The 54,217-nt window shown below is 66.7% G+C and carries 57 protein-coding genes, 4 tRNA genes and 1 pseudogene; 40 read left to right on the top strand and 22 right to left on the bottom strand.

The window, feature by feature from the left end; genetic code table 11:
- Positions 1-125: 125 nt before the first annotated feature.
- A complete protein-coding gene (locus tag ABQJ56_RS10940; protein WP_367845050.1) occupies positions 126-338 on the top strand; it encodes an AbrB/MazE/SpoVT family DNA-binding domain-containing protein in 213 nt (70 codons plus the stop codon).
- Positions 338-715: a type II toxin-antitoxin system VapC family toxin gene (locus tag ABQJ56_RS10935; RefSeq protein WP_367845049.1), complete on the top strand. Its 378-nt coding sequence runs from the start codon at positions 338-340 to the stop codon at positions 713-715. The genes ABQJ56_RS10940 and ABQJ56_RS10935 overlap by 1 nt, the downstream gene beginning before the upstream one ends.
- 66 nt (positions 716-781) lie before the next feature.
- Here the strand turns inward: ABQJ56_RS10935 and purB are convergent, their stop codons facing one another.
- Positions 782-2,149, bottom strand: coding sequence for an adenylosuccinate lyase (gene purB / locus ABQJ56_RS10930; protein ID WP_367845048.1), 1,368 nt, complete (start codon positions 2,147-2,149; stop codon positions 782-784).
- A gap of 225 nt (positions 2,150-2,374) precedes the next feature.
- Between purB and ABQJ56_RS10925 the strand changes: the two genes are divergently transcribed.
- Positions 2,375-3,757, top strand: a complete 1,383-nt coding sequence (locus ABQJ56_RS10925) for a class II fumarate hydratase (RefSeq protein ID WP_367845047.1) — start codon at positions 2,375-2,377, stop codon at positions 3,755-3,757.
- Between the two features lie 156 nt (positions 3,758-3,913).
- Here ABQJ56_RS10925 and ABQJ56_RS10920 read toward each other — a convergent pair whose 3' ends face one another.
- The 7 genes and pseudogenes from ABQJ56_RS10920 to ABQJ56_RS10890 form a co-directional block, all read right to left on the bottom strand.
- The gene (locus tag ABQJ56_RS10920) at positions 3,914-4,438 is read right to left on the bottom strand and encodes a hypothetical protein (RefSeq protein WP_367845046.1); all 525 of its coding nucleotides are present in this window, start codon (positions 4,436-4,438) and stop codon (positions 3,914-3,916) included.
- Positions 4,439-4,485: 47 nt separating this feature from the next.
- Entirely contained in the window at positions 4,486-5,187 is a 702-nt protein-coding gene (locus tag ABQJ56_RS10915) for a YggN family protein (protein WP_367845045.1), read from the bottom strand.
- A 32-nt stretch (positions 5,188-5,219) separates the two neighbouring features.
- Positions 5,220-6,194, bottom strand: a complete 975-nt coding sequence (locus ABQJ56_RS10910) for a hypothetical protein (RefSeq protein ID WP_367845044.1) — start codon at positions 6,192-6,194, stop codon at positions 5,220-5,222.
- The gene (locus ABQJ56_RS10905; RefSeq protein ID WP_367845043.1) at positions 6,191-7,048 is read right to left on the bottom strand and encodes an ABC transporter ATP-binding protein; all 858 of its coding nucleotides are present in this window, start codon (positions 7,046-7,048) and stop codon (positions 6,191-6,193) included. The genes ABQJ56_RS10910 and ABQJ56_RS10905 overlap by 4 nt, the downstream gene beginning before the upstream one ends.
- The gene (locus ABQJ56_RS10900; protein WP_367845042.1) at positions 7,045-7,419 is read right to left on the bottom strand and encodes a GntR family transcriptional regulator; all 375 of its coding nucleotides are present in this window, start codon (positions 7,417-7,419) and stop codon (positions 7,045-7,047) included. Before ABQJ56_RS10900 ends, ABQJ56_RS10905 begins: the two co-directional genes overlap by 4 nt.
- A gap of 3 nt (positions 7,420-7,422) precedes the next feature.
- Positions 7,423-7,806 carry a hypothetical protein gene (locus ABQJ56_RS10895; RefSeq protein WP_367845041.1) on the bottom strand — a complete coding sequence of 128 codons (384 nt, stop codon included), beginning with the start codon at positions 7,804-7,806 and terminating at the stop codon, positions 7,423-7,425.
- A gap of 191 nt (positions 7,807-7,997) precedes the next feature.
- Positions 7,998-8,491: pseudogene (locus ABQJ56_RS10890) on the bottom strand (FMN-dependent NADH-azoreductase).
- A gap of 118 nt (positions 8,492-8,609) precedes the next feature.
- Between ABQJ56_RS10890 and ABQJ56_RS10885 the strand changes: the two are divergent.
- The 3 genes from ABQJ56_RS10885 to ABQJ56_RS10875 are packed head-to-tail and all read left to right on the top strand — an operon-like array spanning position 8,610 to position 11,568.
- A complete protein-coding gene (locus ABQJ56_RS10885; RefSeq protein WP_367845040.1) occupies positions 8,610-9,575 on the top strand; it encodes a LysR substrate-binding domain-containing protein in 966 nt (321 codons plus the stop codon).
- A gap of 41 nt (positions 9,576-9,616) precedes the next feature.
- Positions 9,617-10,762, top strand: coding sequence for a pyridoxal phosphate-dependent aminotransferase (locus ABQJ56_RS10880; RefSeq protein ID WP_367845039.1), 1,146 nt, complete (start codon positions 9,617-9,619; stop codon positions 10,760-10,762).
- Positions 10,763-10,764: 2 nt separating this feature from the next.
- Positions 10,765-11,568, top strand: a complete 804-nt coding sequence (locus ABQJ56_RS10875) for an amidohydrolase (protein ID WP_367845194.1) — start codon at positions 10,765-10,767, stop codon at positions 11,566-11,568.
- 9 nt (positions 11,569-11,577) lie between these two features.
- Here ABQJ56_RS10875 and arsC read toward each other — a convergent pair whose 3' ends face one another.
- From arsC to ABQJ56_RS10855, 4 genes are read right to left on the bottom strand one after another with little or no spacing between them, the layout of a single operon-like run.
- The gene (arsC, locus tag ABQJ56_RS10870; protein ID WP_367845038.1) at positions 11,578-11,916 is read right to left on the bottom strand and encodes an arsenate reductase (glutaredoxin); all 339 of its coding nucleotides are present in this window, start codon (positions 11,914-11,916) and stop codon (positions 11,578-11,580) included.
- On the bottom strand, positions 11,913-13,316 hold the full coding sequence (locus ABQJ56_RS10865) for a pseudouridine synthase (RefSeq protein WP_367845037.1): 1,404 nt from the start codon (positions 13,314-13,316) through the stop codon (positions 11,913-11,915). Before ABQJ56_RS10865 ends, arsC begins: the two co-directional genes overlap by 4 nt.
- 12 nt (positions 13,317-13,328) lie before the next feature.
- Entirely contained in the window at positions 13,329-14,153 is an 825-nt protein-coding gene (gene scpB, locus ABQJ56_RS10860) for an SMC-Scp complex subunit ScpB (protein WP_437343420.1), read from the bottom strand.
- Between the two features lie 16 nt (positions 14,154-14,169).
- Positions 14,170-15,129 (bottom strand): segregation and condensation protein A, encoded by a 960-nt coding sequence (locus ABQJ56_RS10855; RefSeq protein WP_367845036.1) that lies wholly within the window; start codon positions 15,127-15,129, stop codon positions 14,170-14,172.
- Positions 15,130-15,884: 755 nt separating this feature from the next.
- On the opposite strand from ABQJ56_RS10855, the gene ABQJ56_RS10850 reads away from it, so the two are divergent.
- A complete protein-coding gene (locus ABQJ56_RS10850) occupies positions 15,885-16,247 on the top strand; it encodes a PilZ domain-containing protein (RefSeq protein WP_367845035.1) in 363 nt (120 codons plus the stop codon).
- Positions 16,248-16,308: 61 nt separating this feature from the next.
- Here ABQJ56_RS10850 and ABQJ56_RS10845 read toward each other — a convergent pair whose 3' ends face one another.
- Together ABQJ56_RS10845 and acnA are read right to left on the bottom strand one after the other, a co-directional pair.
- Positions 16,309-18,000 carry an AMP-binding protein gene (locus ABQJ56_RS10845; RefSeq protein WP_367845034.1) on the bottom strand — a complete coding sequence of 564 codons (1,692 nt, stop codon included), beginning with the start codon at positions 17,998-18,000 and terminating at the stop codon, positions 16,309-16,311.
- A gap of 217 nt (positions 18,001-18,217) precedes the next feature.
- Positions 18,218-20,965, bottom strand: coding sequence for an aconitate hydratase AcnA (acnA, locus tag ABQJ56_RS10840; protein WP_367845033.1), 2,748 nt, complete (start codon positions 20,963-20,965; stop codon positions 18,218-18,220).
- A gap of 321 nt (positions 20,966-21,286) precedes the next feature.
- Between acnA and ABQJ56_RS10835 the strand changes: the two genes are divergently transcribed.
- Positions 21,287-23,878 (top strand): bifunctional aconitate hydratase 2/2-methylisocitrate dehydratase, encoded by a 2,592-nt coding sequence (locus tag ABQJ56_RS10835; RefSeq protein ID WP_367845032.1) that lies wholly within the window; start codon positions 21,287-21,289, stop codon positions 23,876-23,878.
- Positions 23,879-24,109: 231 nt separating this feature from the next.
- Entirely contained in the window at positions 24,110-25,003 is an 894-nt protein-coding gene (locus ABQJ56_RS10830; RefSeq protein ID WP_367845193.1) for a LysR family transcriptional regulator, read from the top strand.
- Here ABQJ56_RS10830 and hflD read toward each other — a convergent pair.
- From hflD to ABQJ56_RS10815, 3 genes are read right to left on the bottom strand one after another with little or no spacing between them, the layout of a single operon-like run.
- Positions 25,000-25,626, bottom strand: a complete 627-nt coding sequence (hflD, locus tag ABQJ56_RS10825) for a high frequency lysogenization protein HflD (protein ID WP_367845031.1) — start codon at positions 25,624-25,626, stop codon at positions 25,000-25,002. The genes ABQJ56_RS10830 and hflD overlap by 4 nt on opposite strands.
- 10 nt (positions 25,627-25,636) lie before the next feature.
- Positions 25,637-26,758 carry a tRNA 2-thiouridine(34) synthase MnmA gene (gene mnmA / locus ABQJ56_RS10820; RefSeq protein ID WP_367845030.1) on the bottom strand — a complete coding sequence of 374 codons (1,122 nt, stop codon included), beginning with the start codon at positions 26,756-26,758 and terminating at the stop codon, positions 25,637-25,639.
- A complete protein-coding gene (locus ABQJ56_RS10815; RefSeq protein ID WP_367845029.1) occupies positions 26,755-27,240 on the bottom strand; it encodes an NUDIX hydrolase in 486 nt (161 codons plus the stop codon). The genes mnmA and ABQJ56_RS10815 overlap by 4 nt, the downstream gene beginning before the upstream one ends.
- A gap of 114 nt (positions 27,241-27,354) precedes the next feature.
- Between ABQJ56_RS10815 and clpS the strand changes: the two genes are divergently transcribed.
- Together clpS and clpA are read left to right on the top strand one after the other, a co-directional pair.
- A complete protein-coding gene (clpS, locus tag ABQJ56_RS10810; RefSeq protein WP_367845028.1) occupies positions 27,355-27,681 on the top strand; it encodes an ATP-dependent Clp protease adapter ClpS in 327 nt (108 codons plus the stop codon).
- Positions 27,682-27,745: 64 nt separating this feature from the next.
- Entirely contained in the window at positions 27,746-30,019 is a 2,274-nt protein-coding gene (clpA, locus tag ABQJ56_RS10805; RefSeq protein ID WP_367845027.1) for an ATP-dependent Clp protease ATP-binding subunit ClpA, read from the top strand.
- 140 nt (positions 30,020-30,159) lie between these two features.
- On the opposite strand, the gene infA is transcribed toward clpA, so the two are convergent.
- Together infA and ABQJ56_RS10795 are read right to left on the bottom strand one after the other, a co-directional pair.
- The gene (infA, locus tag ABQJ56_RS10800) at positions 30,160-30,378 is read right to left on the bottom strand and encodes a translation initiation factor IF-1 (protein WP_077485337.1); all 219 of its coding nucleotides are present in this window, start codon (positions 30,376-30,378) and stop codon (positions 30,160-30,162) included.
- A gap of 102 nt (positions 30,379-30,480) precedes the next feature.
- Positions 30,481-30,756 carry a polyhydroxyalkanoic acid system family protein gene (locus ABQJ56_RS10795; protein WP_367845026.1) on the bottom strand — a complete coding sequence of 92 codons (276 nt, stop codon included), beginning with the start codon at positions 30,754-30,756 and terminating at the stop codon, positions 30,481-30,483.
- Between the two features lie 134 nt (positions 30,757-30,890).
- Here ABQJ56_RS10795 and ABQJ56_RS10790 point away from each other — a divergent pair, with 134 nt between their 5' ends.
- From ABQJ56_RS10790 to ABQJ56_RS10765, 6 genes are all read left to right on the top strand, one after another.
- Positions 30,891-31,658 carry an FHA domain-containing protein gene (locus ABQJ56_RS10790; RefSeq protein WP_367845025.1) on the top strand — a complete coding sequence of 256 codons (768 nt, stop codon included), beginning with the start codon at positions 30,891-30,893 and terminating at the stop codon, positions 31,656-31,658.
- A gap of 135 nt (positions 31,659-31,793) precedes the next feature.
- A complete protein-coding gene (gene serC / locus ABQJ56_RS10785; protein WP_367845192.1) occupies positions 31,794-32,879 on the top strand; it encodes a 3-phosphoserine/phosphohydroxythreonine transaminase in 1,086 nt (361 codons plus the stop codon).
- Positions 32,880-32,940: 61 nt separating this feature from the next.
- A complete protein-coding gene (pheA, locus tag ABQJ56_RS10780) occupies positions 32,941-34,029 on the top strand; it encodes a prephenate dehydratase (protein WP_367845024.1) in 1,089 nt (362 codons plus the stop codon).
- On the top strand, positions 34,026-35,336 hold the full coding sequence (gene aroA, locus ABQJ56_RS10775) for a 3-phosphoshikimate 1-carboxyvinyltransferase (RefSeq protein ID WP_367845023.1): 1,311 nt from the start codon (positions 34,026-34,028) through the stop codon (positions 35,334-35,336). The genes pheA and aroA overlap by 4 nt, the downstream gene beginning before the upstream one ends.
- A 44-nt stretch (positions 35,337-35,380) precedes the next feature.
- Positions 35,381-36,154 (top strand): 3-deoxy-manno-octulosonate cytidylyltransferase, encoded by a 774-nt coding sequence (gene kdsB / locus ABQJ56_RS10770; protein WP_367845022.1) that lies wholly within the window; start codon positions 35,381-35,383, stop codon positions 36,152-36,154.
- Positions 36,151-36,627, top strand: coding sequence for a low molecular weight protein-tyrosine-phosphatase (locus tag ABQJ56_RS10765; protein ID WP_367845021.1), 477 nt, complete (start codon positions 36,151-36,153; stop codon positions 36,625-36,627). Before kdsB ends, ABQJ56_RS10765 begins: the two co-directional genes overlap by 4 nt.
- A 71-nt stretch (positions 36,628-36,698) precedes the next feature.
- On the opposite strand, the gene ABQJ56_RS10760 is transcribed toward ABQJ56_RS10765, so the two are convergent.
- Entirely contained in the window at positions 36,699-36,857 is a 159-nt protein-coding gene (locus tag ABQJ56_RS10760; protein WP_367845020.1) for a hypothetical protein, read from the bottom strand.
- Between the two features lie 76 nt (positions 36,858-36,933).
- On the opposite strand from ABQJ56_RS10760, the gene uvrC reads away from it, so the two are divergent.
- The 5 genes from uvrC (at position 36,934) to ABQJ56_RS10735 (ending at position 39,944) form a co-directional block, all read left to right on the top strand.
- Positions 36,934-38,760: an excinuclease ABC subunit UvrC gene (gene uvrC, locus ABQJ56_RS10755; RefSeq protein ID WP_367845019.1), complete on the top strand. Its 1,827-nt coding sequence runs from the start codon at positions 36,934-36,936 to the stop codon at positions 38,758-38,760.
- A gap of 71 nt (positions 38,761-38,831) precedes the next feature.
- Entirely contained in the window at positions 38,832-39,440 is a 609-nt protein-coding gene (pgsA, locus tag ABQJ56_RS10750) for a CDP-diacylglycerol--glycerol-3-phosphate 3-phosphatidyltransferase (RefSeq protein ID WP_367845018.1), read from the top strand.
- A 60-nt stretch (positions 39,441-39,500) separates the two neighbouring features.
- A tRNA-Gly gene (locus tag ABQJ56_RS10745) sits at positions 39,501-39,576 on the top strand.
- Between the two features lie 137 nt (positions 39,577-39,713).
- Positions 39,714-39,789, top strand: a tRNA-Gly gene (locus ABQJ56_RS10740).
- Positions 39,790-39,870: 81 nt separating this feature from the next.
- Positions 39,871-39,944 (top strand) — tRNA-Cys (locus ABQJ56_RS10735).
- Positions 39,945-40,491: 547 nt separating this feature from the next.
- On the opposite strand, the gene ABQJ56_RS10730 is transcribed toward ABQJ56_RS10735, so the two are convergent.
- Positions 40,492-41,373 (bottom strand): LysR family transcriptional regulator, encoded by an 882-nt coding sequence (locus ABQJ56_RS10730; protein WP_367845017.1) that lies wholly within the window; start codon positions 41,371-41,373, stop codon positions 40,492-40,494.
- Positions 41,374-41,613: 240 nt separating this feature from the next.
- Between ABQJ56_RS10730 and ABQJ56_RS10725 the strand changes: the two genes are divergently transcribed.
- The 6 genes from ABQJ56_RS10725 to ABQJ56_RS10700 all read left to right on the top strand — a co-directional run bounded on the left by ABQJ56_RS10725 (position 41,614) and on the right by ABQJ56_RS10700 (position 46,184).
- A complete protein-coding gene (locus ABQJ56_RS10725; protein ID WP_367845016.1) occupies positions 41,614-42,213 on the top strand; it encodes an NADPH-dependent F420 reductase in 600 nt (199 codons plus the stop codon).
- Between the two features lie 59 nt (positions 42,214-42,272).
- On the top strand, positions 42,273-42,770 hold the full coding sequence (locus tag ABQJ56_RS10720; RefSeq protein WP_367845015.1) for an SRPBCC domain-containing protein: 498 nt from the start codon (positions 42,273-42,275) through the stop codon (positions 42,768-42,770).
- A 19-nt stretch (positions 42,771-42,789) separates the two neighbouring features.
- Positions 42,790-43,293, top strand: coding sequence for an SRPBCC domain-containing protein (locus tag ABQJ56_RS10715; RefSeq protein WP_367845014.1), 504 nt, complete (start codon positions 42,790-42,792; stop codon positions 43,291-43,293).
- A gap of 25 nt (positions 43,294-43,318) precedes the next feature.
- Complete coding sequence (locus tag ABQJ56_RS10710) at positions 43,319-44,131, top strand: SDR family NAD(P)-dependent oxidoreductase (protein ID WP_367845013.1); 813 nt, start codon at positions 43,319-43,321, stop codon at positions 44,129-44,131.
- Positions 44,132-44,703: 572 nt separating this feature from the next.
- A tRNA-Leu gene (locus ABQJ56_RS10705) sits at positions 44,704-44,790 on the top strand.
- Positions 44,791-44,963: 173 nt separating this feature from the next.
- Positions 44,964-46,184 (top strand): tyrosine-type recombinase/integrase, encoded by a 1,221-nt coding sequence (locus ABQJ56_RS10700; RefSeq protein WP_367845012.1) that lies wholly within the window; start codon positions 44,964-44,966, stop codon positions 46,182-46,184.
- 6 nt (positions 46,185-46,190) lie between these two features.
- On the opposite strand, the gene ABQJ56_RS10695 is transcribed toward ABQJ56_RS10700, so the two are convergent.
- On the bottom strand, positions 46,191-46,397 hold the full coding sequence (locus tag ABQJ56_RS10695) for a DUF4224 domain-containing protein (RefSeq protein ID WP_367845011.1): 207 nt from the start codon (positions 46,395-46,397) through the stop codon (positions 46,191-46,193).
- A 300-nt stretch (positions 46,398-46,697) separates the two neighbouring features.
- On the opposite strand from ABQJ56_RS10695, the gene ABQJ56_RS10690 reads away from it, so the two are divergent.
- The 12 genes from ABQJ56_RS10690 to ABQJ56_RS10635 all read left to right on the top strand — a co-directional run bounded on the left by ABQJ56_RS10690 (position 46,698) and on the right by ABQJ56_RS10635 (position 54,086).
- Entirely contained in the window at positions 46,698-47,066 is a 369-nt protein-coding gene (locus ABQJ56_RS10690) for a hypothetical protein (RefSeq protein WP_367845010.1), read from the top strand.
- A gap of 226 nt (positions 47,067-47,292) precedes the next feature.
- Positions 47,293-47,685, top strand: a complete 393-nt coding sequence (locus tag ABQJ56_RS10685) for a hypothetical protein (protein ID WP_367845009.1) — start codon at positions 47,293-47,295, stop codon at positions 47,683-47,685.
- Positions 47,682-47,876, top strand: coding sequence for a hypothetical protein (locus ABQJ56_RS10680; protein WP_367845008.1), 195 nt, complete (start codon positions 47,682-47,684; stop codon positions 47,874-47,876). Before ABQJ56_RS10685 ends, ABQJ56_RS10680 begins: the two co-directional genes overlap by 4 nt.
- 66 nt (positions 47,877-47,942) lie before the next feature.
- Positions 47,943-48,638 carry a hypothetical protein gene (locus ABQJ56_RS10675; protein ID WP_367845007.1) on the top strand — a complete coding sequence of 232 codons (696 nt, stop codon included), beginning with the start codon at positions 47,943-47,945 and terminating at the stop codon, positions 48,636-48,638.
- A 183-nt stretch (positions 48,639-48,821) separates the two neighbouring features.
- Positions 48,822-49,085, top strand: a complete 264-nt coding sequence (locus ABQJ56_RS10670) for a helix-turn-helix transcriptional regulator (RefSeq protein WP_367845006.1) — start codon at positions 48,822-48,824, stop codon at positions 49,083-49,085.
- Positions 49,082-49,396, top strand: coding sequence for a helix-turn-helix domain-containing protein (locus tag ABQJ56_RS10665; protein ID WP_367845005.1), 315 nt, complete (start codon positions 49,082-49,084; stop codon positions 49,394-49,396). The genes ABQJ56_RS10670 and ABQJ56_RS10665 overlap by 4 nt, the downstream gene beginning before the upstream one ends.
- A complete protein-coding gene (locus ABQJ56_RS10660) occupies positions 49,393-49,701 on the top strand; it encodes a CHC2 zinc finger domain-containing protein (RefSeq protein WP_367845004.1) in 309 nt (102 codons plus the stop codon). Before ABQJ56_RS10665 ends, ABQJ56_RS10660 begins: the two co-directional genes overlap by 4 nt.
- Positions 49,698-50,132: an Ntn hydrolase family protein gene (locus ABQJ56_RS10655; protein ID WP_367845003.1), complete on the top strand. Its 435-nt coding sequence runs from the start codon at positions 49,698-49,700 to the stop codon at positions 50,130-50,132. The genes ABQJ56_RS10660 and ABQJ56_RS10655 overlap by 4 nt, the downstream gene beginning before the upstream one ends.
- Positions 50,129-52,069: a DUF927 domain-containing protein gene (locus ABQJ56_RS10650; protein WP_367845002.1), complete on the top strand. Its 1,941-nt coding sequence runs from the start codon at positions 50,129-50,131 to the stop codon at positions 52,067-52,069. The genes ABQJ56_RS10655 and ABQJ56_RS10650 overlap by 4 nt, the downstream gene beginning before the upstream one ends.
- Positions 52,066-52,746, top strand: coding sequence for a hypothetical protein (locus tag ABQJ56_RS10645; protein WP_367845001.1), 681 nt, complete (start codon positions 52,066-52,068; stop codon positions 52,744-52,746). The genes ABQJ56_RS10650 and ABQJ56_RS10645 overlap by 4 nt, the downstream gene beginning before the upstream one ends.
- 66 nt (positions 52,747-52,812) lie before the next feature.
- Positions 52,813-53,757, top strand: a complete 945-nt coding sequence (locus tag ABQJ56_RS10640; RefSeq protein WP_367845000.1) for a baseplate hub protein — start codon at positions 52,813-52,815, stop codon at positions 53,755-53,757.
- 44 nt (positions 53,758-53,801) lie between these two features.
- Positions 53,802-54,086, top strand: a complete 285-nt coding sequence (locus ABQJ56_RS10635) for a hypothetical protein (RefSeq protein ID WP_367844999.1) — start codon at positions 53,802-53,804, stop codon at positions 54,084-54,086.
- Positions 54,087-54,217: the final 131 nt, after the last annotated feature.

Genomic DNA, 54,217 nt, shown 5'->3' with positions numbered 1-54,217 from the left:
GCCCGACTGGATGACCAGACGTTTATCAGCTGAAAACCCGGCTTTCGCCGGAATTGGCAACTTGCAGGTGCCGGCCCGGAGTCGTATTCTTACTAAAGCTTCATCGATAGGTTGCAGGTACGATCATGGCTGCCACTGCCACACTTTCCAGCAAATTCCAGATCTCCATTCCCAAGGCCGTCCGTGAGGAACAGCAATGGGAGGCGGGACAGGAGTTCGTGTTCATCCCCAAGGGCAGCGGGGTGCTGGTGATGCCGGTGCCTGAGCTGAAGCAGCTCGCGGGTATCGCCAAGGGAGCCAGTAAGGATGGCTATCGTGATCGCAAGGACCGTTATTGATGCGCGTGGTGGATACGTCGGCCTGGATCGAGTGGCTGATTGGCGGCGCGCTCGGCAGGAAGCTGGGCAACGCATTTCCGGACATGGAACAATGCGTCGTGCCGACGATGGTGCAACTGGAACTTTCCAAGTGGCTGGTGCGTGAGTTGGGTGACGACCGTGCCGACCAAGTCATCGCCTATACGCAGAAATGCGTTGTCGTGTCGCTGGACACGCGCATCGCGTTGCTGGCGGCGGAACTTCATCGCCAGTACAAACTGGCCACAGCCGATGCCATTGTCTATGCGACGGCGCAGGAACAAGGCGCCGATCTGCTGACTTGCGATGCGCACTTCGAGAAGCTGCCGGGCGTGGTGTACTTCCCGAAGCCGGGTTGATGCCTGCGGTGAACAGCCCGATCTCCCGTGGGAGTCGCTCCCACAGGAACCGGCAGTGAGAGCAGGTCAGATGTCCTTCGCCAGCGTTTCGGCGAGACCGACGTAGCCGCCCGGCGCGAGGTCGAGGAGCCGCTGCCTCGCCTCGGCGGGAAGCTCCAGCTGGCCGATGAATCCGCGCATGGATTCCTTCGTGATGCCCTGGCCGCGGGTCAGCGCCTTGAGCTGTTCGTAGGGTTGCGGCAGGCCGTAGCGGCGCATCACGGTCTGCACGGCCTCGGCCAGCACTTCCCAGCTGGCGTCGAGGTCGGCGGCGAGGCGGTCGGCGTTGACGGTGAGCTTGCCCAGGCCTTTCTGCAGCGACTCCAGCGCCACCAGGGTGTGGCCGAAGGCGGTGCCCAGCGCGCGCAGCACGGTGGAATCGGTGAGGTCGCGCTGCCAGCGGCTGATCGGCAGTTTTTCGGCGAAATGCCCGAGCAGCGCATTGGCGAGGCCGAAGTTGCCCTCGGCGTTCTCGAAGTCGATCGGGTTGACCTTGTGCGGCATGGTGGAGGAGCCGACCTCGCCCTCCTTGAGCTTCTGCTTGAAATAGCCCAGCGAGATGTAACCCCACACGTCGCGCGCCAGGTCGATCAGGATGGTGTTGGCGCGGCGCACGGCGTCGCAGTATTCGGCCACGCCGTCGTGCGGCTCGATCTGCGTGGTGTACGGGTTGTAGTCCAGCCCCAGGCTTTCCACGAAGCGCTGCGAGAACGCGCGCCAGTCGATTTCCGGGTAGGTGACGGCATGCGCGTTGTAGTTGCCCACCGCGCCGTTGATCTTGCCGGGGACTTCCAGTGCGGCCAGCTGCCTGCGCTGGCGTTCGAGGCGCGCCACCACGTTCGCCAGTTCCTTGCCCAGGGTGCTGGGGGAGGCGGTCTGGCCATGGGTGCGCGAGAGCATCGGCAGGCCGGCGTTGGCATGCGCCAGTTCGCGCAGCCTGGCGATGATGCCGTCGAAGGCCGGCAGCAGCACCTGCTCGCGTGCGTCGCGCAGCATCAGCGCGTAGGAGAGGTTGTTGATGTCCTCGCTGGTGCAGGCGAAGTGCACGAACTCCCTGGCCTGCGCCAAGGCGGGGTCCGTGCCGATGCGTTCCTTGATGAAGTACTCCACCGCCTTCACGTCGTGGTTGGTGGTGGCTTCGATCGCCTTGATGCGCGCACCATCCTCGACGCCGAAACCGCTGGCGATGGCGCGCAACTGCGTCACCTGCGCGGCCGTGAACGGCGGCAGCTCGGCGATGCCCGGCGCGGCGGCCAGCGCCAGCAGCCACTCGATCTCCACCTGCACACGGCGGTGCATCAGGCCGAACTCGCTGAAGATCGGGCGCAGCGGCTCGACCTTGCCGGCATAACGGCCGTCCAGCGGCGACAGGGCGGTGAGGGCGTGGTTGGACATCGGGGCGTTCCGGCGCGGGGAAACCGCCATTTTACATTGACGGCGGCGCGATGCCTGCCGGCCTATAGTGGCTTTCGGTTGTCATCCCGGCGAAGGCCGGGATCCAGTCAAGTGTGCGTGCGCAGCACACGAAACAGGTTTTGAGTGCTACGCACGAGTAACCAGACTGGATCCCGGCCTTCGCCGGGATGACGAGCACACAATCCATTCCCGCGAGAACCCACCATGACCAGCTTCCGCATCGAACACGACAGCATGGGCGAGCTGCAGGTGCCCGCCGACGCGCTGTACGGCGCGCAGACCCAGCGCGCGATCGACAACTTCCCGATCTCCGGCCTGCGCCTGCCGCGCGAGTTCATCCGCGCGCTGGGCCTGATCAAGGCCGCCGCGGCCGAGGCGAACCTCGGGCTGGGCTACCTGAAGAAGGGCCAGGCCGCGGCGATCCGCAGGGCCGCGCTGGCCGTGGCGGGCGGTGAACACGACGCGCAATTCCCCATCGACGTGTTCCAGACCGGCTCGGGCACCAGCACCAACATGAACGCGAACGAGGTGATCGCCCACCTCGCCGCGCGCGCCGGCGCCAGGGTGCACCCGAACGACCACGTCAACTACGGGCAGAGCTCGAACGACGTGATCCCCACCGCGATCCACGTCAGCGCCAGCCTGGTGGCGCACGAGCAGCTGCTGCCGGCGCTGAGGCACCTGAAGAAGGCCATCGGGCAACGCGCGCGCCAGTTGAAGAACGTGGCCAAGACCGGCCGCACCCACCTGATGGACGCGATGCCGGTGACCTTCGGCCAGGAGCTGTCCGGCTGGGCCGCCCAGGTCGGCACGGCCATCGCGCGCATCGAGGATGCACTGAAGCGCATGCGCCGCCTGCCACAGGGTGGCACCGCGGTGGGCACCGGCATCAATGCCGATCCAAAGTTCGGCGCGGCGGTGGCAAGGGAGCTGAAGAAGCTCACCGGCGTGCGCTTCGAGGCGATGGAAAACCCGTTCGAGGGCATGGCCGCGCAGGACGATGCGGTGGAGCTGTCCGGTCAGCTGAAAGCGCTGGCGGTGGCGCTGATGAAGATCGCCAACGACTTGCGCTGGATGAACTCCGGTCCGCTGGCTGGCCTGGGCGAGATCGAGCTGCCCGCGCTGCAGCCCGGCTCCTCGATCATGCCGGGCAAGGTGAACCCGGTGATCCCCGAAGCCGCCGCGATGGTGGCTGCGCAGGTGATCGGCAACGACGCAGCCATCGCCATCGCCGGCCAGTCCGGCAACTTCCAGCTCAACGTGATGCTGCCGCTGATCGCCTACAACCTGCTCGAATCCCTGGGCATCCTCGCCAATGTCTCGCGCCTGCTCGCCGACAAGGCCATCGCCGGCTTCGTGGTGAACAAGGCGCGGGTGGGGCAGGCGCTGGCGCTGAACCCGATCCTGGTCACCGCGCTCAATCCCGTGATCGGCTACGAAAAGGGCGCGGCTACCGCCAAGCAGGCGTACAAGCAGCATCGCCCGATCATGGACGTGGCGCTGGAAACCACCGGCCTGTCGAAGGCCGATCTGCAGAAGCTGCTCGATCCGCTGGCATTGACCAGGGGCGGCATCCACGGGGAGTGACTTTTCCTCCGTTTCCTCTTCCCTCCGGGGAGAGGATTGAGGTGAGGGTGGGACTCGCGACAGCGTGCAACGGAAGCGCGCTTCGTGGTCCCGGCATCGCCAGCTTGTCCCCTCACCCCTCTCCCCTCCCGGAGGGGAGAGGGGGAAAGGCATGGCTCAGCTCTTCGCGTCGTCTTCGCAATCCGTCACGCTGGCGGCGCTGACGATGGACGCATAGGGCTTGAACGCCGCAAGCTGCGTCGCGAGCTGGTCCTGCGCGGCCTTGATGGCGGCGGTGTCCTTGCAGATGCCCAGGCTCAGATCCTGCAGTTGCCCGGCACCGGCCTTCGCCGCCGCGTCGGCCCTGTCCGGCGTGGACGAAGCCTTCGCGGCGATGGCCTTGGCCGCCGTCTCGATGCCGGCCTTGCCCATGGCCATGCCGGTCTTGCGCACGTTGCGCACGCTGCGGTTGTACTGCACCAGCAGGGCGCGATCGGCGGGCGTGATCGCCACGGGCTTGTCATCGACCGTGAACCCGCCGTCGGAGGCGATGTCCGCCTCCGGTGCGCCGTCGACATGCAGCACCACCACATCCCCGTACAGCTTGATCGCACCGTTTTCCATGGTGGTGTCGGGTATCTGGCAGGCGGCGAGGGTGCATGCCAGCGCGGCGGCAAGCAGCGGTCGGACAGTGGCTTTCATGGCGGCTCCTGTACTGGTTGAAGGACGCGTCGGCGCCTGCGGCGGGGTCAGTCGGAGAACACGGCAAGACCTTTCTTGCCGTTATGATCGATGTCCTTGCCGCAGTCGTCCACGTCCTTCTGCGTCATCGTGGCGTAGGGCTTGAACACGGGCATGGCGGCGGCGAGTTTCTGCTGCGAGGCGAGCAGGTCGGGCATGCGCTTGCACAGGCGCATGGCGGCGGCCTCGATCTTGTCGGTCTGCGGCTTGATGCTGGCTTCGATCTCCTTGTCGCTCTTGCCGGTGAGCGCGCCGAAGATCGCTTCCTTCGCCGCGCTCACGCCGAGGTCGGCGCCCGTGGCGCCTATGTCCATGCCGGCGTCGGCGATGCCGATGATCTGCTGGCGGTAGTCCACCAGCAAGGCGTGCTGCCCGGGCGTGGCATCCACCGGCTTGCCGGCGATCACCAGGTTGCCTTGCGGGGTGATGACGGCTTTCGGCAGTTTGCCGCTGTCGTCGTCGTGCAGGCCATCGCCGTTGATGTGCACGCTGCCGACATCGATGTCCTGCGTGAGCAGTTCCTGCTTGGCCTGGTCGATGCCTTTCTGGACTTCCGTGGCGATGGCCGAAGAGGAACTCTGCTGCTGTGCTTCCTTCACGGCCTGCCCCACGTCGCTGCTGGAGCTGTTGCCGGTCGATTGGCTGCAGGCCGCCAGCGGCAACAGCAGGGCCAGCGCAAGGATGCTGCCGGTGGTCACGGTGCTTTTCATCATGTGTCTCCCCGTGTGAGTTCGTTGGGATATCAGGCGTCGTCGCGCCAGCGGCGGAACCAGATTGCTCCGGCGAGCAGGGCGAGGCCGGCGACCGCGCCGATCCAGAAGCTTGGTGTGGTCATCACGCCGTAGGCGTTGCCGAGGTTCAGGGCATCCAGTGCATGCTCTGTGCCACTGCTCACGTTCTGGTAGTTGCCGGCACCCAGCCAGCTGCCCGGGAACACGCTGAGCAGGATGCGGCCGCACACGTCGCCCCAGTACCAGCCGCTGCCCACTACGCGGGTGCCCAGCAGGTTGAACCAGCCCAGCATCATGCCTACCGCCAGCGGTAGTACCGCGGCCCACAGGAACGGCTTGCTGCGCGCCCAGGCGGAGCAAAGCAGCAACCAACCCGTGCTCGGCAACGCCCACAGTGCGTACAGCGGAATGGTGCCGACCAGATTGGCGACGACCCGGAACGGATGCGCGTAGACCAGCAGATGCCAGGCGCCGACGCCGTGGAAGGACAGTGCGATGACGAACAGCAGCAGCATCCCGATGCCGGTGATCACGCCACAGATCATTGCGATCACTGGTGCCAGCACGGTACCGGCCACGACCTTGGAGAGCACGGTGGCGGAATCCGACAGCGGCAGCGACTTCCAGAACAGCAGGCTGCGGTCGCGGCGGTCGTCGTACAGGGCGCCGAGGCAGTAGAAGAACACCACGAAGCCCAGCACGATGCTGATGATGAACGAGGTCGAGTACATCACCATGTCCATCAGCGCGCCGGCCCTGGCCGCATCGTCCGCGCTCAGCGTGTGGTCGAGAAGGTGGATCTGGTCGTTGAACATGAAGTGCATGCCGTGCTGCGCGCCGATCACCTCGCCGGCGATGATGCCCATCAGGTTCAGCAGCAGGAATACGCCGCCGGTAATCACCGGCGCCCACAGGAAGCCGCCGCGATGTTCCCAGAATTCGCGTTTCACCAGCCAATACATTTCGTTTAGAACCGGGGTTTTCATGCGTAGGTTCCTTTCATGGTGGCGACGAACAGGTCGCTGACGGAGGGGCGGCGGATCTCGCCCAGTGCCTCCAGCCGCGCGCGGTCGGCGCCGTCGAACAGGAAGATGCTCTTGCCGAATACCTGGCGCTCGTCGAGCGGCTTGAGTTGGCGGGCTTCGGCGGCCTTGTCGGCGCCCACCATCACCTCGGCGAAGCGTTCGCCCACGGCGTCCATGTCGGCGTCCAGCACGATGCGGCCGTCGCGGATGAACATCAGGTCGGTGAGGATGTGCTCGACTTCCTCCACCTGGTGGGTGGTGACGATGATGGTCTTGTTCTCGTCGAAGTAGTCCTCCAGCAGGCTCTGGTAGAACTGCTTGCGGTAGAGGATGTCCAGGCCCAGGGTGGGTTCGTCCAGCACCAGCAGGCGCGCGTCGATCGCCATCACCAGGGCCAGGTGCAGCTGCACGATCATGCCCTTGGACATCTGCTTGACGCGCTGGTTGGGGGTGAGCTTGGTACGGGCCAGGAAGGCCTCGCACTTCTTGCGGTCGAAGCGCGGATGCGTGTTGGCGACGAAGTCGACCGCCTCGCGCACCCGGATCCATCGCGGCAGCACGGCCACGTCGGCGATGAAGCAGACCTGCTCCATCAGCTTGCCGCGCTGTTTGCGCGGGTCGAGGCCCAGCACGCTGAGCTCGCCCTGGAAGTCGGTGAGGCCGAGGATGGCTTTCAGCGCGGTGGTCTTGCCCGCGCCGTTCGGGCCGATCAGGCCCACGATGCGGCCGGCCTCGATGCGGAAGCTGGCATTGTCCAGCGCGGCGGCGTTCTTGTAGCGCTTGCTCAGGTTGCTGGCGGCGACGACGGCGTTCATGCGGGCTTCTCCGGGTCGGCCTGCGTCTCGCGCAGCAGGGTCTTCAGGTCCAGGCCCAGCCGTTGCAGGCGGGCGTACAGCGCGGGCCACTCCTCGCGCAGGAAACGTTCACGCTCGGATTTCAGCAGTTCTTCGCGCGCTCCTTCGATCACAAACATGCCCAGGCCCCTCCTTTTCTCAACCAAGCGTTCATCGACCAGCTCCTGGTACGCCTTTGAAACGGTCAGCGGATTGATCTGGAAATCCGCGGCCACCTGGCGCACCGACGGCAGCGGGTCGCCCTCGTTCAAGGCGCCATCCAGGATCATCGCCACCACGCGTTGATGCAGTTGGCGATAGATCGGGATGCTGTCGTTCCAGGTGATGGTCATGGATTATTCCTTGCTGCTGGCGATGCCGGCCGTCGTGGTGCCGAACGAATAGTAGGGCATGGCCAACTGCGCCCCGAGCTGCGCGGCACGGCCGCCATCGGGCAGGGTGACGACGCCCACCACGGCATGTTCCAGCAGGGCCGCAGCCTTCAGCTCGGCCGTCGTGGGCGTGACCACGACCGGAGCCAGGTTGGTCACGTGGATGCCGTTGATCCAGGCGACCTCGGGCGTGCGGACCGGCAGGTTCACCAGCGCCAGGGTCAGGCTGGTCATCACCAGGGCTGCGGCAGAAGCGATCCAGCGGCGGGCCGGAATCAGGGTGGAGACGAAGACGTCGTCGGCGACGACGGCAGGATGGTTCGTGCTGGACTCGTGCTTCGCGTTCATGGCAGCCCTCCTCTGGTGAGCTCGTGGACCGGTGTTGTAGTGAACTATAACACTAAAGCTTAGGCCGTCAAGCGCTTCGATCGGTTTTGGCAACATGACTGATGGCAGTGGTGCCCGCGGGATGCGCAAACGCGCAAGGCCAGCGCAGTGGCTGGCCTTGCGGGGAGTCCGCTTTCGTGTCGGCAGGTGGCTCAGGCGGCCTTCGCGAGCGCTGCCGGCGCGTGGAGGGCCTGGTGCGCGGCGGCCTGCGCGCCCGCCTTGTGTCCGGTGCCGATGTTGACGCCTTCGGCGCGCACGAACTCGACCTGGTCGATGCCCAGGAAGCCAAGCAGGGCGCACAGGGAGGGCTCCTGGAAGTCCACGGGGCTGTTGCGTGCATGCCGCCGCCGCCGCGGCTGGAGGCCACGATCACCCGCTTGCCTCCGGCCAGGCCCTCGGAGCCGTTGGGGCCATAGCGGAGGGTCTTGCCCGCCACCGCGATCCGATCCGGCCAAGCCTTGAGCTGGCTGGAGATGCTGAGGTTGTACATTGGTGCGCCGATCACCACGATGTCGGCGGCAAGGAATTCCTCCGGCATCTCGCCGCCGTGGTGCAGGCGCTGCAGTTCGGCGACGATCTCCGCGGAAAGCTGGCGCGAAACCGAATGGTTGCCCAGCGCGCCGGAATCGATGCGCAAGAGCTTCATGGCGGCTTCCCGATGGTGATCTGGCCGGCATGGCCGGCGACACGATCAAGATATATCTGGAACAATTCGGCGATAAACCGGCAAAAATCGAACTATTTGTTCGGAAAGGGAAACGGCCATGGCGCAGTTGATCGGCGCGCTGCAGGATCTCAACGACCTGTACTTCTTTGCTGCGGTGGTGGAACACGGCGGCTTTTCCGCGGCGGGGCGAGCGCTGGGCGTGCCCAAGTCGCGACTCAGCAAGCGGGTGGCGCAGCTGGAGGACCGCCTCGGCGTGCGCCTGCTGCAGCGGACCACCCGCCGCTTCGTGGTCACCGAGGTGGGCGAGCGTTTCTACGCGCATTGCCGCGCGGTGCTGGAGGAGGCGCGCGCGGCGCAGGACGCGGTGGACGAGCTGCGCGCCGAACCGCGCGGCGTGGTGCGCCTGAGCTGCCCGGTGTCGCTCACCCAGACCGTCCTGGCGCACGTGTTGCCTGACTTTCTCGCGAAGTACCCCAAGCTGCAGGTGCGGGTACTGTCCAGCAACCGCCGCGTGGACCTGCTCGGCGAGGGCTACGACCTGGCGATCCGCGTGCGCAGCAAGCTGGACACCGATGCCAACATGGTGGTGCGCAGCTTCGGCCAGTCGCGCGTGCTGCCAGTGGCCAATCCCGCGCTGCTCGATGCGCTGGGGCGGCCGCAGCATCCCGACGAGCTGGCAAAGCTGCCGGCGCTGTCGATGCAGGAGCACGAAGGCCCGCAGACCTGGGAACTGATCGACACGGCGGGCGAGCGGGTCAGCGTGGAAGTGAACGCACGGTTGATCTGCGGCGACTTCGCCTTGCTGCTGGATGCGGCGCGCCGCGGCATCGGCGTGACCCTGCTGCCGGAGTTCGTCTGCGCACCGGCGGTGACCCGCGGCGAACTGGAAGTGCTGCTGCCGGGATGGAGTGCGCCGGAAGGCACCATGCACTTCATCTACCCCAGCCGCCGCGGCATGCTGCCGAGCGTGCGCGCCCTGGTGGACTTCCTCGCCGAACGCCTGCCCGAGGCCGCCTTGCGCACGCAGGAAGAGTGCAAGACCCGGGCATTGCCGAGCCTCTGACGCATGCTACGCTTTCGTTTGGACTTCCATATGGCAACGCGATGAAGATCGACACCAAGCTCCCCAAGGTCGGTACCACCATTTTCAGCGTGATGAGCCAGCTCGCGCTGGAGCACAAGGCGGTGAACCTGGGGCAGGGCTTCCCCGATTTCGAGCCGCCGCAAGGCCTGCGTGACGCGCTCACGCGCGCAATGAACGAGGGCCGCAACCAGTACGCGCCGATGCACGGCACCGCGCCGTTGCGCGAGCAGATCGCGGCCAAGACCGCGCGCATGTACGGCCACCGCCCCGACGTGGACGCCGAGATCACCGTCACCTCCGGCGCCACCGAAGCGCTGTTCGCCGCCATCGCATCCGTGGTGCGCGCGGGCGAGGAAGTGATCGTGTTCGATCCCGCCTATGACAGCTACGAGCCGGCGATCGAGCTGCAGGGTGCGAAGGCGGTGCACATCCCGCTGGTCGCGCCGAGCTTCGCGGTGGACTGGCAGCGCGTGCGCGATGCGGTGACGCCGCGCACGCGCATGATCCTCATCAACAGCCCGCACAACCCTTCCGGCGCGGTGCTGTCGGCGGCCGATCTCGAAGAGCTGGCGTCGATCGTGCGCGACAGCGGCATCGTGGTGCTGTCCGACGAAGTCTACGAGCACATCATCTACGACGGCCGGCAGCACGAAAGCGTGCTGCGCCACCCGGAGCTGGCCGCGCGCAGCATCGTGATCTCCTCCTTCGGCAAGACCTACCACTGCACCGGCTGGAAACTGGGCTACGCGGTGGCGCCGAAGGCGCTCACGGCGGAATTCCGCAAGGTGCACCAGTACCTCACGTTCTGCAGCTTCCATCCCGCGCAGGCGGCGTTCGCCGAGTTCCTCGCCAGCGACCCGCAGCACTACCTGGAGCTGCCCGCGTTCTACCAGGCCAAGCGCGACCGTTTCCGCGCGCTGCTGGCGCCGTCGCGCTTCAAGCTGCTCGACGTGCCGGGCGGTTACTTCCAGTTGGTGGACTACTCGGCCATCCGCGACGAGGACGACCTGGCCTTCAGTCGCTGGCTGGTGGAGCAGGGCGGGGTGGCGGCGATCCCGCTGACGCCGTTCTGCGAAGCCGCGCCGGGCACGCGCCTGCTGCGCCTGTGCTTCGCCAAGAGCGACGCCACCATGGAGGCGGCCGCCGAGCGGTTGTGCAAGCTGTGAGCCTGCAGCCCTTGACCGTTTCGCTGGTGCAGGGCGCCACCCGCTGGCACGACGCGCCGGCCAACCGCGACTACTACGGCGCGCTGGTGCGCCGCGCGCGCGGCAGCGACCTGGTCGTGTTGCCGGAAACCTTCCTCTCCGGCTTCAGCAACGACACCGGCGCCAGCGCCGACAGCATGGATGGCGAGGGCGTGGCCTGGCTGCGCGCGCTGGCCGCCGAGGTGGATGCCGTGATCTGCGGCAGCCTGGCGATCCGCGAGGGCGACACCGTCTACAACCGCCTGCTGTGGATGCGTCCGGACGGCGCGTTCGAGCAGTACGACAAGCGCCACCTGTTCCGCATGGCCGGCGAGCACACCCGCTACGGCGGTGGCGACAAGCGCCTGATCGTGGAGCTGAAGGGATGGCGCATCCTGCCCCAGGTCTGCTACGACCTGCGCTTCCCGGTGTGGCTGCGCAACCGCCGGCTGGCCAGCGCCGCGGGCGGCATGGACTATGACCTCGCCATCTTCGTGGCGAACTGGCCCGCGCCGCGCCGCCAGCCCTGGCGCACCCTGCTGCGCGCCCGCGCCATCGAGAACCTGGCCTGCGTGATCGGCGTGAACCGCGTGGGCGTGGACGGCAACGAGCTGCCCTACGCCGGCGACAGCGCGGTGCTCGACCCGGTGGGCGAGGCGCTGGTGGAGTGTGGTGCGCTGGAGCAGGTCGCCACGCTCACCCTCGATCCCGCGCCGCTGCTCGCCCATCGCGAGCGCTTCCCGGCGTGGATGGATGCCGACGGATTCACGCTGATCCCGGACGCCTGACTCCGTTTTTCAGAGTATGGCCAGTACGGCCTCGGGCGGCCGCCCGATCATGGCCTTGCCGTTGGCGACCACGATGGGGCGCTCGATCAGGATCGGGTGGGCGACCATCGCGGCGATCAGGGCATCCTCGTCCAGCGCGGGATCGGCAAGGCCGAGTTCCCTGTAGACGGCTTCGCCGCTGCGCAGCAGCTGCCGGGCGGGAATGCCGAGCAGCTTGAGCAGCTGTTTCAGCTCATCGGCGTCGGGCGGCGCGTCGAGGTAGTCCACCACCTCGACCTCGCGGCCTTCCAGCAGCGCCAGGGTGGCGCGCGACTTGCTGCAGCGGTGGTTGTGGTAGATGCGGATCATCGGTTGCCGGAACGGTTGCCGCCGCGTCCGTGCGGGCGGTTGCCGCCGGGACGGTTGCCGCCGTGGGCCGGACGGTTGCCGCCCTGGCCCTGCGGCCGGCCGCGGCCACCGGGACGATTGCCGCCGGGGCGCGCTTCGCTGCCATGGCCGCCGCCGAAACCACTGTAGGGACTGGCTGGCGCAAAGCCGCCATGGCCCGCGCCGCCGTGGGCGCCGCCGGCCTTGCCGCTGCGACGCTTGCCCTGGCCTCCGGCCGGTCGGGCGGCGCCATCGCGGTTGTCGCCGGCGAACCAGGTGCGTACCGAGGGCAGCTCCTGGCCGGGCGCGACGCCGCGCTTGTTCTTCTTGCGGTGATTGGCGCCGGGCGCGCGCTCGGGTCGTGCCACGTTGCCGTTCACCTCCTGGCCGGGGCGGCGCTGCTTCTGGCGGCCGCGCGGCGGTTCCTCGCGGATGCGGTCGAAGGCGCGCAGCTCGCGCGCCTCGTCCTGGTAGCCGCTGCTCCAGCCGCCGGTGGAGCCGCTCTCGGGCCGGTATTCGGTGACGTTGCGGTTGGCCCGGCGCTGGTGCAGCACCGGGCTCAGGGTGAGCACGGGCTGCGGCGCGCCGAGGCCGGCGGTCTGACGCAACTGCTTCACGGCTTCCTCGTCCAGCGGCGCGCAGTCATCGCGGCGCAGGGTGCGCGGCAGCTCGATGCGGCCATAGCGGATGCGCTTCAGGCGGCTGACCAGGAAGCCCTGCGAATCCCACAGTCGGCGCACTTCGCGGTTGCGGCCCTCGCGGATCACCACGCGGAACCAGCTGTGGCTGCCGCCGCGACTGATGACGGCGATCTCGTCGAAGCGGGCGGGGCCGTCTTCCAGTTCCACGCCGGCCTTGAGCTTTTCGATCACCTCGTCGGGCACTTCGCCGTGCACGCGGCAGAGGTATTCGCGCTCGATGCCGCTCTTCGGATGCATCAGCGCGTTGGCCAGCTCGCCGTCGGTGGTGAGCAGCAGCAGGCCGGTGGTGTTGATGTCGAGGCGACCCACGGCGACCCAGCGCGCGCCCTTGAGGCGCGGCAGCTGCTCGAACACGGTGGGGCGGCCTTCGGGGTCGTCGCGGGTGGTGAGCACGCCTTCGGGCTTGTGGTAGATCAGCACCTCGGCGTCGCCGCGGTTGTCGGTGGCGACCACGAACTGCTTGCCGTCGACCACCACGCGGTCGCCGGCGTGCACGCTGGTGCCGATCGTCGCGGGGGTGCCGTTGAGCTCGATCTCGCCGGCCTGGATGCGTTGTTCAAGCATGCGGCGCGAGCCGAGGCCGGCGTTGGCGAGCACCTTGTGCAGGCGCTCCTCCAGCGGTGCGGCGTCGCCGACCGGCGCGCGCTTGAGGGAAAGGATGGATTTCTGCGGCGCAGTCATGCGCGGTACTCCTCAGGAATGCTGTGCGTCGTCGTCGTTGTCGACGTCGTCCGCGGGGGCCGCTGCCTCGTCGGCAGTGGTGGTGGGTTCGGATTCATCGGACGCGGTTGCCGCGTCCTCGGTGGTTTCGGCAGGGGCCGCCGGCGTTTCGTGCCCCGTGGCAACGGGATCAGGCGCGGGCCCGTCCGTTTCCGTGCTGCCGGTTGCGGCGGCCAAGTCGTCGGCCGGCGTTTCCTCGTCCGGGTCGATCGGCAGGTCCTTGATGACGCGGGCCGGCAGCGGGGTCTGCTCGAAGCCCATCTGCGGGTCTTCCATGTCGCGGATTTCGGACAGCGGCGGCAACTGGTCCAGCGACTTCAGGTTGAAGTAGTCGAGGAAGGCGCGGGTGGTGCCGAACAGCGCCGGCCTGCCGGGCACGTCGCGGTAGCCGACCACGCGGATCCATTCGCGTTCTTCCAGCGTCTTGACGATGTTGCTGGACACCACCACGCCGCGGATCTGCTCGATCTCCGGGCGGGTGATCGGCTGGCGGTAGGCGATCAGCGCCAGCGTTTCCAGCAGGGCACGCGAGTAGCGGCTGGGTTTCTCGGTCCACATCCGCGAGATCCACGGGTGCACGTCCTGGCGCACCTGGTAGCGGAAGCCGGAGGCGACTTCCTTCAGCTCCACGCCGCGACCCTCGCAGTCGGCGGCGAGCGCTTCCAGGGCGCGCGCGATCTGTTCATGGCCGACTTCGTCGGTTTCGGCGAACAGGTCACCGAGCTGGGCGACGGTCATCGGCTGGCTGGCGGCGAGCAGGGCCGCCTCGACGATGGGTTTGAGTTGCTCGATCTGCATGGTTCCCGGTGCCGATTCAGTGCGTGCCGTTGCCGGCGGTGTCCGGTGTCTCGAACGCCCGTTCCTCTGCGGCGGGGTCATCCGCCCCGTCGCCTTCCATCCCGTCGGCGAGAGGTTCCTCGCCGTGTTCCACCCGCGCCTTCAGGTAGATCGGCGCCAGCGGAGCTTCCTGCACGATCTCGATCAGCATTTCCTTGGCCAGCTCCAGCATGGCGAGGAAGGTGACCACCACGCCGAGGCGGCCTTCGCCGACGTCGAACAATGTTTCGAAGCGGTGGAAGGCATGACCTTCCAGCTTGCCCAGCAATTCGCCCATGCGCTGGCGCACGCTGAGCGCCTCGCGCTTGATCGCGTGGTGGCCGAACAGTTCGGCGCGGTGCAGCACGTCCTTCAGCGCCAGCAGCATTTCCTTCAGGTCCAGCGGCGGCGGCAGCTTGATCACGTTGCGTTCGCCGGTGTCGGCCTGCGCAGGCGCGGTGTCGCGTTCCATGCGGGGCAGGGCCTCGATGTCCTCGGCGGCCTTCTTGAAGCGTTCGTACTCCTGCAGGCGGCGCACCAGTTCGGCACGCGGGTCGTCCTCCAGGCCTTCCTCGGCAGGCGGCCGGGGCAGCAGCAGGCGCGACTTGATCTCGCCCAGGATCGCGGCCATCAGCAGGTATTCCGCGGCCAGTTCCAGCCGCATCGTCTCCCGCATCATGTCGATGTATTCCATGTATTGCCGGGTGATCTCGGCAATCGGGATGTCCAGGATGTCCAGGTTCTGCCGGCGAATCAGGTACAGCAGCAGGTCCAGTGGGCCTTCGAACGCCTCAAGGAAAACCTCCAGCGCGTCCGGCGGGATGTACAGGTCCTGCGGCATCTGCAGCACGGGCTCGCCACGCACGATCGCCAGCGGCATTTCCTGCTGCTGGGGATGTGCCGCGTGGTTGTCCTGCGCTACGACCGGGCTCTGCGGCCCGACTGGCTCGGTGCTCATCGATACGTGTCGTTGGGCCGCCTGGCGGCCGGCAATGCGTACTGATCCATCATGGGCGAAACGGTTGCCTCGCTGGACGATCCGGTCGGGACCCGGGCGGATCGTGGCGTCGAGGCGTCGCTTCGGTAAAGCGGTTTCGCACGGTGCCGTGCAGGCAGTGTCCAGTTCCCCCTTGTCGTTGCCGGCGTGACGAAGCCGCGTGTCGCGGTTCGATCAGGCGTGCGGGCATTGCAGCCAAGTGCCGGCGCGGGACGCTGGTCGCGTCTGGCGGGAACAAGGCGATGCGGTGACGATGGAAACGTCACCGACAAGTCGGGCGATCTGCCTGGGGCATCGGGTGGGTGCCATCGCTGCCGGGACGGCCGGCCCGCGTCTGACCATGGCACCACGCGCGGGATACAGAGTAGCGACTGGCCGGCAACAAGTCCAGCGCATGCGGGACGGTGGAAGCAAGCGGGAACCTGCGCCCGCCGGCGCGTACAATGGAATTCTTGGCTGCACGTGCCGATGCGACCGACTTCGACGACACGGACGGGAGGGATGCCGTGCAGGTGACCTTGAGTGTCCGAGACGGCGAGCAAGCGTCAGTTGCCTCGGCTCAGTTGCCTCGGCAGCAGTGGCTTGCAGCGGCGTGCAGCGCTGCCATTTGGTGAATGGCACGCGGCTTGCTTGAACGGGATGGCGGACACGGCGGAGCGAGTCGATCCGCAGGGACCGCATGAGCGGTGGGGGTGCAACAGAACAAGGAGCCCGGCATGGCGAAGGACGACAACAATCTCAGCGAGGAAGCCGAACGCCTGCGTCCGGCACGCATGCAGATCGAGACGACCGTGCTGATGAGTCGCGGCGTCGAGTCGCATCCCACCGAACTGGTGGACATTTCCGCGACCGGTGCGCTGCTGCGTCGACCGCTGGGCTGGGCCGGCGAGGTCGGGCAGACCTGGTTGCTGGACATGATCTTCGGCAACGACCTGCACATCCACCTGGAGGCACAGGTGGCGCGCGTCGCCGACCATCATGTCGGCTTTTCCTACGTGTGCATCCCGGAGGACAAGCAGGTGCCGCTGTGGAACCTGCTGGGCGGCTACGCCGACATCCTGGAGGCGTGGAAGAACTGATTGCGTTTCCACGCAGCCGGTTGAATCGAAGGCCCCGCCATGAAGCGGGGCCTTCGCCGTTTCAGTGGGCGCCGGCCACGGCTTTCTTCTCGTCGCGCAGCTCGCGGCGCAGGATCTTGCCCACGTTGCTCTTGGGCAGGGCGTCGCGGAACTCGATGAACCTGGGCCGCTTGTAGCCGGTGAGGTTGTCGTGGCAGAACTGCTTGAGCGCCTCGACGGTGAGGCCCGGGTCCTTGCGCACCACGAACAGCTTCACCACTTCGCCGGAATGCTCGTCCGACACGCCCACTGCGGCCACCTCGGCCACGCCGGGATGCTGCATCACCGTGTCCTCCACCTCGTTCGGGTACACGTTGAAGCCGGACACCAGGATCATGTCCTTCTTGCGGTCGACGATGTAGAAGTAGCCGTTCTCGTCCATCTTCGCGATGTCGCCGGTGTGCAGCCAGCCGTCGGCATCGAGCACATTGGCGGTCTCGTCGGGGCGGTTCCAGTAGCCCTGCATCACCTGCGGGCCCTTCACCATCAGTTCGCCCACTTCGCCGACCGGCAGCGGCCGGTTGTCCTCCGACCAGATCGCCACGTCGGTGGAGGGGACCGGCAGGCCGATCGAGCCGTTGTAGTCCTTGAGATCGAGCGGGTTGATGCAGGCTGCCGGCGAGGTTTCGGTGAGGCCGTAGGCCTCGACCAGCGGGCAGCCGGTGACTTTCTTCCAGCGTTCGGCCACCGCCCGCTGCACGGCCATGCCGCCGCCCAGCGTCAGATGCAGACGCGAAAAGTCCAATTCGGCGAAGCCCGGCGTGTTGAGCAGGCCGTTGAACAAGGTGTTGACCCCGGTCAGCGCGGTGAAGCGCGAGGCCTTCAGCTCCTTGACGAAGCCCGGCATGTCGCGCGGGTTGGTGACCAGCCAGTTGAGCCCGCCCAGCCGCATGAACACCAGGCCGTTCGCGCACAACGAGAAGATGTGATACAGCGGCAGGGCGGTGATGATGATTTCCTCGCCCGGCTTTGCGTTCTGCCCGACCCAGGCACCGGCCTGCAGCATGTTCGCCACCATGTTGCCGTGGCTGAGCATGGCGCCCTTGGCCACGCCGGTGGTGCCGCCGGTGTACTGCAGGAAGGCGATGTCGCCGTGGCCCAGCGCCACTTCCGGCAGCGGATGCGCGGCGCCCTGGGCCAGCGCGTCGCGGAAGCGCACCGCCTGGGGCAGGCGGTAGGCCGGCACCATCTTCTTGACGTGCTTGAGCACGAAGTTGACCAGCGCGCCCTTGGGGAAGCCGAGCAGGTCGCCGATGCCGGTGGTGACGACGTGCTTCACGTCCGTCTCGGCTACCACCTGCTGCAGCGTGGCGGCGAAATTGTCCAGCACCACGATGGCCTTGGCACCGGAATCCGCGAGCTGGTGCTTCAGTTCGCGCGCGGTGTACATCGGGTTGGTGTTGACCACCACCAGGCCGGCGCGCAGCGCGCCGAACAGGGCGATCGGGTACTGCAGCACGTTCGGCATCATGATCGCGATGCGGTCGCCCTTGCCGAGCCTGAGCACGCCGGTGAGGTAGCCCGCGAACTGGCGGCTGAGCGTGTCGATCTGGCCGTAGCTGAGCTGCTTGCCGAAGTTGGCGAAGGCGGGGCGGTCGCGGAAGTGCCGGCAGGCTTCTTCCAGCACGGCGGCCACCGAGGCGTAGGCATGGAGGTCGATCTCGGCTGGGACGCCTTGCGGGTAGTGGTCCAGCCACGGACGCTCGTTGCTCATGTGCTTGCTCGACTCCTGGATCCTGGCCGCCAAGGCTGGTGCGGAGATGGCGACGCCCCTTCCGGCATTGGAGCATACGGTCGCGTACAGCAGCAAGCCGCGGCCTGCGTTCGCTCTGCGATCATCCATGATCGCGGGAATCAAACGGGCAGCCATCCATGGCCGCCCTGCTCGCGGCAAAACCGCTGGCCCTGATTCAACGGTGTCGCGCTTGCGCTCAGGCGGCTTTCTTGCCCGCCAGTTGGCGCAGCACGTACTGCAGGATGCCGCCGTGGCGGAAGAAATCGCGCTCCTTCGGGGTGAGCAGCAGCACCTTCACGGCGAACTCCTTCTTCTTGCCGTCCTTGCCGGTGGCGACCACCTTCGCTGCCTTGGCCTCGCCGCCTTCCAGGCCGGTGATGTCGAAGCTCTCGTAGCCGTCGAGGCCCAGCGACCTGGCGTTCTCGCCGTCCTTGAACTGCAGCGGCAGCACGCCCATGCCGACCAGGTTGGAGCGGTGGATGCGCTCGAAGCTCTCGGCGATCACCGCCTTCACGCCCAGCAGCAGGGTGCCCTTGGCCGCCCAGTCGCGGCTGGAGCCGGTGCCGTACTCCTTGCCGGCGAGCACGATCAGCGGGGTCTTCTCCTGCTTGTACTTCATCGCCGCGTCGTAGATCGCCATCTGCTCGCCCGAGGGCACGTGCCGGGTATAGCCACCCTCGACGCCGTCCAGCATCTGGTTCCTGATGCGGATGTTGGCGAAGGTGCCGCGCACCATCACGTCGTCGTTGCCCCGGCGCGAACCGTAGGAGTTGAAGTCCTTCGGCTCGACGCCCTTCGAGATCAGGAAGCGGCCCGCCGGGCTGTCCTTCTTGATCGAGCCGGCCGGCGAGATGTGGTCGGTGGTGATGGAGTCGCCGAACAGGCCCAGCACGCGGGCGCCGTGGATGTCCTCCACCTTGTCCAGCGCCATCGTCATGCCCTCGAAGTAGGGCGGGTTCTTGATGTAGGTGGAGTCGTTCCACTGGTACGTCGCGCCGTCCGGCGAGGCGATCTGGTTCCAGCGGCTGTCGCCCTTGAACACGTCGGCGTAGTTCTTCTTGAACATCTCCGGATTGATCGCGCCGGCGATGGTGTCGGAGATCTCCTGGTTGGTCGGCCAGATGTCCTTGAGATGGACCGGCTTGCCGTCGCTGCCGGTGCCGATCGCGTCCCTGGTCAGGTCGATGTCCAGCGTGCCGGCCAGCGCGTAGGCGACCACCAGCGGCGGCGAGGCCAGGTAGTTCATCTTCACTTCCGGATGCACGCGGCCCTCGAAGTTGCGGTTGCCGGAGAGCACCGAGGCCACGGCGAGGTCGCCGTCGGCGATGCCCTTGCTGATCTCGACCGGCAGCGGGCCGGAATTGCCGATGCAGGTGGTGCAGCCGTAGCCGACGATGTAGAAGCCGACCTTCTCCAGTTCCTTCAGCAGGCCGGTCTTTTCAAGGTAGTCGGAAACCACCAGCGAGCCGGGGCCGATCGAGGTCTTCACCCACGGCTTGGCCTTCAGGCCTTTCGCCGCGGCCTTCTTCGCGACCAGGCCGGCACCCAGCATCACCGCCGGGTTGGAGGTGTTGGTGCAGGAGGTGATCGCGGCGATCACCACGGCACCGTCGCCCAGCTTGAACTTGTCGCCGTTCAACTCGACATGTTCGCCTTCGCCGAAAGCACTCTCCTCGTGGCCCACCGCGGTGTCGCCGCCTTCGCCGGCGAAACGCTCGATCGTGGTGGCCATCGGTTTGCGTGAGGCGGTGAGGCCGACGACTGCATCCTTGAAGCTCTTGCGCACATCGCCCAGCAGCACGCGGTCCTGCGGACGCTTCGGGCCGGCCATCGACGGCTTCACGTCGGCCAGGTCGAGTTCCAGTGTGGTGGTGAACTCGGGGTGCGGCGCGTGCTCGTCGTGCCACAGGCCCTGCGCCTTGGCATAGGCCTCGACCAGCGCGACATGCTCCTCGCTGCGGCCGGACAGGCGCAGGTAGTTCAGCGCCTCCTGGTCGACCGGGAAGATGCCGCAGGTGGCGCCGTACTCGGGCGCCATGTTGCCGATGGTGGCGCGATCGGCCAGCGCCAGGTGTTTCAGGCCCGGGCCGAAGAACTCCACGAACTTGCCCACCACGCCCAGCTTGCGCAGCATCTGGGTGACGGTGAGCACCAGGTCGGTGGCGGTGACGCCCTCGCTGAGCCTGCCGGTGAGCCTGAAGCCCACCACCTGCGGAATCAGCATCGACGAAGGCTGGCCCAGCATCGCGGCCTCGGCCTCGATGCCGCCCACGCCCCAGCCCAGCACGCCCACGCCGTTGATCATGGTGGTGTGCGAGTCGGTGCCGAACACGGTGTCCGGGTAGGCCCAGTTCTCGCCATCTTTCTCATGCGTGAACACCACGCGGGCGAGGTGCTCCAGGTTCACCTGGTGCACGATGCCGGTGCGCGGCGGCACCACCTTGAAGTTGTTGAACGCCTTCTGGCCCCAGCGCAGGAAGCTGTAACGCTCCTGGTTGCGCTCGAACTCGATCTCGACGTTCTTGTCCAGCGCCGACTCCGAGCCGTACACGTCGACCTGCACCGAGTGGTCGATCACCAGTTCGGCCGGCGCCAGCGGGTTGATCTGGGTGGCGTCGCCGCCCAGTTTCACCACGGCGTCGCGCATCGCGGCCAGGTCCACCACGCAGGGCACGCCGGTGAAGTCCTGCAGCACCACGCGCGCGGGCATGAAGGCGATCTCGGTGTCCGGCTCCTTCTTCGCGTCCCAGTTCGCCACCGCCTCGATTTCCTTCGCGGTGACGTTGACGCCGTCCTCGTGGCGCAACAGGTTCTCCAGCAGGATCTTCATCGAATAGGGCAGGCGCTTGATGTCGAAGCGCTGGCCCAGCCTGGCGAGGCTGGCGAAGCTGTACTTCCTGCCGTTGGCCTCGAAGGTGTCGCGGGTGGCGAATGAATCCTGCATGGCTTGACTCCGGTGGCTCGAATCTGGCGATGGGGTGAACCCCGAGAATCCTACGCCACCGAACGTGAGCGGTATTGCAAGGCTGCATTGCATGATATCGAACGCTGCCGGAAACAGGTTTCCGTTGCCGGTCGCGTGGGGCGACTGGCAAAATTGGTGGCCGAACTTGCTCGTCATCCCGGCGAAAGCCGGGATCCAGTGCCTTCGGGTCATCGAGTGCAAAGCCACTGGATTCCTGCCTGCGCAGGAATGGCGGGCAGAAGCCGCCCTTCGCTCCCTGCGTGCAGGGGAGCAGCCAATCCCCGCCACAGGACGAGCCACATGCTTACCGCCTATCGCCAACATGCTGCCGAGCGCGCCGCGCTGGGCATTCCGCCGCTGCCGCTGTCGGCCCAGCAGACAGCCGATCTGGTCGAATTGCTGAAGAGCCCGCCCGCTGGCGAAGAGGCCTTCCTGGTCGACCTGATCACCAACCGCGTGCCGGCCGGCGTGGACGACGCGGCCAAGGTCAAGGCCGCGTACCTGGCGGCGGTGGCGTTCGGCACCGAGCAGTGCGCGCTGATCTCGCGCGAGCAGGCCACCGAGCTGCTGGGCACCATGCTGGGCGGCTACAACATCCACCCGCTGATCGAGCTGCTCGACGACGCGCAGGTCGGCACCGTGGCCGCCAACGCGCTCAAGCACACCCTGCTGATGTTCGACGCCTTCCACGACGTCAAGGACAGGGCCGACAAGGGCAATGCGAACGCCAGGGCCGTGCTGCAGAGCTGGGCCGACGCCGAGTGGTTCACCAGCAAGCCGGAAGTGCCGGAGAGCCTCACCATCACCGTGTTCAAGGTGCCGGGCGAGACCAACACCGACGACCTGTCGCCGGCCCCCGATGCCACCACGCGCCCGGACATCCCGCTGCACGCGCTGGCCATGCTGAAGAACAAGCGCGACGGTGCGCCGTTCCAGCCGGAGGAAGACGGCAAGCGCGGCCCGATCCGGCTGATCCAGGATCTGAAGCAGAAGGGTCACCTGGTCGCCTACGTGGGCGACGTGGTCGGCACCGGCTCCAGCCGCAAGTCCGCCACCAACTCGGTGCTGTGGTGGACCGGCGAGGACATCCCGTTCATCCCGAACAAGCGCTTCGGCGGCGTGTGCCTGGGCAGCAAGATCGCCCCGATCTTCTACAACACGATGGAAGACGCCGGCGCGCTGCCGATCGAGCTCGACGTGTCGAAGATGGACATGGGCGACGTGGTCGAGCTGCGCCCCTACGAGGGCAAGGCGCTGAAGGACGGCGAAGTGATCGCCGAGTTCCAGGTGAAGTCCGACGTGCTGTTCGACGAAGTGCGCGCCGGCGGCCGCATTCCGCTGATCATCGGCCGCGGCCTCACCGCCAAGGCGCGCGAGGCGCTGGGCCTGCCGGTCTCCACGCTGTTCCGCCTGCCGCAGCAGCCGGCCGATACCGGCAAGGGCTACACGCTGGCGCAGAAGATGGTGGGCCGCGCGGTCGGCCTGCCCGAAGGCCAGGGTGTGCGCCCGGGCACCTACTGCGAGCCGAAGATGACCTCGGTGGGTTCGCAGGACACCACCGGCCCGATGACCCGCGACGAGCTGAAGGACCTGGCCTGCCTGGGCTTCTCGGCCGACCTGGTGATGCAGTCGTTCTGCCACACCGCCGCCTACCCCAAGCCGGTGGACGTGAAGACCCACCACACGCTGCCGGAATTCATCAGCACGCGCGGCGGCATTTCGCTGCGCCCGGGCGACGGCGTGATCCATTCCTGGCTCAACCGCATGCTGCTGCCCGACACCGTCGGCACCGGCGGCGACAGCCACACGCGTTTCCCGATCGGCATCTCGTTCCCGGCCGGCTCCGGCCTGGTGGCCTTCGCCGCCGCCACCGGCGTGATGCCGCTGGACATGCCGGAATCCGTGCTGGTGCGCTTCAAGGGCGAGCTGCAGCCGGGCGTCACCCTGCGTGACCTGGTCAACGCGATCCCCCTGTATGCGATCAAGCAGGGCCTGCTCACCGTCGCCAAGCAGGGCAAGAAGAACATCTTCTCCGGCCGCATCCTGGAAATCGAAGGCCTGCCGAACCTCAAGGTGGAGCAGGCGTTCGAGCTGTCCGATGCGTCGGCCGAACGTTCGGCCGCCGGCTGCACGGTGCACCTGGACAGGGCGCCGATCATCGAATACATGAACAGCAACATCACCCTGCTGAAGGTGATGATCGCCCAGGGCTACAAGGACCCGCGCAGCCTGGAGCGCCGCATCAAGGCGATGGAAGCGTGGCTGGCCAATCCGCAGCTGCTGCAGCGGGATGCGGACGCCGAGTACGCCGCCGTGATCGAGATCGACCTGGCCGACGTGCACGAGCCCATCGTGGCCTGCCCGAACGACCCGGACGACGTGAAGACGCTCAGCGACGTGGCCGGCGCCACCATCGACGAGGTGTTCATCGGCTCGTGCATGACGAACATCGGTCATTTCCGGGCTGCCGCCAAGCTGCTGGAAGGCAAGCGCGACATCCCGACCAAGCTGTGGGTGGCCCCGCCGACCAAGATGGACGCCAGCGAGCTGACCAGCGAAGGCGTCTACGGCACCTTCGGCACCGCCGGCGCGCGCATGGAGATGCCGGGCTGCTCGCTGTGCATGGGCAACCAGGCGCAGGTGCGCGAGGGCGCCACGGTGTTCTCCACCTCCACCCGCAACTTCCCCAACCGCCTGGGCAAGAACTCCAACGTGTACCTGGGCTCGGCCGAACTCGCCGCGATCTGCTCGCGCCTCGGCCGCATCCCGACCCGGGACGAGTACATGGCCGACATCGGCGTGATCAACGCCAACGGCGAGAAGATCTACCGCTACATGAACTTCGACAAGATCCAGGACTACAAGGAAGTCGCGGATACCGTCGCGGCGTAAACCCACGCCTTTCCCCTCTCCCTCCGCGAGAGGGGCAGGGGTGAGGGTTCATGCGAAGCGTGATGTGGAGTTTTCACGCAAGCCTGCAATACGCGCTTCGATCGCACCTCACCCCAACCCCAACCCCAACCCCTCTCCCAAAGGGAGATGGGCTTGAGGCAGACGAAGCCCGGCCTCGCGCCGGGCTTCGTCGTTTATGCTTCGCCCATGGCGGTGACCACGGGCGCGCGGATGATTTCCACCCACATTTCGGCGATCTCGCTGCGCGACCTGATGATGGTGCAGGCCGTGCATCGCCACGGCAGCTTCAACAGCGCGGCGCGGGCCATGCATATCAGCCCGTCCGGGCTGTCACACCAGGTGCAGAAGGTGGAGCAGGCGCTGGGCGCGCCGCTGTTCGAGCGCGGCGGCCGCAAGGTGGTGCCCACCGCGGGCGGCCACCGGTTGCTGGAGCGCATCGACGCCATGATCGCCGCGGCGGAACTGCTGCAACAGACCGCACGCGCCGGGGCCGTGGCCTTCGGCGGCGAACTGCGGCTGGGCGTGCCGGCCTCGCTGGGGCCTTACCTGCTGCCGCACCTGATCGCGCCGTTCCCGCAGCATTTCCCGGGCGTGCGGCTGGGCATCTCCGAGGGCAAGCCGCGCGGCCTGCTGCGCCGCCTGCACGAGGCGGAGCTGGATGCCGTGCTGGCGCCGCTCGCGCCGCTGGCCAGCGGCATCGCGATGCAGCCGTTGTTCTTCGAGCCGTGGGAGGCGATGTTGCGCGCCGACCACCCGCTGGCCGGCCGCCGCAGCGTGGCGCTGGAGCAACTGGAAAAGGCGGATGCGATCCTGATGGCCGAGAGCCACGCCGACGGCGACGGCCACGTGCAGGACGTGAGCCTGGAAAGCCTCGCGGCGCTGGTCATCCTGCGCGGTGGCCATGCGCTGGTGCCCGCGCTGGCGCACGAGCGACTGGCTTCCAAGCCGGACATCGTGCTGGCGAAGATCAAGGGCCAGGCGTCGGGGCGCGAGATCGCGCTGTACTGGCGCGAGGCCACGCCATGGGGCGCCGATCTCGCCGCCTTCGCCAGGCTGCTGCGCGCGCTGGCGAAGCAGTTGCCGGGGCTGAAGCTGCTCGCCTAGCGCCCGCTGTCCAGCGTGGCGCCGGTGAGCAGGCCGCGCGCCAGCATGCTGCACTGTTTGCGGAACAGCAGCAGTTGCCACTGCCGGCCGCCGAGCTGGCGCCACAGCACCGCCGAGCGCACCGCCGCGAGCAGGTTGCTGCGCACCTTCTCGACGATGGCCGCCTGCTGCAGATGCTGTGGATTGCCGTTGACCATCACGCGCGGGCGCAAGGGGGACAGGGTGGCGGCATACAGCTCGGCCAGCCGCGCGGTCACCTGGCTGGAGCCCTGGCCGAAGTGCTCCACCTGGCGCTGGGCGGCGCGGATGCCCTGCTGCAGCTGGTCGAGCAGTTCCGGGCGGCCGGACAGGCTGCGCTCCAGCCGCATCACGGTCATCGCCATGCGGGTCACCGCCATGTCCTCGCTGTTCTCGTCGAGCTGGGACACCAGGTTGCGCAGGCCCAGCCGCACGCTGGCGATGTTGCCGTACACGCCGACCACCGAGGGCGCGTCGATGCGGAACACGCTGGCGACGCTCGCGTCCATCGCGCTCTCGTCGCAGCGGCCCTGGTTGGCCAGTTGCTGCACCAGTGCGCAGGCCTGGTACAGGCCGGCCAGGGCCAGCACGCGTTCCTCGTTCATCGAAAAGGCATCAAGCACCGTCAACTCTCGTTCCGGATGGGGGAAGACCGCCGTAAGGCGCATCGGTGGCGGCGATCACCGCGCCGCCGAGACAGGTTTCGCCGTCGTAGAGCACCACCGACTGGCCGGGCGTCACGGCGCGTTGCGGGGTGTCGAAGCGTACCTCAAGGCCGGTGTCCAGCACCTGCACCTCGCAGGCCTGGTCGGCCTGGCGATAGCGCGTCTTGGCGGTACAGCGGAAACGGGCGGCCGGTGCGTGGCCGGCCACCCAGGTCGGCGCCTCGCTGCGCAGCCGGCGCGAGTCCAGCCAGCGGTTCGCGTTGCCCTGGGCCACGTAGAGCAGGTTGGACGCCACGTCCTTGCCCACCACGTACCATGGCTCGCCGCTGGCGCCCTGGCGGCCGCCGATGCCCAGGCCGTTGCGCTGGCCCAGCGTGTAGTACATCGCGCCCTGGTGCTCGCCGACCCGTTCGCCCGCGGGCGTGCGCATCTCGCCGGACCGGGCCGGGATGTACTGCGCCAGGAAGCTGCGGAAGTCGCGCTCGCCGATGAAGCAGATGCCGGTGGAATCCTTCTTCGCGTGGGTGGGCAGGCGGGCGGCGCGGGCCATCTCGCGTACTTGCGCCTTCGCGATCTCGCCGACCGGGAACAACGTGGCGGCCAGCTGCGCCTGGCCCAGCGCGTGCAGGAAATAGGTCTGGTCCTTGGCTGCATCCACCGCGCGCAGCAGGCGGTATTCACCGTCGCGGAAATCCACGCGGGCGTAGTGCCCGGTGGCGATCTTTTCCGCGCCCAGCGCACGCGCCTCGTCGAGGAAGGTCTTGAACTTGATCTCGCGGTTGCACAGCACGTCGGGGTTGGGCGTGCGACCGGCGCGGTATTCGGCGAGGAAGTGCGCGAACACGCCGTCCCAGTACTCGGCGGCGAAATTGCGCGCGTGGAACGGGATGCCGAGCCGGCCGCACACGGCCACGGCGTCCTTGCGGTCGGCGTCGGCGGTGCAGGGGCCATCGCGGTCGTCCTCCTCCCAGTTCTGCATGAACAGGCCTTCGACCTGGTGGCCGGCCCGTTGCAGCAGCAGCGCCGCCACCGAGGAGTCGACGCCGCCGGAGATGCCCAGCATCACCTTCATGGCGTGGCGCCATCCGGCCACCAGTGCAGCATATCCAGCGGCAGCCGCGCACCGGCCAGCCAGGCGTCGATGCTTTCGAGCACCAGCGGGCTGCGCAGGCGTTCGCCCAGCGCGGCGATCTCGGCACGGCTCAGCCACAGCGCGCGGCGGATGCCGGCGTCCAGCCTGCGCGCGGGATCGTGGGCCAGCGGCCGCGCGGCGAAGCTGAAACGGATCACGCCTTCGCCGTGCTCGGTGCTGCGCCACTGGTGCACGCCGATCAGGTGGGTGGGCTGCACCGCCCAGCCGGTCTCCTCCAGCGTTTCGCGCGCGGCGGCATCGACGAGGCGCTCGCGATCCTCCAGGTGCCCGGCGGGCTGGTTGTAGGCGAGCCGGCCGTTCACTTCTTCCTCGACCATCAGGAAGCGTGCGCCATCGCTCACCACGCAGGCCACGGTGACGTGCGGACGCCAGATCGCATCGGTGGTGGCAGCAGACGACATGAGGGGGAGGGCTGGAAAAGCCGTCATTGTGCCATCACCTGAGAGCCGGGTCGCCGCGAAGCGCGCATGCGGCGCAGCGTATAATCACCATTGTCGAACGAGCACTCGTCATTCATGGCCCACGAACCTGAAAACGAACACGAAAGCGGCCACGGCCTGGCGCTCAAGACCGCGAAGCCGGAAGTGGCGCGGCCACCGCTGTTCCAGGTGGTGCTGCTCAACGACGATTTCACCCCGATGGACTTCGTGGTCGAGGTGCTGCGCGGTTTTTTCGGCCTGGACCAGGAGCGCGCGGTGCAGGTGATGCTCCACGTGCATACCCGCGGCAAGGGCGTATGCGGCGTGTTCACCCGCGAGGTGGCCGAGACCAAGGTCACCCAGGTCAACGAGTATTCACGCTCGCATCAGCACCCTCTGTTGTGCACTATGGAAAAGTTGTAGGCACACCCCATCTTGTAGCCATCGCGGCATAGCCGCCCCTGCCATTGCAACGGAGACGGTCCGGATGTTCAGCAAGGATCTCGAAGTCACCATCGGCCAGTGCTACAAGCAGGCCCGCGAGCAGCGCCACGAGTTCATGACCGTGGAGCACCTGCTGCTCGCACTCACCGGCAACCAGTCCGCGCTGGGCGCCTTGCGCGCCTGCGGCGTGGACCTGCCGCGGCTCACCCACGAGCTGGAGAAGGTCATCGCCGAGACCGTGCCGGTGCTGCCGCACGGCGACGAGCGCGACACCCAGCCCACGCTGGGCTTCCAGCGAGTGCTGCAGCGTGCGGTCTACCACGTGCAATCCTCCGGGCGGAAGGAGGTCACCGGCGCCAACGTGCTGGTGGCGATCTTCGGCGAGAAGGATTCCCATGCCGTGTACTTCCTGCACCAGCAGGAGATCACCCGGCTGGACGTGGTCAACTACATCTCGCACGGCATCGCCAAGGTGGGCGACGATACTGCCACCGGCACCCCCGGCGGCGGCGAGCGCGAGGGCGAGGAGGGCGGCGAGGCGAAGGGCAACCCGTTGTCCGAATACGCCAGCAACCTCAACGAGCTGGCGCTGGAAGGCAAGATCGACCCGCTGATCGGCCGCGCCGACGAGATCGAGCGCACCATCCAGGTGCTGTGCCGCCGCCGCAAGAACAATCCGCTGTACGTGGGCGACGCCGGCGTGGGCAAGACCGCGCTGGCCGAGGGCCTGGCCAAGCGCATCGTCGACGGCGAAGTGCCCGCGGTGCTGGAGAACGCCACGATCTGGGCGCTGGACCTGGGCGCGCTGGTGGCAGGCACCAAGTACCGCGGCGACTTCGAGAAGCGCCTGAAGGGCGTGATCGCCCAGCTGAAGAAGCAGCCCGGGGCGATCCTGTTCATCGACGAGATCCACACCATCATCGGCGCCGGTTCCGCCTCGGGCGGCACCATGGACGCGTCCAACCTGATCAAGCCGCTGCTGGCCTCCGGCGAGCTGCGCTGCATCGGCTCGACCACGTTCCAGGAATACCGCGGCGTGTTCGAGAAGGACCGCGCGCTGGCGCGGCGCTTCCAGAAGATCGATGTGGTCGAGCCCTCGGTGGCCGACAGCATCGAGATCCTCAAGGGCTTGCGCTCGCGCTTCGAGGAGCACCACAACGTCATCTACACCAACGAGTCGCTGAAGGCGGCGGTGGACCTGTCGGTGAAGCACATCCCCGACCGCCTGCTGCCGGACAAGGCGATCGACGTGATCGACGAGGCCGGCGCCCGCCAGCGCCTGCTGCCCGAGGAGCAGCGCAGCGGCAAGGTGGACGTGCCCGAGGTGGAGTACATCGTCGCCAAGATGGCGCGCATCCCGGCCAAGCAGGTCTCGGCGTCCGACCGCGACGTGCTGAAGAACCTGGAGCGCAACCTGAAGATGGTGGTGTTCGGCCAGGATGCGGCGATCGAGGCGCTGGCCGCCTCGATCAAGATGGCGCGCTCCGGCCTGGCCGACCCGGCCAAGCCGATCGGCTGCTTCCTGCTCGCCGGTCCCACCGGCGTGGGCAAGACCGAGGTCACCCGCCAGCTCGCGCTGCAGCTCGGCATCGAGATGATCCGCTTCGACATGTCCGAGTACATGGAGGCGCACTCGGTATCGCGCCTGGTTGGCGCGCCCCCGGGCTACGTGGGCTTCGACCAGGGCGGCCTGCTCACCGAGGCGGTGACCAAGCACCCGCACGCGGTGCTGCTGCTGGACGAGATCGAGAAGGCGCACCCGGACGTCTACAACATCCTGCTGCAGGTGATGGACCGCGGCGTGCTCACCGACACCAACGGGCGCGAGGCGAACTTCAAGAACGTGGTCCTGGTGATGACCACCAACGCCGGCGCAGCGCAGGCTGCCCGGCGCAGCATCGGCTTCGTGGAGCAGAGCCATCGCACCGACTCGATGGAGGTCATCCGCCGCAGCTTCACGCCGGAGTTCCGCAACCGCCTCGACGCGATCATCCAGTTCAACGCGCTGGACTTCGAGCACATCCTGCGCGTGGTGGACAAGTTCCTGATCGAGCTGGAGGCCCAGCTCGGCGAGAAACACGTGAGCCTGGACGTGGACGCCGAGGCGCGCCGCTGGCTGGCCGAGCACGGCTTCGACGCGCAGATGGGCGCCCGCCCGATGGCGCGGGTGATCCAGGAGAAGGTGAAGCGCGCGCTGGCCGACGAGCTGCTGTTCGGCAAGCTGGCCGAGGGCGGCAAGGTGACGCTGGGCGTGAAGGACGGCGAGCTGGTGGTGGGCTGCGAAGCCGCCGAGAAACTGCCGGCCGTGGTGGAGTAGGCGCCGGGCGTCAACGCCGGGCAACACAAAAGGCCGCGCAATGCGCGGCCTTTTCGTGATCTTTTGCGATCATCCATGATCGCGAAGGTCACACGGGCAGCCATCCATGGCTGCACTTTCCATCCGGTGCGGCTGCTGCCTTATTTCATGCGGTAGGTGATCCGCCCCTTGCTCAGGTCGTACGGGGTCATCTCGATCTTGACCTTGTCGCCCGTGAGGATGCGGATGTAATGCTTGCGCATGCGCCCGGAGATGTGGGCGATGACTACGTGCCCGTTCTCCAGCTGCACGCGGAACATGGTGTTGGGCAGGGTCTCCAGGACCGTGCCTTCCATTTCGATGACGTCGTCTTTGGCCATGTGTTCCGGGTCACGCGCGGCCGTGATGACCGCGTAAGCCGGCAAGTATGCCACGGTCGGGCGTCCGGTCAAAGAAACGTTATGGCACGGCAGGCCAGGCCGTCAGGCGAAGTGCTCGTCCAGCCTGCGCCGGATCTCCTGCTCGATCATGCCCTTGAGCGGAGACAGCAGCAGGCCCAGCTCGGCGCGCACCCGGATCGCATCGGCGCCCACGGCGATCTGGCCGTTCAGGCCGGGGCGGGAGAAATGCAGGGTGTCACCCTGCCAGCGGCCTTCGAGATCGAATTTCTCGTGCATGCGCGCGGCCACCTTCTCGACCACGGCGCGGGCTTCCGGCAGCGGCAGGCGATGGGGGCGGTGGATGTCGATGCTGGGCATGCGGAGCTCCGTCGGGGACGGGCATGATAAGCCCTCGTGCGCCGCGATTCGACGAGGCCTGCAGTCCGGCAAAGCGTGAACGAGTGCTCAGGAATCGCATGCTAGAGTGCCGTGGTCAATGGACTGGTACGGCGATGCGCATCGAGTTTCTCCATTCCGCCCGCGAAGATTTCCCGTGGGCCAGGCCACAATTGCGGATAGGCAGTGCGACGGACAATGACCTGGTGCTGTCGGCGACGCAGGCCGCGCCGCGGCATCTGCGCATCGAGCAGGATCGGCGCGGCTGGGTGCTGCAGGTGCTGCCCTCGGCCACGCGCGTGTACGTGAACGCGCGGCCGGTGCGCGAACGCGCCTTGCTGCGTCCCGGAGACATGCTGAGCGTAGGCGACTGCCGCATGCTGCTGCGCGACGACGTGTCACCGGAACAGCGCGTCGCACCGGCGGCCCCGGCGGAGGCGCGGTGCACCGCCGCATTGCGCGCGCTGGGCGGCGTCCTGTCCGGCAAGGTCCTGCCGATCGGCAACGGCCTGGAGCTGGGGCCCTACGGCCGCTGCCCGCTGGAGTTGCCGCAAGGCGAGGTGGCGAGCCTGAAGCTGGGCTGGGAGGACGATGGCCTGGTGCTCGAGACGACGCAGGCGTCGGCGACCTATCCGTTGCGGGTGAACGGCGTGCCGGTGCAGCGCGTGGTGCTGCAGCCGGGCGACCAGCTCAGCCTGGGGCCGCATCGTTTCGTGTTCGATGCGCCGGGCATGGAGGCGGAGCCTGTGGTCGCGCCGCCCGAGCCGCCGGCGCCGGCCCTGCCCGAGGATGCCGCCGGTCCGCGTGGCGAGGTGTGGTGGCTGATCGTCACCGCCGCGGTGCTGGCGCTGGGCATCGCGCTGGTGCTCTGGATCCGTTTTTGAGGTTTGCCATTGCGGTCATCCTTGATCGCGAAAATCAAACGGGCGGCCATCCATGGCCGCACTACGCAACAATGTTGACGGTTCCATGCTGCGGCGCGGCATAATGCGGCGAACGCAGCCATGGGAACAGCTTCGGTGAGCCAGGTGTGGAATTTCAGTGCGGGCCCGGCGGCACTGCCGCGCGAGGTGCTCGAACGCGCGCAGCGCGCGCTGCTGGACTGGGACGGCAGCGGCATGTCGGTGATGGAGCAGTCGCACCGCGGCAAGCGCTTCATCGCGATGGCGGCCCGCACCGAGGCGGACCTGCGCGAACTGGCCGCGATCCCCGACGACTACGCCGTGCTGTTCCTGCAGGGCGGCGCCACCCAGCACTTCGCACAGATCCCGATGAACCTGGCGGGCGAGGGCGACAGCGCCGACTACATCGTCAACGGCCACTGGGGCGCCAAGGCGGCCGGCGAGGCGGCGTCCTACGTGAGGGTCAACGTGGCCGCCGACGGCAAGTCCGACGGCTACCGTCGCCTGCCTCCGCGCGAGGAATGGAAGCTGGACCCGCGCGCCGCCTATGTGCACTACACGCCGAACGAGACCATCCACGGCGTGCAGCACCACGAGGTGCCCGACGTCGGCGGGGTGCCGCTGGTGGCGGACATGTCTTCCGACATCCTCTCGGCGCCGCTGGATGTGCGCCGCTTCGGGCTGATCTACGCCGGCGCGCAGAAAAACATCGGCCCGTCCGGCCTGGTGCTGATGGTCGTGCGCCGCGACCTGCTGCAGCGCGCGACGCGTCCGATGGCGAAAATCTTCCGCTACGCCGAGCATGCGGCGAACGACTCCATGCTCAACACGCCGAACACCTGGGGCTGGTACCTCGCCGGGCTCACCTTCCAGTGGCTGAAGGCGCAGGGCGGCCTCGCCGCGATGGCCGAGCGCAACCGCATCAAGGCCGAGCGGCTTTACGCGGCGATCGACGGTTCCGGCGGCTACTACCGCAACCCGGTCGACCCCGCCGCGCGCTCGCGCATGAACGTGCCGTTCACCTTGCACGACGCCGCGCTGGACGCACCGTTCCTCGCCGAATCCGAAGCCGCCGGACTCATCGCGCTCAAGGGCCACAAGGCGCTGGGCGGCATGCGCGCCTCGCTCTACAACGCGGTGCCGCCGGAGGCGGTGGAGGCACTGGTCGCGTTCATGCGCGACTTCGCGACGCGACACGGGTGAGCGTTTCGGGCATCATGCATTTGGCCTTCTATCCATCCAGACATCCGCCAAGATACCCGCCATGACCGAAAGCAAGACCTCGCTGGCCGACGTGCGCGAGCGCATCGACAGCATCGACCGGCAGATCCAGGAGCTGATCTCCGAGCGTGCGAACTGGGCGCAGGAAGTGGCGCGGGTGAAGGGTGAGGGCTTGTCCGCGATCGACTACTACCGCCCCGAGCGCGAGGCGCACGTGCTGCGCATGGTGGTGGACCGCAACAAGGGGCCGCTGCCGGACGCGGAGATGGTGCGGCTGTTCCGCGAGATCATGTCCTCCTGCCTGGCGCAGGAAGACCCGTTGAAGATCGGCTACCTCGGCCCGGAGGGCACCTTCAGCGAGCAGGCGGTGCGCAAGCACTTCGGCCATGCCGCCTACGGCCTGCCGCTGGGCAGCATCGAGGAGGTGTTCCAGGAGGTCGCCGCCGGCCATGCCGACTTCGGCGTGGTGCCGGTGGAGAACTCGGGGCAGGGCATGATCCAGGTGACGCTGGACATGTTCCTCACTTCCGACGCGCGCATCTGCGGCGAAGTCGAGCTGCGCGTGCACCAGTGCCTGCATTCGATGGCGGGACGGCTGGAGGACATCAAGCGCGTCTACGCCCATGCGCAGTCGCTGCAGCAGTGCAAGACCTGGCTGCGCATGAACCTGCCCGGCGTGGAGTGCGAGGCGGTCAGCAGCAACGCCGAGGCGACGCGGCTGGCGCGCCACGCCGACGACGTGGGCGCGATCGCCGGCGAGATCGCCGGCAAGGTGTACGGCTTGCGCACCCTGGCCACCGGCATCGAGGATCGCGCCGACAACACCACGCGCTTCCTGGTGATCGGCCGCAGCCTGTTCCCGCCCTCGGGCAACGACCGCACCTCGCTGCTGATCACGGTGAACGACCAGCCGGGCGCGCTGTACCACGTGCTCAGCCCGTTCGCGCAGCACGGGGTGAGCCTCAACCGCATCGAGTCGCGTCCCGCGCACAGCGGCAAGTGGCAGTACGCGTTCTTCATCGACGTCTCCGGCCACATCCAGGACGAGGCGCTGCAGGCGGCGGTGAAGGAGATCGAGCAGTCGGTGGCGCAGTTGCGCGTGCTCGGCTCCTACCCGGTGGCGCTGCCGTGAGCGGGCGGCTGGATTGGCGCAGCGGCCCGGCCGGCCCGCTGCGGGGCGGCGTGGGCGTGCCGGGCGACAAGTCCGTGTCGCATCGTGCACTGATGTTCGGCGCGCTGGCCGAAGGCGGCTCGCGCATCCGCGGCTTCCTCGAAGGCGAGGACACCCGCGCCACCGCCGCCGTGCTGCAGCAGCTGGGCGTGCGCATCGAGACCCCGGCCGCAGGCGAGCGCCTGGTGCACGGCGTGGGCCTGCATGGCCTGCACGCGAGCGGCGAGCCGCTGGATTGCGGCAACGCCGGCACCGGCATGCGCCTGCTGGCCGGCCTGCTGGCCGGGCAGGCGTTCGACAGCACCCTGGTCGGCGACGCCTCGCTGTCGAAGCGGCCGATGCGCCGAGTCACCGATCCGCTGGCCGCGATGGGCGCACGCATCGACACGCAGGACGGCCTGCCGCCACTGCACGTGCGCGGCGGCCAGCGCCTGCACGGCATCCGCTACGAGCTGCCGGTGGCCAGCGCGCAGGTGAAGTCCGCGCTGCTGCTGGCCGGCCTGTATGCCGAGGGCGAAACCGAAGTCATCGAGCCGCACCCGACGCGCGACTACACCGAGCGCATGCTGGCCGCGTTCGGCTGGCCGATCTCGTTCGAGCCCGGCCGCGCGCAGCTGTCCGGTGGCCATGCGCTGCGCGCTACCGACGTGGACGTGCCGGCGGATTTTTCCTCCGCCGCGTTTTTCCTCGTTGCCGCCAGCATCGTGCCCGGCTCCGAGTTGCGCCTGCCGGCCGTGGGACTCAACCCGCGTCGCACCGGCCTGCTGCAGGCGTTGCGCCTGATGGGGGCGGACATCCGCATCGAGAACCCGCGCGAAAGCGGCGGCGAACCGCTGGGCGACATCGTGGTGCGCCATGCGCCACTGCACGGCGTCGAGCTGCCCGAAGCGCTGGTGCCGGACATGATCGACGAATTCCCGGCGCTGTTCGTCGCCGCGGCCGTGGCCGAAGGCCGCACCGTGATCCGCGGCGCGGCCGAGTTGCGCGTGAAGGAATCCGACCGTCTCGCCGCCATGGCCGCCGGCCTGCGCGTCCTGGGCATCACCGTGGACGAAACGCCGGATGGCGCGACCATCCACGGCGGCACGCTCGCCGGCGGCACGGTGGAAAGCCTCACCGACCATCGCATCGCGATGAGCTTCGCGGTGGCCGGGCTGGTGGCGCAGTCACCGGTGCGCATCAACGACTGCCGCCACGTGGCCACCTCGTTCCCGGGCTTCATGGAACTGGCCAACGGCTGCGGCTTCGCGCTGGAAGCCGCGGCCTGACCGGCGGGATGCGCTAGGCTTGGCGCCCTTGTCGCGAGGTCGCCATGCCCATCGTTCCGCCCTTCATCGTCGCCATCCCGGCCCGCTACGGTTCCACCCGCCTGCCGGCCAAGCCGCTGCGCGAGATCGCCGGCGTGCCGATGGTGGTGCGCGTGGCGCAGCGGGCCTTGCAGGCCGGCGCGACGGACGTGGTGGTGGCGACGGACGATGCGCGTATCGCCGACGCGCTGGCCGGGCAGGGCGTCAAGGTGTGCATGACGCGCGCCGACCATGCCTCGGGCAGCGACCGCCTTGCCGAATGCGCCGCGCTGTGCGGCTGGACCGACGACGCCATCGTGGTGAACCTGCAGGGCGATGAGCCGTTCGCGCCTGCCGCGGGCATCCGCGAAGTCGCGCACGCGCTGGCCGAGGATGACGCCCCGATGGCCACCCTGGCCGCACCCGTCACCGGGACGCACGAACTGTTCGACCCCAACGTAGTGAAGCTGGTGCGCGATGCGCGCGGCCGCGCGCTGTACTTCAGCCGTGCGCCGCTGCCGTGGGCGCGCGATGCCTTCGCGATGCACAGCAACGTGCTTCCGGCGGGCGTGCCGTTCCTGCGCCACATCGGCATCTATGCCTATCGCGCCGGCTTCCTTGCGCAGTACGCGCGGCTGGTGCGCACGCCGCTGGAACAGGCCGAGTCGCTGGAACAGCTGCGCGTACTGGAGCATGGCCATGCCATCGCGGTGCGGCTCACGCCCGAGCCGTTCCCGCCGGGCATCGACACCGAGGCCGATCTCGCGCGCGCCGAGCAATGGCTGCAGACCCTGGGATGAGCGTGCGCCGCGTGCTGTTCGTCTGCCTGGGCAACATCTGCCGTTCGCCGCTGGTGGAAGCCGTGGCACGCCGGCGTCTGGCCGAGGCGGGGCTGGATGTGGCCGTGGCCTCGTGCGGCACGGGCGGATGGCATGCCGGTGAGGGCGCCGACCCGCGCATGGTCGCGGCGGCACGGGCCGCGGGCCATGACTTGTCGAAGCATTGCGCGCGCCAGTTGCGCGAGTGCGATTTCGACGATTTCGACCTGCTGCTGGCGATGGATCGCGACAACCTGTGCGGCCTGCGCAGGCTTGCCGGCACGCCCGAGCCGGCGGATCGGACCGCACTGTTCCTGGAATGGACAGGCGCGGCGCCGCCACTGGAATTTCCCGATCCGTGGCACGGCGACGCGGCCGGTTTCGCGTCGGCCGTGAAACTGGCCGAGCGTGGTGTCACCGGTCTGATCGAGCGCCTGCACAGCGTCGACCGCTGAAGCCTCTGGAACTGTCCGGTCGATCGAGCTACTGCGCGGCATCCCGGCCTTCGCCAGAACGACGAACAGGATCAGCGCCGCTGGCGCAGCTTCGCGATGAAGACGCCGAACAGGATCAGGCCGAGCACGAGGCCGATGCCGGCGCCCCACAACGCCCCCCGGTCGCCCCACAGCCAGTCACCGATCAGCGCGCCAAGCACGAACAGGATGGGGATCGGCAGGCAACCCATGAACCTCTCCGCCAGGCTATCGACAGGGGCGCCCATGATACCGGCCACGGCCCGGCGAACCGGCTAAAATCCCTGCATGCCATCCGACACGCCGCCCGCCTTCGACGGCAAGGCCTTCGTCCGCACCCTGACCACTTCGCCCGGCGTCTACCGTTACTTCGACGCGGACGGCGAGCTGCTTTACGTGGGCAAGGCAGGCAACCTCAGGAAGCGCGTCGGCAGCTATTTCCTGAAGCCGCGGCTGGAGCCGCGCATCGCCGCGATGATCGCGCAGATCGCCCGCTGCGAGATCACCGTGACCCGCACGGAAGGCGAGGCGCTGCTGCTGGAATCGCAGCTGATCAAGTCGCTGAAGCCGCGCTACAACATCATGTTGCGCGACGACAAGAGCTACCCGTACATCTACCTGTCCGGGGGCGAGGACTATCCGCGGCTGGCCTTCCACCGCGGCGCGAAGAACCTGCCGGGGCGCTACTTCGGGCCTTACCCGAGCACCTTCGCGGTGCGCGAGAGCCTGGGCCTGATGCAGAAGCTGTTCAAGGTGCGCCAGTGCGAGGACAGCTATTTCCGCAACCGTTCGCGGCCCTGCCTGCAGTACCAGATCGGCCGCTGCACCGCGCCATGCGTGGGGCTGGTGTCGAAAGAGGACTACGCCAGCGACGTGCGCCATGCCGAGATGTTCCTGGGCGGCCGCAGCAGCGCGGTGATCGACGAACTGGCCGTGGCGATGGAGCAGGCCAGCGCAGGGCTGGACTTCGAGCGCGCCGCCGCGTTGCGCGACCAGGTGGCCGCGTTGCGGCAATTGCAGGCGCAGCACCACGTGCAGGGCGCCAGCGCGGACATGGACGTGATCGCCTGCCGCATCGAGTCGGGCCTGGCCTGCGTCAGCGTGCTGTTCTTCCGCGACGGCATCAGCCTGGGTACGCGCGACTTCTTCCCGCGGCTGCCGCTGGACGCCGAACCGGCCGACCTGCTGGCGCAGTTCGTGGCGCAGTACTACCTGGACCGCCCGGTGCCGCGCGAGCTGATCCTCGGCGACGACCTGCCGGAACAGGACATGCTGGCCGACATGCTCGCGACGCAGAGCGGCCATGCGGTGGAGCTGAAGAGCCGCGTGCGCGGCGAACGCGCGCGCTTCCTGCAGATGGCCGAACGCAACGCGCAGGCCTCGCTGACCCAGCGCCTGGCCAGCCGGCAGACCCTGGGCACGCGCTTCGAGGATCTGCAGAAGCTGCTGGAACTGCCCGAGCCACCGCGGCGCATCGAGTGCTTCGACATCAGCCATACCCGCGGCGAACTCACCGTGGCGTCCTGCGTGGTGTTCGGGCCGGAGGGGCCGGAGAAGTCGCACTACCGCCGCTTCAACATCGCCGGCATCACGCCAGGCGACGATTACGCGGCGATGCACCAGGCACTGACGCGGCGCTTCCGCAAGGTGGCCGAAGGCGAGGGCGCGAAGCCCGATGTGCTGCTGATCGACGGTGGCGGCGGCCAGGTGGCGCAGGCGCTGGGCGTGCTGAAGGAACTGGGCGTGGCCGGCATCCACGTGGTCGGAGTGGCCAAGGGACCGGCGCGGCGCGCGGGCGAGGAAACCCTGATCCTGGTCGACCAGGGCCGCGAGATCCATCCCGGCCCGACTTCGCCGGCCCTGCACCTGGTGGCGGCAGTACGCGACGAGTCGCACCGTTTCGCGATCAGCGGCCACCGCAAGCGGCGCGAGAAGGCGCGCGAGCGCAGCGTGCTGGAAGACGTGCCCGGTGTGGGTGCGCGGCGCCGCGCCGCGCTGCTGAAGACCTTCGGCGGCCTGGCCGGCGTGGAGGCCGCCGGCGTGGAAGAGCTGATGCGCGTGAAGGGGATCGACCGCGGCCTGGCCGAACGCATCTACGGCGCGCTGCACGGCTGAATGTTCCGCCATGCCGCGCTGCGCAGTGGCGCGGCGGCGTGCGACACTGTGGAAAATCCGCAGGCGCCCCCATGCACATCAACCTCCCCACCTGGCTGACCCTGTTCCGCGTGCTGTTGCTGCCGGTGATGGTGGTGGTGTTCTACCTGCCGTTCCACGGCCACAACATCACCGCGGCGATCGTGTTCCTGCTCGCCGCGGTCACCGACTGGCTGGACGGCTTCCTCGCGCGGCGGATGAACCTCACCTCGGCGTTCGGCGCGTTCCTCGATCCGGTGGCCGACAAGCTGATGGTGGCGGTGACCCTGTTCCTGCTGGTGGAATCGCATCCGGAGGGCTGGTCCAGCATCGTGATGGCGGTGACCGCGGCGGTGATCGTGGGGCGCGAGATCAGCATTTCCGCGCTGCGCGAATGGATGGCCGAGGTCGGCATGCGCGCCACGGTGAAGGTCGCCTTCATCGGCAAGCTGAAGACGGTGATGCAGATCGTGGCGCTGGTGGTGCTGATCGTGCAGCACGAGAAGGAGGCCACCGCGCTGCGCCTGTACCACATCGGCGAGGCGCTGCTGGTGATTGCCGGCGTGCTCACCATCTGGTCGGGCCTGTACTACCTGCACGCCGCCTGGCCCACCCTGCGCGGCGACGCGCCGCGGCAGCCGGGCGCGCATGGCGGCGCTTGAACAGGGCCGGCGCGGAAGTCTTGACGCGACGCGTTCGCGTATTAGAATGCGCGCTCCCAAGCGGGAATAGCTCAGTTGGTAGAGCACGACCTTGCCAAGGTCGGGGTCGCGAGTTCGAGTCTCGTTTCCCGCTCCAGATTCACGCGCGAAGCCCCGGTCCACCGGGGCTTCGTCGTTTCCGGGCAGGCCATCGCGGGCGGGATGCGGTGCAACGGTACGAGCGCCAAGGTCTTCACATCCGCCGTTCTTCTGATATCATCCACGGTTCACCAAGCGGGAATAGCTCAGTTGGTAGAGCACGACCTTGCCAAGGTCGGGGTCGCGAGTTCGAGTCTCGTTTCCCGCTCCAGTTTTCCAGCAAAGCCTCGCGTCGCCGGGGTTTTGTTTTATCGGCAGCCGACGGTCCCCGTGGATCTCGACTGCGCCATCTGGCCGGGTGGCAGAGTGGTCATGCAGCGGACTGCAAATCCGCGTACGCCGGTTCGATTCCGACCTCGGCCTCCATAGTCCAAATATCTGATTTATCTGGATAATTGACACGAAAGGCCCGCCATGTATCGGCGGGCTTTTTCGTTGTGTCCGGCCTGTGTCCGGCTACGGAACGATGCACGGGAAACGCCGCCCTTGTGACGGGGTGTGATGCAGGGAAGGGCGCCCAGCACGTTGGCGTGTACATCGGCCCATGAGGGCACCAACGGCGACCATGAGCGAGCCACTTTCACAGGGAAAGCGTTCCATGAAGCATGGCCTCGCCGCCGCCCTCTGCGTGGCCGCGTTTGCCGCCAGCGCCACGCAGGCATCACTGGTCAGCACGTACAAGGGAACGCTGTTCCTCGCCTATCAACGCTGCGCCTCGGCGCTCCGGTCGGCCCGGCTCGATCAGCAGCTCGCCGGCATGGCCTCCGCGCAGGCCGGGCGCAACATTCGATCGGTGCATGCAGGCAAGAGGCGCAGCAGATGTGCGCCGCCAACATCGGCGCATTCCTGCTTGGAGAGCCGCTGCCGAGCGCGGCCCGATGAACATCCAAAGCCGGAAGATCCAGGGCGCGTCCTAGATGCGCAGTGGAAGCGTCGTTGCAAAGAAATCGGTCGCATGCCGCACACGCGCTGGTACGAATCGGCGTTTAGGCCAGATGAGGCTGACGTCTCTTGGTTCGTTCAAGAATTTGTCGAGCACCGTGATCACATCCGCATCCCGAAATTCTTCAACCAGCGAAGCCCGATGGAACATGCCGATGCCCACGCCGGCCTTGACACCGGCCAGGATCGTTTCGACGCTGTTGGATGAAAGATTGCCGTGAACCGGCACGCGGAATAGACCTTCAGGTCCGCGGAATGACCACTCCGTCATGTCGCCGTAGACCAAGCAGTTATGGTCGGCGAGTTCGGCGGGCGTCCTGGGGATGCCATGTTGCGCGAAGTAGTGGCGGGAGCCGGCGCAGACGAGCGAAGTACCGGCCACGCGCCGGACGACCGAGTTGGGGTCATTGACCGCACTCAAACGAATCGCCACATCGATCCGGTCTTCCACCATATCCCGCATGGCATCGGACAGCACCAGGTCAACCCGAAGCCCAGGGTGTTGCGACAGCAACTCGGGAAGGAGCGGCAAGACATGCAGGCGACCGAATGTCGAGGGGGCGGCGATCCTGACAAGACCCGAGATGTCCAGCGTACTGCTGGTCAGTTCGTTGTCGGCCACCTCGATCTCGTCCACCAGCGGCTTCGTCCGCTCGTAGTATTTCTGCCCCTGATCCGTCAGGGTCACGCTGCGCGTACTGCGCTGTAGCAGCACCACGCCGAGACGCTTTTCCAGTGAGTTCACCGCCTTGCTGATGGTGGACTGCGACTCGCCTCGTTTGCGCGCCGCCGCGGAAAAACCGCCGGCCTCCACCACGGCGATGAAAGCGCTCAGTTCATGAAATTGATCCATCTCGTGGCTCCCGCCTCCGTTGTCCGAGTGCGCCGAAGCGTTGCATCACGACCCATGTCACGACCGGCGCCAGCCCAGACATGGCGCTGGCGTCGAAAGATTGCATGACCACGCCACAGCGGGTCGGATGGTCTTATTAATCTCAATATGGAATAGGTTTTATCGCGATAAGCTTGATTATCACGCATTTCAATCTCAATTATCATCTTTCCCAAGCAAACTTTGAACAGGAGAGATGCCATGAGCTACTCGATCATTGGGTTTGGGCACGTCGGCCAAGCCTTGGCGCGCGCCTTCGCCCGCAAGAACATGGAGGTGGCCGTGGCGAGCCGGCGTGGTCCCGAGGCGCTGGCTCCCCAGGCGAAGGCGATCGGACCCACGGTCGTCCCCAGGACGCTGCATGAGGCCGTCGAGGCCGACACCATCATCCTGGCGGTTCCGTTCTGGGGGCACCGGGCGGTCGCGAAGACCCTGGCGAGCTGGGAGGGCAAGACCGTCATCGATGCGACGAATGCGTTCGGCGTTCCCGTCGCCGACCTGGACGGTCTGCCGTCTTCGGCCGTCGTCGCCAAGGCGTTCGCCGACGCCCGGTTCGTCAAGGGGTTCAACCATCTGCCTGCGGAAACGCTGGCCGCCGACCCTAAGGTCGAGGGCGGGCGCCGGGTAGTGTTCCTGTCGAGCGACGACGACAGCGCGGTAGGGCCGGTGGCGTCCCTGGCCGAACGACTGGGCTTCGCGCCGATCGCACTCGGCAAGCTCAACGAAGGGGGCGCGCTCGTCCAGGCTCGGGGACGTGCCTGGACCCGGCTCATCTTCCAGGATCTCGTCAAGCCCGCATGAGGCGGCATGAGCGTTCGCAACCATCCAGCGAGTCATTCGGCTAATCAGAGAAAAACGATATGTACGAAATCATCAAATGGCCCAAGGACATGGTGCCCAGCCGGTCCCCGATTCATTTCACCAACGAGTTGGAGGTGGCCGCTTCTGCCGAGACGATCTGGTCGCTGCTCGTAGATCCGAAGGCGTGGCCAAGTTTCTATCCGAACGTGAGCGAGATCCCGGTGTTGCTGGATGGCCACCAGTCACTCAGCCTTGGGACACGATTTGAAGCATCGCTCGCGGGTCAGGATGTACTCGCGTCCGTGCAGGAATTCGAACCCATGACGCGGATCGCGTGGGGCGGAGGCCCGAAGGCGCACCCGGATTCGCGCGCCTATCACGCCTGGATCATCAGGCCGACGGCAAGTGGTACGCATCTGTGGACCGAGGAGACGATGCAGGGGCCGCTCTGGCTCGAACTGGCGAAGGCCGCCCCCGATGTCTTCTGGCTCACCCACGAGAAACTGCTCAAGGATCTCGCCGACATGGCCGTCGCCCGCGAGCGTTCTCGCGCCTGACCCCACCGGAATTGCAGACATGATCGACAAAGTGATCTGGCCCGAGCGCTACCATCCGAAGACCTCGGCCATCTACGCGCTCAACGACATCGACGTGAAGGCCCCGCCCGAAGTGGTGTGGAAGCTGCTCGTCGATGCGGAGCATTGGGCGCACTACTTTCCCGCCGAAAACCACGTCAGGATTCTGTCCGGCGAGTCGGAACTGGCACTGGGCACCCGCTACAGTCGAGTAACGGTCGGGTATCCGATGTCGCTCGTCGTAACCGAATGCGTGCCCGGTCGCCGGCTGGCGTGGGCAACGACGGTCGATGGCGATAAAACCGGTTCGACCGCCTATCACGGCTGGGTGATCACCCCGACGGATGCGGGTTGCCACGTGCTGACCGAGGAAACGCAGCAAGGCGACTTCTTCCTCGACGTGATCGGGCGCCAGCATCCCGGGGCGCTGTACCGCTATCACCAGGACTGGGTTGAACGCCTGGCCCGCGCCGCAGAGGCGCAAGCGGCGAAAATCGCCGCCTGATCACCCTCACTCAGAGAGAAATACCATGCATATCGAACTCAAGGGCCGCAAAGCGATCGTCACCGGGTCAACGGCAGGCATCGGACGCGCCACCGCGGAAGGTTTGACCCGCGCCGGGGCATCGGTGGTCATCAGCGGCCGGGGGAAAGCCCGGGTCGACGAAGCAGTACGGCAAATGCGGCAGGCCTTCCCCGGCAGCGACATCGTTGGCGTCGCCGCCGACCTGGCTACCGTGGAGGGTGTCGAGACCCTGATCGCGCAGGTGCCGGACGTCGACATCCTCGTGAACAACGTGGGCACGGCTTACATCCGCGACTACAAAGGCGTCGAGGACATCGCGGAAATCCCCGACGAGGACTGGCTCAGCCTGTTCCAGTTGAACGTGATGAGCGGCGTGCGCCTGACGCGCCACTACCTGCCGCGCATGGTGAAGAAGGGCTGGGGTCGGGTCGTGTTCGTCAGCAGCGAATCCGCGGTCAACATCCCCAAGGAAATGATCGACTACGGCATGACCAAGACCGCTCAACTTGCGGTCTCGCGTGGTCTCGCCGAGGCGGCCGCGGGCACCGGCGTCACCGTCAATGCCGTGCTGCCCGGGCCCACCCGGTCCGAAATCCTGGGCGACTTCATGGCGAAGCAGGCGGAGGCCAGCGGCATCACGCAAGAGGAAGCCGAACAAGGTTTCCTGAAAGCAATGCGTCCGACCACGCTCATCCAGCGTTTCGCGACCACCGGCGAGGTCGCCAACATGATCGTCTACGTGTGTTCGGAACAGGCTTCCGCAACCAGCGGCGCGGCGCTGCGGGTGGATGGCGGCGTCGTTCGCTTCGTCGCCTGAGAAAAACACGAAGAATACCCAGATAAGGAATGCAGCGATGAAAAATGCGATATCGGTCGCTGTGCTCGACCAATGTAGTCTCGGCTACGGCGACTCGGGATCGCTTTTCCCACGCAATCCGAGACTCAGCTTCGAGGAAGCCGGGCGCTTCGCGTGAGGGACGAGTGATGTCGATGAGCAACATCGTGAAGGTGATGGCCTTCTTCCAAGGCGTTGCGAACCGCGATCCCGAGCTTGCGGCCAGGTACGCCGATCCCTAAACCTACGTCGAGCACGCCCCAGGCGTGGCCGATGGCATCGAAGGATGGATGGCGTCGGTGTCCTGGCAGTATCCGAAGGACCAGATGTTTGCGTTGCAGGCCCAGGCGCAGGCCTAGGCCCAGGCGCAGGCGGTCGATGCCGCAGCGCCCGTCGCCTCGGGCCTGTCGCTGGCCATCGCGCCAGCTTCCGAAACCCGCCGCATGGCGGGTTTTTCGTGCGTGTGGCACGGTATCGGGGGCATCCGGCAGCGCGGTCGCGCGGCGGGTGCGTGCTACGATCCGCGCGGCCTGGGCACAGGCATTCCGCTCGCCGCCCGGATGGCGAAACTGGTATACGCAAGGGACTTAAAATCCCTCGGCCTCGCGGCCATGCGGGTTCGATCCCCGCTCCGGGCACCATCAAGTCATCCGATACAGCCCAACGAAGGCCGGAAACCCTAGCTCTAGCAAAGGTTCTGGCCTTTTTCTTGTCCGATGCCGTCCAATGGCATCCATTGAAATCTGCCCCCAGATGGGGGCAATATCGGGGGCATCACGCACGCTCGCGAGCCGTACAGGCTGGAAATGCCCCCATGCTCACCGACACCGCCATCCGCAAGGCCAAGCCCGCCGACAAGTCGCAACGTCTGTTCGACGGCGGCGGCCTGTACCTGGAAATTTCGCCAGCCGGGGGCAAGTGGTGGCGGCTCAAGTACCGGTTCGCCGGCAAGGAAAAGCGGCTAGCGCTGGGCACCTATCCCGACACCGGTTTGGCCGATGCACGCATGCGGCGCGACGACGCGCGCAAGTTGCTCGCCGCTGGCGTTGATCCTAGCGAGCAGCGGAAAGCCGAGAAGGCGGAAAGGGTCAAGGCTGCGGAAATCGCCGCGGACACTTTCGAGAAGGTGGCGCGTGACTGGATGGCGCGGCAAGACGTTGCCGAGATCACGAAGCTGAAGAACAAGTGGATCTTGGAAACCTTCCTGTTCCCCGAGATCGGCGCATTGCCATTGGGCAGCATCACGCCGCGTGTTCTGCTGGATGCGCTGCGCAAGATCGAAGACGCGGGACTGCTGGACACGGCCAACCGCGCCAAGGTCAAGGCGGGGCAGGTGTTCCGCTGGGCGATTCTGGAAGGCAAGGCCGAGGCCGACCCCACTGCCAGCCTGCGCGGCGCGTTGAAGCAGCCCAAGGCCAAGCACCACGCCGCGATCACCGACCCGACGAAGGTAGGGGAACTGCTGCGCGCCATCGACGGCTTCACAGGGCAGCCTGTCACGCTCGCCGCGTTGAAGCTGGCGCCGCTGGTGTTCGTACGTCCCGGCGAGCTGCGGCATGCGGAGTGGGCAGAGTTCGACCTGGACGGCGCTATCTGGCGCATCCCCGGCGAACGCATGAAGATGAAGGCGGCACACATCGTGCCGTTGTCATCGCAGGCAGTGACCGTGCTGCGTGAACTGCAGTTGCTCACGGGTTCCGGGCGCTACGTGTTCCCCAGTATTCGCACCGGCAGCCGCCCTATGAGCGAGAACACCGTCAACGCCGCACTGCGTCGGCTCGGCTATGGCAAGGACGAGATGACCGGCCACGGTTTCCGCAGTATGGCCGCCAGCCGCTTGAACGAGATGGGCTGGAACCCCGATGCCATCGAGCGCCAGCTGGCCCACGCCGAAAGCAACAAGGTGCGCGAGGCATACACGCACGCCGCGCAGTACCTCGACGAGCGCAAGCGGATGATGCAGGGCTGGGCAGACTACCTGGACGGGCTGCGCGCTGGCGGCGACGTAGTGCCGTTTAAGCGTAAGGCTCGGTGACTGCGCTCAGTCGATCGCCTTGTTCGACTTCCAGGGTATCGGAGCAGGCTCCGATTCCTTCATGCCCTCAACGGCCGCGCGCGTCACCACGGGCCAGCCATAGGCGTCCAGGTAGTGCCGGATGCCGTTCTGGCGCAGGAATGCGAGCTGGCGCGCCTTGCGCGGCGTGCGGCAGAGTTCGGCGATCTCGTCGCGGGAAAGGCACAAGCTCATACCTCTAACCTCTGCTCACGTCACAGCGCTTGACTGCGGATAGTAGCGGGTGCAGTCTCACCCCGTCCCCGCCAAATCGGGGGCCAGGTGTAGGAACCTGATCAGATCAAGGCGCAACGGCGCCGATGGCGCTTTTTTTGTGCCCGTTGCGTCATGCCCGCTTTCACGGTGGGCGTGCAGGGCAGCCTTCGGGCTGGCTGGGTTTCCTTGATCCCCGGTTTCCTACCCCTGCACGTCCGCCACCTTGCCGCAACGACTGGGTGGCTCCTTCAGCATCAAGTGCAGAGGTGGAGCATGACCATGAAGCCACGCAACGTCACCAGCGCAATCGAAGTTACTCATGTCAGCCTGCCCGGCGTGACACCGCAAGAGCCTGTCGCGCTCTGCGACATTATCGTTCGGCCCAGCGGTGAAGCTGCGTGCCTGCCCGGTTTAGGCGTGAATTGGAGCCATCATCCGGCGAGCGTGGATCAGGTCTACAGCTCGATCTGCTGCCTACTTGAACAGGCATCCGAATCGTTCCAGCACGATGAAGACCTGGATCAAGTGCAATGGGGCGCTGTCCAGCAGCTAGCGATGGCGCGAGCTCTCTTCAATTCGCTGAGGGACGCTACCTGCCTCCTCCAGGTCATTCCTACTGGACCTGTTGCAGCGGGGGCCGACGCATGAACGAGGAGCGGATGCGCCAGTTGAATGCACTACTGGACGAGCGGTGGGGCACGGTCGAAGAGGGGCAACCCAGAGCGCCTCAATACACTCCGAGGGTGCTTACCGCTAAGGAGCAGTTTGCGAGAGAAGAGCGAAGGTGCCAGCTCAAAGCGCTGCTGAACGAAAGATGGGGGAAGGAACCAGGAACAGGACCCAGGCTCCAACTGATCAAGGGAGGACGTTCGACATGAGCGCCGTAGTCTTGGAAATGCCGAGGGCCGTTCAACGCACAGCCAAGCGCCGCATGAATCGCGTTGAGCTTGATGCTCGCCATAGCTGGATGATGGAGAACCGCGGCAAGTGGGAAACCGAGGCGACCGATGGCGCGGTGTATGAAACGAGCATCAACGTCGTTCGTATAAAAGAGATGATACGCGACATGTGGCCGGACGAGTTCCCTTCACTGACCATGGAGAGGATGCGCCGCGACATAGCTGAGGGCCGAAAGCTGATCGAGAAGCGTAACGCGGCGAAGGCATGGCTCGCTTCGCTGGGCGTCGACTTGGAGAGCATCAAGGATGCCGAACAGGCGCTGTTCGCTGCGTTCGACAGGCTATGCCCGCAGGGCGGCAACGCATGAGCGCCATCATCATTCCGTTCCGGCTGAAGACCCACGGTGCCGGGCAGCGCCCCGATGCAGCACAATCCAGTAGCCCTACGTCCGAACATCAGCCGCACGGCCTCAGTTCACGCCAAGAAATGATCTATCGGCTCGCGAGGAACCTGTTGATCGGACTGTTGATCGAGCGTGGAATGTTACCGAAACCCTGACGTCGACCACCGCGCCAGCTCGCCCGGCTGGCGCGGCTTCTCTTGAAGGGCGTGGAGGTGTGCGTGGTGGCCACTAAGGTGAACAATGTGAAGCGCAAGGCTCCGTCGAAAGCACCAGTTCAGCCGGCGAAGAAAAAGGCTAGCACCGGCGATGCTGTGAGCGAGTCCTTCAAGTATCTAAAGCGACATACGGCCCTGAGACAGATTGTCAATGAAACACGCCTTGACCTCGCGGAATTGCAAGCGTGGTCTGATGCAGAAGGTATGCGTATCAATTTCCACTACTGCTTGAAAGAGTTCGGAAGAACCATCCCCGACGAAGGTCATGTTTATTTTCCGGTTCCTATTATCGCTGGCGTTGTCGCAAGGATTTTTGTGCAGAACAACCTTGATGCAGATGGCACACTCAAAAAAGTGGCGGAGAGTGGCAACGCGATGCTGGCAGAACTCGAGCCCAGTGATGCCATGCGCGCGTACATTGCAGTTATGGAAAAAGTTGGAGTTGTAATTCTCGAAGCGGTCTATGATGGGAAGCTTCGCCTGTACGACTACATCGGCATCCCGGTCGATGTGACGTATCACCGAATGGCCTACGAGGAAAAGATGGCCGCCACTGTTCCTGGTGAATCGCCGAAAGAACGGCGCGAGAGAATCAAAGCTCGCAAGACTGAATTGATTGCGTCAGGCGTGATCCCATGGTTGCAGACCCTTGCCGCTGAAGAAGGCTTGAGCGTGAGCGGGGTAAAGAAGCTGCTGAGATAGACACCGGGTGTCTTGTTTTCGAGACACCCGGTGTCTCGGCTTTTTTTGAGCACTTAAAATAAGGGCTTTTTTGCGCTACTTGTTGGGCAGTTGACAGCCACCCTTGTAGCTCGGGGAGTAATCGGGTCGCTTCATCCGAAGCCATGCGCTGCCATGCGGTAGCGGTGAACTTGGAGCGATTACGTGAATGTACGATCGACAGCATCCGACCCGATCCATCCGGGCGCACTGCTCCCCGCCACTGGCTACCTGCGCCAGTCGCAACTCATCGGCAAGAAACCCACTGCCGACGACCCAGGCATGTCTGCGCTGATTCCGATCTCGGCGAGCACCCTCTGGCAATGGGTTCGCGAAGGCAAATTTCCCAAGCCCGTGAAGCTAGGCCCGCGCACGACTGCGTGGTCTGTGGAGAGCGTCCGCGCATACCTTGAGCGGGTGGCGGCATGAGCGCCCCCCAGAAACGACGAAGCCCGCGCGAGGCGGGCAACGAGGTTTGTCTTGGCGGACAACTTCAGTCTATCACCGATACCAGCACCGCCGCCCAGCGTCAGCGCCTGCTGGCGCACCTGCGTCACGACTCCATCGACACGATCACCGCGCGGCGACGCCTGAACATCATGATGCCCGCCGCGCGGGTGAAGGAGCTGCGGGACCAGGGGCACAACATCGCCACCGTGCGCATCAGTCGGGCCGACACGGAAGGGCGGCAGCACAACAACGTTGCGCTGTACACGTTGGTGCCGGGAGGTAAGCAATGAATCGCTCACCGACCACCTACCTGCCGAAGGATTGGCATGATCGTCTGCCCGACCCTGCTACCTACTACGCGCAACACCTGGAGAAGCTGGGCGAGGCCGACGGCAAAGGCTGGGCGATGGCCCCGTGCCCGTTCCACGACGACCACGCGCCCTCCTTGAACGTGAGGCTGATCAGCCGCAAGGGCACCTATCACTGCCCAACCTGCGGCGCTCACGGCGACATGGTGGCCTTCCACATGACCCGCACCGAACTGCCGTTCAAGGAAGCGGTGCGGGATCTGATCGGGCTCAGGGGGCGGGCATGAACGCCGCCATGCTGTTGTCCCGACTGGAAGGCGTGCGGCGCAGCGGTGACGGCTGGCGCGCGAACTGCCCGAACGGGCATGCGAAGGCACGCGGCTCGCTGTCCGTCACCGAAGCGGACGACGGGCGCATCCTGTTGTCCTGCTTCGCCTGCCACGACACCCCGGCGATTCTCGGCACGCTGGGCCTGGAGCTGGCCGACCTGTTCCCCGAGCGCATCCGCGACCCGTCGCCGGAAGCGCGCCAGCGGGCACGGGATGCGGTCAAGCGCAGTGCCTGGTCTGCCGCGCTGGGCGTGCTCGGGCGCGAAGCTGGCGTGGTGCTGCTGGCCGCACGCGACATGCTCGCCGGCAAGGCGTTGCCACCTGGTGATGTGGAACGGCTGGCGCTGGCAGAGGATCGCATCGCCCGGGCACGGGAGGTGCTGGCATGACGCACGCCATCGAGCCCCTGCCGGCTTCCCTCCGCTCGCTGGAGGATCGCGCCGAGCGTGAACTGGCCATGCTGGATCGCCTGCAGCCGCCGCAGCGTCGTGCCCCTGTCGAAAACACCGGGGACAGTGGGGACAATGGGGACACCGCATCGCACAAGGCCTCAAGCCGTCCCCAGCCAGCCGACGGCAGTGGGGACAGTGGGGACAAGCCCGAACCGCGCCCGCATTTCCTGCTGCTGGAACGTCGTGACGGCAACCAGCGGGCCGGCGTCTACTGGTGCGACGTGGCCCGCGACAAGGACGGCACGATCACCGGGCAGGCGGCACCGGTCTGGATCTGCTCGCCGCTCACCGTGTCCGCGATGACCCGCGATGCGCAGGGCAGCGAGTGGGGGCGCCTGCTGGTGTTCCCTGACCGCGATCGCCGCACGCATCGATGGACGATGCCCATGCGGATGCTGGCTGGCAGCGGTGAGGAACTGCGTGGTGAGCTGCTGGCTGAAGGGCTGACCATCACGTCATCCTCCCGGGATCGCATGAAGCTGGTGGACTACATCCAGGGCGAACGCCCGGACGTGACCGCGCAATGTGTGAAGCGCACCGGCTGGCACGGCGACGTGTTCGTCCTGCCACGCGAAACCTTCGGCGACACCGACGCGGAACCCGTCTTGTTTCAGGCCGCAACGATGGATGGCGTGACGCTGGGACAGCACGGCACGCTGGACGGCTGGCGCGAAGAAGTGGCCGCCCGCTGCACTGGCAACGCGCGGCTGGTGCTGGCGATCTGCGCTGGCTTCGCGGGCCCCTGTCTCGGCCTGCTGGGCATGGCCGGCGGCGGCATCCATCTGCGCGGCGGCAGTTCCACCGGCAAGACCACGGCGCTGCTGGTGGCCGCCTCGCTGTTCGGTTCGCCCGACTACCTGCGGACGTGGCGCCATACCGACAACGGGCTGGAAGGCGTCGCCGGCATGCACTCTGACTTGCTGCTGGTGCTGGACGAAATCGGCGAGCTGGCGCCCAAGATCGCGGGGCAGACCGCCTACATGCTCGCGAATGGGCAGGGTAAAGGACGTGCGGCGCGTGACGGCTCGCCGCGTGCGTTGACCACATGGCGCACCCTGTTCCTGTCATCCGGCGAGGTGGCGCTATCCGATCTGGTGACGCAAGCGGGCGGCAAGGTGCGCGCAGGGCAGGAGGTACGCGTCATCGACCTTCCCGCCGATGCAGGTGCAGGCCTGGGCCTGTTCGACCGTGTACCGGACGGCATGACGGCGGGCGCGTTCGCCGATGCGCTCAAGTCCGCCAGCGCGAAGCACTACGGACACGCACTGCCGGCGTTCCTGCGGGCACTAGTGGCTGATCCGGCCACGGCGCGGGAGGCGCTGACGAGCCTTCGCGACAGCATCGCGGCGGAGCTGGCCGGCGACGATGCTGCAGGACAGGTGCGGCGAGTGGCGCAACGCTTCGCCCTGGTGGCGGCAGCGGGTGAACTGGCGACGGCCTACCGCCTGACCGGGTGGGAGACGGGCGAGGCGCAGCGTGCGGCATCGGTCTGCTTCGCGGCATGGCTGGCGGGACGCGGCACCGCGCAGGCGTCCGAGCCCATGGCCATGGTCGACCAGGTGCGGGCCTTCCTGTCGGCCCATGGCGAATCGCGGTTCACCGATTGGAACGCCGATGACCGATCACCGCGCACGATCAACCGCGCTGGCTTCCGCAAGGCTGGCACGGATGGCCCCACGTACTACGTGGAAGCCGAGTCGTTCAAGCGCGAGTTGTGCAACGGCTTCGATGCTGGCGCAGTGGCAAAGGCGCTTGCCGATGCGGGCGCGCTGGAAGTGGGCGGCGATGGCAGGCTCACGCGCAAGACGCGTCTGCCGGACGACCGATGCACGCGCGTGTACGTCATCACACCAGCCTTGTGGGGTGACGCATGAATGTCGCGGCGATCCTGCAGGCGCATGGCTTTGTCCCCAGTGTCCCCAGCCCCCGGCAGGAAGTGGGGACACCGCAAGCCCTTGTGGCAAGCCATGTCCCCCATGTCCCCACTGTCCCCACCGAAAAAAGCAGGGGCACAACGAAAACGGTGGAAGCGGCGCCGACCGACCCTGCTGTGAGGGTGGACACGCGCGCGGCACTGCTGGCACTGGCCGACCGACTGGGCGTGGATCGCGCAGCAGTGGCCCGCATTCCCTCCGCTGACCTGCCGCTGTGGGCAGCTGTGCCTGGCGACCATCTGCCGGACTACCTGCGTGCCCTGGGCGACGCTGCGACCCGGCAGGCCGGCAAGGTTCCGGTCGACGACACGGCACCGATCTACTGCGCGCACTGCGGTCCGGTATTCGTCCACCCAAGCATTGCCGCCGTGTTGCCCATGGTGGCCGGCTGGCCGCGTGCGCTGGGCTGTCCGTGGTGCGCGATCCGCAAGGCTGGTGGCTACGTGCCGCGCCCGTGCATCACCTGCGAAACCTGTACCACCTTCCAGCCCGACACCGTGAACCCGGCTGCGGGCGTGGGCACCTGCGTCTGCGGCCACGGGACGCACTACCCGATGCAGCGCCACGGCTGCGGCGACTTCCAGACCACCACCACGAAAGGAACCGACCATGATTGACGCATTACTCACCCCGTACCACGTCACCCGCAAACGGCAGGCGATGGCCGGCCAGGAGGCAATCGTATGAGCTTCGCCAAGCGCGGCCTGTCCTTCACGATCCGGCTGAATGCCGGCGACGAGCAACAGGGGAAGGTATCGAACTATCAGTTCGACAACGGTGCCACGGCGCTGACGCTGCGAGGGCTTCGCAGCCGCGTGACTGCTCAATCCTGCATCGGCGGCGACACGGCATTCGTCGGGCAGGCGCTGATCCAGATCTGGGGCATGAAGCCGGAGGACATGGCGCAACTGTCCACCCTAGGGTTCGATATGGGGAAAATGGGCCTGAACACCATCAGCATCTCGGCCTATGGCGAAGGCCAAGCTAACGATGTGGTGGTGTTCTCGGGCGGCATCTTCAGTGCCCACATCAACTACAACGCGATGCCGGACGTGTGTCTGGAGTTGGAGTGCTCATCGACAATCGGCCTCCAGGTGCAGCCCATTCCGGGAACCAGCGTGAGAGGGGCGGCGGACGTTGCCGCAATGCTCAAGGGCATCTGCGCCGCCTGCAAGCCGCCGCTGAACTTCGTCAACAACGGTGTGAGCGCCGTGTTGTCGAACCACGCCTGCGCGGGCTCGCCAGCTCAGCAGATTGAGGACATCTGCACGGCCGCCGGCGTCCCCTACATGATCTCGGATGGCTCGCTGTACGTCTGGAAGAATGGCCAGAATCGAGATGGCGTGGTTATCCAGACGGGATCAGGCATGGGTCTCGTCGGCTTCCCCGAGTACACCATGTACGGTCTGGACGTCACCATGGAGTTCAATCCAGAAGTGCAGCTCGGTCGCATGCTGAGCATTAACAATGCAGGCTCAGACACATCGAAAGCTGCAACGGCAATCCCTGGGGTTCCTGGAGCCTTCTGGATCAACACCGTGACGCACGACCTGTCCTGCGAGCTGCCCGATGGGCCGTGGTACACGCAGGCTAGCGTGAGCACGATACAGATCGTGGGGCGCAACTGATCGTGGGAGCCCGAGGGGAATGTCTAAAGTAGAGGCAAGTAGATATGGCAAGCAGAAAGAAGACGGGAGGCCGGAAAGCGGGCACTCCGAACAAAGTGATGACGGACGTCCGGGCGGTGGCGCAAGGGTATGGATGCGATGCCATTGAAGCATTGGCTGCCATCATGCATGACGCGACGGCACCGCCAGCGGCTCGCGTGGCAGCGGCCAATGCGTTGTTGGATCGCGGCTATGGCAAGGCCAGGCAAACCATCGACTACGGCGTGAGCGGCGACAGCGAGCCCAAGACGCTGGCGTTCTTCTATGCCCAGCACCGCACGTCGAGCTGATCGAGTGGGTGAACCGCCCCGGTTTTCGTGGAGGCTGTTTGGTTTAAGTCAGGCCTCCACGGTGGCTGCCTGACTGGCGAGTTGCCGGTAGTAGTTTGCCTCGGCCTCTGCCGGTGGGATATAGCCGATCG

The organism is Rhodanobacter geophilus, from assembly GCF_040812275.1.
Classification (GTDB): Bacteria; Pseudomonadota; Gammaproteobacteria; order Xanthomonadales; family Rhodanobacteraceae; genus Rhodanobacter_A; species Rhodanobacter_A geophilus.
The sequence above is the reverse complement of the archived record's forward strand: the minus strand, read 5'-3'. Positions and strand labels throughout refer to the sequence as shown.

Bases quoted from the DNA above. Each gene is read 5' to 3' on its own strand.
- ABQJ56_RS10815 (WP_367845029.1), bottom strand. From the start codon at position 27,240: ATGTCGTCTGCTGCCACCACCGATGCGATCTGGCGTCCGCACGTCACC.
- ABQJ56_RS10845 (WP_367845034.1), bottom strand. From the start codon at position 18,000: ATGAGCAACGAGCGTCCGTGGCTGGACCACTACCCGCAAGGCGTCCCA.
- infA (WP_077485337.1), bottom strand. From the start codon at position 30,378: ATGGCCAAAGACGACGTCATCGAAATGGAAGGCACGGTCCTGGAGACC.
- ABQJ56_RS10925 (WP_367845047.1), top strand. From the start codon at position 2,375: ATGACCAGCTTCCGCATCGAACACGACAGCATGGGCGAGCTGCAGGTG.
- ABQJ56_RS10760 (WP_367845020.1), bottom strand. From the start codon at position 36,857: ATGGGTTGCCTGCCGATCCCCATCCTGTTCGTGCTTGGCGCGCTGATC.
- ABQJ56_RS10885 (WP_367845040.1), top strand. From the start codon at position 8,610: ATGGCGCAGTTGATCGGCGCGCTGCAGGATCTCAACGACCTGTACTTC.
- ABQJ56_RS10880 (WP_367845039.1), top strand. From the start codon at position 9,617: ATGAAGATCGACACCAAGCTCCCCAAGGTCGGTACCACCATTTTCAGC.
- ABQJ56_RS10695 (WP_367845011.1), bottom strand. From the start codon at position 46,397: ATGAGCTTGTGCCTTTCCCGCGACGAGATCGCCGAACTCTGCCGCACG.
- ABQJ56_RS10895 (WP_367845041.1), bottom strand. From the start codon at position 7,806: ATGAACGCGAAGCACGAGTCCAGCACGAACCATCCTGCCGTCGTCGCC.
- ABQJ56_RS10905 (WP_367845043.1), bottom strand. From the start codon at position 7,048: ATGAACGCCGTCGTCGCCGCCAGCAACCTGAGCAAGCGCTACAAGAAC.
- ABQJ56_RS10915 (WP_367845045.1), bottom strand. From the start codon at position 5,187: ATGAAAAGCACCGTGACCACCGGCAGCATCCTTGCGCTGGCCCTGCTG.
- hflD (WP_367845031.1), bottom strand. From the start codon at position 25,626: ATGAACGAGGAACGCGTGCTGGCCCTGGCCGGCCTGTACCAGGCCTGC.
- ABQJ56_RS10920 (WP_367845046.1), bottom strand. From the start codon at position 4,438: ATGAAAGCCACTGTCCGACCGCTGCTTGCCGCCGCGCTGGCATGCACC.
- ABQJ56_RS10655 (WP_367845003.1), top strand. From the start codon at position 49,698: ATGAACGCCGCCATGCTGTTGTCCCGACTGGAAGGCGTGCGGCGCAGC.
- clpA (WP_367845027.1), top strand. From the start codon at position 27,746: ATGTTCAGCAAGGATCTCGAAGTCACCATCGGCCAGTGCTACAAGCAG.
- ABQJ56_RS10660 (WP_367845004.1), top strand. From the start codon at position 49,393: ATGAATCGCTCACCGACCACCTACCTGCCGAAGGATTGGCATGATCGT.
- ABQJ56_RS10855 (WP_367845036.1), bottom strand. From the start codon at position 15,129: ATGAGCACCGAGCCAGTCGGGCCGCAGAGCCCGGTCGTAGCGCAGGAC.
- ABQJ56_RS10765 (WP_367845021.1), top strand. From the start codon at position 36,151: ATGAGCGTGCGCCGCGTGCTGTTCGTCTGCCTGGGCAACATCTGCCGT.
- clpS (WP_367845028.1), top strand. From the start codon at position 27,355: ATGGCCCACGAACCTGAAAACGAACACGAAAGCGGCCACGGCCTGGCG.
- purB (WP_367845048.1), bottom strand. From the start codon at position 2,149: ATGTCCAACCACGCCCTCACCGCCCTGTCGCCGCTGGACGGCCGTTAT.
- uvrC (WP_367845019.1), top strand. From the start codon at position 36,934: ATGCCATCCGACACGCCGCCCGCCTTCGACGGCAAGGCCTTCGTCCGC.
- ABQJ56_RS10940 (WP_367845050.1), top strand. From the start codon at position 126: ATGGCTGCCACTGCCACACTTTCCAGCAAATTCCAGATCTCCATTCCC.
- ABQJ56_RS10730 (WP_367845017.1), bottom strand. From the start codon at position 41,373: ATGGATCAATTTCATGAACTGAGCGCTTTCATCGCCGTGGTGGAGGCC.
- arsC (WP_367845038.1), bottom strand. From the start codon at position 11,916: ATGATCCGCATCTACCACAACCACCGCTGCAGCAAGTCGCGCGCCACC.
- ABQJ56_RS10900 (WP_367845042.1), bottom strand. From the start codon at position 7,419: ATGACCATCACCTGGAACGACAGCATCCCGATCTATCGCCAACTGCAT.
- ABQJ56_RS10700 (WP_367845012.1), top strand. From the start codon at position 44,964: ATGCTCACCGACACCGCCATCCGCAAGGCCAAGCCCGCCGACAAGTCG.
- scpB (WP_437343420.1), bottom strand. From the start codon at position 14,153: ATGCAGATCGAGCAACTCAAACCCATCGTCGAGGCGGCCCTGCTCGCC.
- ABQJ56_RS10640 (WP_367845000.1), top strand. From the start codon at position 52,813: ATGAGCTTCGCCAAGCGCGGCCTGTCCTTCACGATCCGGCTGAATGCC.
- ABQJ56_RS10715 (WP_367845014.1), top strand. From the start codon at position 42,790: ATGATCGACAAAGTGATCTGGCCCGAGCGCTACCATCCGAAGACCTCG.
- ABQJ56_RS10645 (WP_367845001.1), top strand. From the start codon at position 52,066: ATGAATGTCGCGGCGATCCTGCAGGCGCATGGCTTTGTCCCCAGTGTC.
- ABQJ56_RS10725 (WP_367845016.1), top strand. From the start codon at position 41,614: ATGAGCTACTCGATCATTGGGTTTGGGCACGTCGGCCAAGCCTTGGCG.
- ABQJ56_RS10835 (WP_367845032.1), top strand. From the start codon at position 21,287: ATGCTTACCGCCTATCGCCAACATGCTGCCGAGCGCGCCGCGCTGGGC.
- ABQJ56_RS10790 (WP_367845025.1), top strand. From the start codon at position 30,891: ATGCGCATCGAGTTTCTCCATTCCGCCCGCGAAGATTTCCCGTGGGCC.
- ABQJ56_RS10685 (WP_367845009.1), top strand. From the start codon at position 47,293: ATGAGCGCCGTAGTCTTGGAAATGCCGAGGGCCGTTCAACGCACAGCC.
- pgsA (WP_367845018.1), top strand. From the start codon at position 38,832: ATGCACATCAACCTCCCCACCTGGCTGACCCTGTTCCGCGTGCTGTTG.
- ABQJ56_RS10650 (WP_367845002.1), top strand. From the start codon at position 50,129: ATGACGCACGCCATCGAGCCCCTGCCGGCTTCCCTCCGCTCGCTGGAG.
- pheA (WP_367845024.1), top strand. From the start codon at position 32,941: ATGACCGAAAGCAAGACCTCGCTGGCCGACGTGCGCGAGCGCATCGAC.
- ABQJ56_RS10795 (WP_367845026.1), bottom strand. From the start codon at position 30,756: ATGCCCAGCATCGACATCCACCGCCCCCATCGCCTGCCGCTGCCGGAA.
- acnA (WP_367845033.1), bottom strand. From the start codon at position 20,965: ATGCAGGATTCATTCGCCACCCGCGACACCTTCGAGGCCAACGGCAGG.
- ABQJ56_RS10830 (WP_367845193.1), top strand. From the start codon at position 24,110: ATGATTTCCACCCACATTTCGGCGATCTCGCTGCGCGACCTGATGATG.
- mnmA (WP_367845030.1), bottom strand. From the start codon at position 26,758: ATGAAGGTGATGCTGGGCATCTCCGGCGGCGTCGACTCCTCGGTGGCG.
- ABQJ56_RS10720 (WP_367845015.1), top strand. From the start codon at position 42,273: ATGTACGAAATCATCAAATGGCCCAAGGACATGGTGCCCAGCCGGTCC.
- ABQJ56_RS10865 (WP_367845037.1), bottom strand. From the start codon at position 13,316: ATGACTGCGCCGCAGAAATCCATCCTTTCCCTCAAGCGCGCGCCGGTC.
- ABQJ56_RS10850 (WP_367845035.1), top strand. From the start codon at position 15,885: ATGGCGAAGGACGACAACAATCTCAGCGAGGAAGCCGAACGCCTGCGT.
- ABQJ56_RS10935 (WP_367845049.1), top strand. From the start codon at position 338: ATGCGCGTGGTGGATACGTCGGCCTGGATCGAGTGGCTGATTGGCGGC.
- ABQJ56_RS10635 (WP_367844999.1), top strand. From the start codon at position 53,802: ATGGCAAGCAGAAAGAAGACGGGAGGCCGGAAAGCGGGCACTCCGAAC.
- ABQJ56_RS10690 (WP_367845010.1), top strand. From the start codon at position 46,698: ATGAAGCCACGCAACGTCACCAGCGCAATCGAAGTTACTCATGTCAGC.
- ABQJ56_RS10910 (WP_367845044.1), bottom strand. From the start codon at position 6,194: ATGAAAACCCCGGTTCTAAACGAAATGTATTGGCTGGTGAAACGCGAA.
- ABQJ56_RS10680 (WP_367845008.1), top strand. From the start codon at position 47,682: ATGAGCGCCATCATCATTCCGTTCCGGCTGAAGACCCACGGTGCCGGG.
- ABQJ56_RS10665 (WP_367845005.1), top strand. From the start codon at position 49,082: ATGAGCGCCCCCCAGAAACGACGAAGCCCGCGCGAGGCGGGCAACGAG.
- ABQJ56_RS10710 (WP_367845013.1), top strand. From the start codon at position 43,319: ATGCATATCGAACTCAAGGGCCGCAAAGCGATCGTCACCGGGTCAACG.
- kdsB (WP_367845022.1), top strand. From the start codon at position 35,381: ATGCCCATCGTTCCGCCCTTCATCGTCGCCATCCCGGCCCGCTACGGT.